Source organism: Pseudomonas sp. BF-RE-21 (assembly GCF_019947305.1).
Lineage (GTDB): Bacteria > Pseudomonadota > Gammaproteobacteria > Pseudomonadales > Pseudomonadaceae > Aquipseudomonas > Aquipseudomonas migulae.
Window position 1 is genome coordinate 1 of the sequence record NZ_JAGYGF010000021.1, and the last position, 57,052, is coordinate 57,052.

The 57,052-nt window shown below is 57.4% G+C and carries 55 protein-coding genes (1 of these 55 cut by a window edge); 28 read left to right on the forward strand and 27 right to left on the reverse strand.

The window, feature by feature from the left end:
- Positions 1-581 precede the first annotated feature (581 nt).
- Positions 582-1,466, reverse strand: coding sequence for a LysR substrate-binding domain-containing protein (locus tag KGB25_RS15595; protein WP_192228267.1), 885 nt, complete (start codon positions 1,464-1,466; stop codon positions 582-584).
- A gap of 156 nt (positions 1,467-1,622) precedes the next feature.
- Between KGB25_RS15595 and KGB25_RS15600 the strand changes: the two genes are divergently transcribed.
- On the forward strand, positions 1,623-4,646 hold the full coding sequence (locus KGB25_RS15600) for an FAD-binding and (Fe-S)-binding domain-containing protein (protein ID WP_223435596.1): 3,024 nt from the start codon (positions 1,623-1,625) through the stop codon (positions 4,644-4,646).
- A gap of 11 nt (positions 4,647-4,657) precedes the next feature.
- On the opposite strand, the gene KGB25_RS15605 is transcribed toward KGB25_RS15600, so the two are convergent.
- Positions 4,658-5,245, reverse strand: coding sequence for a TetR/AcrR family transcriptional regulator (locus KGB25_RS15605; protein ID WP_223435598.1), 588 nt, complete (start codon positions 5,243-5,245; stop codon positions 4,658-4,660).
- 172 nt (positions 5,246-5,417) lie between these two features.
- Here KGB25_RS15605 and KGB25_RS15610 point away from each other — a divergent pair, with 172 nt between their 5' ends.
- The 4 genes from KGB25_RS15610 to KGB25_RS15625 all read left to right on the forward strand — a co-directional run bounded on the left by KGB25_RS15610 (position 5,418) and on the right by KGB25_RS15625 (position 11,702).
- Positions 5,418-5,696, forward strand: coding sequence for a LysR family transcriptional regulator (locus tag KGB25_RS15610; RefSeq protein WP_223435602.1), 279 nt, complete (start codon positions 5,418-5,420; stop codon positions 5,694-5,696).
- Between the two features lie 140 nt (positions 5,697-5,836).
- Complete coding sequence (gene mexE, locus KGB25_RS15615) at positions 5,837-7,081, forward strand: multidrug efflux RND transporter periplasmic adaptor subunit MexE (RefSeq protein ID WP_192228263.1); 1,245 nt, start codon at positions 5,837-5,839, stop codon at positions 7,079-7,081.
- An 11-nt stretch (positions 7,082-7,092) separates the two neighbouring features.
- Complete coding sequence (locus KGB25_RS15620) at positions 7,093-10,287, forward strand: efflux RND transporter permease subunit (RefSeq protein ID WP_223435604.1); 3,195 nt, start codon at positions 7,093-7,095, stop codon at positions 10,285-10,287.
- Positions 10,284-11,702: an efflux transporter outer membrane subunit gene (locus tag KGB25_RS15625; protein WP_223435606.1), complete on the forward strand. Its 1,419-nt coding sequence runs from the start codon at positions 10,284-10,286 to the stop codon at positions 11,700-11,702. Before KGB25_RS15620 ends, KGB25_RS15625 begins: the two co-directional genes overlap by 4 nt.
- Before the next feature lie 66 nt (positions 11,703-11,768).
- On the opposite strand, the gene KGB25_RS15630 is transcribed toward KGB25_RS15625, so the two are convergent.
- The 6 genes from KGB25_RS15630 to KGB25_RS15655 form a co-directional block, all read right to left on the reverse strand.
- Entirely contained in the window at positions 11,769-12,365 is a 597-nt protein-coding gene (locus KGB25_RS15630; protein WP_008038883.1) for a cytochrome c3 family protein, read from the reverse strand.
- 9 nt (positions 12,366-12,374) lie between these two features.
- Entirely contained in the window at positions 12,375-12,860 is a 486-nt protein-coding gene (locus KGB25_RS15635) for a nitrate reductase cytochrome c-type subunit (RefSeq protein ID WP_008038876.1), read from the reverse strand.
- Between the two features lie 11 nt (positions 12,861-12,871).
- Positions 12,872-15,376: a nitrate reductase catalytic subunit NapA gene (gene napA, locus KGB25_RS15640; protein WP_223435608.1), complete on the reverse strand. Its 2,505-nt coding sequence runs from the start codon at positions 15,374-15,376 to the stop codon at positions 12,872-12,874.
- Positions 15,373-15,633, reverse strand: a complete 261-nt coding sequence (locus tag KGB25_RS15645) for a chaperone NapD (protein ID WP_008038861.1) — start codon at positions 15,631-15,633, stop codon at positions 15,373-15,375. The genes napA and KGB25_RS15645 overlap by 4 nt, the downstream gene beginning before the upstream one ends.
- A 33-nt stretch (positions 15,634-15,666) precedes the next feature.
- Positions 15,667-15,834, reverse strand: coding sequence for a periplasmic nitrate reductase, NapE protein (gene napE / locus KGB25_RS15650; RefSeq protein ID WP_008038857.1), 168 nt, complete (start codon positions 15,832-15,834; stop codon positions 15,667-15,669).
- An 88-nt stretch (positions 15,835-15,922) separates the two neighbouring features.
- On the reverse strand, positions 15,923-16,663 hold the full coding sequence (locus KGB25_RS15655; RefSeq protein WP_223435610.1) for a Mut7-C ubiquitin/RNAse domain-containing protein: 741 nt from the start codon (positions 16,661-16,663) through the stop codon (positions 15,923-15,925).
- A 358-nt stretch (positions 16,664-17,021) separates the two neighbouring features.
- Between KGB25_RS15655 and KGB25_RS15660 the strand changes: the two genes are divergently transcribed.
- Positions 17,022-17,483, forward strand: a complete 462-nt coding sequence (locus KGB25_RS15660) for a hypothetical protein (RefSeq protein ID WP_192228256.1) — start codon at positions 17,022-17,024, stop codon at positions 17,481-17,483.
- A gap of 106 nt (positions 17,484-17,589) precedes the next feature.
- Here the strand turns inward: KGB25_RS15660 and arsH are convergent, their stop codons facing one another.
- A complete protein-coding gene (gene arsH / locus KGB25_RS15665) occupies positions 17,590-18,282 on the reverse strand; it encodes an arsenical resistance protein ArsH (RefSeq protein ID WP_192415837.1) in 693 nt (230 codons plus the stop codon).
- An 11-nt stretch (positions 18,283-18,293) separates the two neighbouring features.
- Positions 18,294-18,764, reverse strand: a complete 471-nt coding sequence (locus KGB25_RS15670) for an arsenate reductase ArsC (protein ID WP_008033448.1) — start codon at positions 18,762-18,764, stop codon at positions 18,294-18,296.
- 296 nt (positions 18,765-19,060) lie between these two features.
- Here KGB25_RS15670 and KGB25_RS15675 point away from each other — a divergent pair, with 296 nt between their 5' ends.
- Both KGB25_RS15675 and map read left to right on the forward strand, forming a co-directional pair.
- Complete coding sequence (locus KGB25_RS15675; protein ID WP_008038842.1) at positions 19,061-19,327, forward strand: ParD-like family protein; 267 nt, start codon at positions 19,061-19,063, stop codon at positions 19,325-19,327.
- Positions 19,324-20,115 carry a type I methionyl aminopeptidase gene (gene map, locus KGB25_RS15680; RefSeq protein WP_223435616.1) on the forward strand — a complete coding sequence of 264 codons (792 nt, stop codon included), beginning with the start codon at positions 19,324-19,326 and terminating at the stop codon, positions 20,113-20,115. The genes KGB25_RS15675 and map overlap by 4 nt, the downstream gene beginning before the upstream one ends.
- Before the next feature lie 73 nt (positions 20,116-20,188).
- Here map and KGB25_RS15685 read toward each other — a convergent pair whose 3' ends face one another.
- The 3 genes from KGB25_RS15685 to KGB25_RS15695 form a co-directional block, all read right to left on the reverse strand.
- Positions 20,189-20,644 (reverse strand): VOC family protein, encoded by a 456-nt coding sequence (locus tag KGB25_RS15685; protein WP_223435618.1) that lies wholly within the window; start codon positions 20,642-20,644, stop codon positions 20,189-20,191.
- A 181-nt stretch (positions 20,645-20,825) separates the two neighbouring features.
- The gene (locus KGB25_RS15690; protein ID WP_192228253.1) at positions 20,826-21,248 is read right to left on the reverse strand and encodes an MAPEG family protein; all 423 of its coding nucleotides are present in this window, start codon (positions 21,246-21,248) and stop codon (positions 20,826-20,828) included.
- A 72-nt stretch (positions 21,249-21,320) separates the two neighbouring features.
- Positions 21,321-22,274, reverse strand: coding sequence for a diiron oxygenase (locus tag KGB25_RS15695; protein WP_207284483.1), 954 nt, complete (start codon positions 22,272-22,274; stop codon positions 21,321-21,323).
- Positions 22,275-22,472: 198 nt separating this feature from the next.
- On the opposite strand from KGB25_RS15695, the gene KGB25_RS15700 reads away from it, so the two are divergent.
- The gene (locus KGB25_RS15700; RefSeq protein ID WP_008038834.1) at positions 22,473-23,429 is read left to right on the forward strand and encodes an AraC family transcriptional regulator; all 957 of its coding nucleotides are present in this window, start codon (positions 22,473-22,475) and stop codon (positions 23,427-23,429) included.
- Between the two features lie 47 nt (positions 23,430-23,476).
- On the opposite strand, the gene KGB25_RS15705 is transcribed toward KGB25_RS15700, so the two are convergent.
- A complete protein-coding gene (locus KGB25_RS15705; RefSeq protein WP_223435619.1) occupies positions 23,477-24,364 on the reverse strand; it encodes an NAD(P)/FAD-dependent oxidoreductase in 888 nt (295 codons plus the stop codon).
- Positions 24,365-24,505: 141 nt separating this feature from the next.
- Here KGB25_RS15705 and KGB25_RS15710 point away from each other — a divergent pair, with 141 nt between their 5' ends.
- Positions 24,506-24,934: an Rrf2 family transcriptional regulator gene (locus KGB25_RS15710; RefSeq protein WP_008038831.1), complete on the forward strand. Its 429-nt coding sequence runs from the start codon at positions 24,506-24,508 to the stop codon at positions 24,932-24,934.
- 204 nt (positions 24,935-25,138) lie between these two features.
- On the opposite strand, the gene KGB25_RS15715 is transcribed toward KGB25_RS15710, so the two are convergent.
- From KGB25_RS15715 to KGB25_RS15745, 7 genes are all read right to left on the reverse strand, one after another.
- Positions 25,139-25,720 (reverse strand): hypothetical protein, encoded by a 582-nt coding sequence (locus tag KGB25_RS15715; protein ID WP_177318171.1) that lies wholly within the window; start codon positions 25,718-25,720, stop codon positions 25,139-25,141.
- A 79-nt stretch (positions 25,721-25,799) separates the two neighbouring features.
- A complete protein-coding gene (locus tag KGB25_RS15720) occupies positions 25,800-26,231 on the reverse strand; it encodes a bleomycin resistance protein (RefSeq protein WP_008038827.1) in 432 nt (143 codons plus the stop codon).
- 158 nt (positions 26,232-26,389) lie between these two features.
- Positions 26,390-26,791, reverse strand: coding sequence for a GFA family protein (locus KGB25_RS15725; protein WP_008033413.1), 402 nt, complete (start codon positions 26,789-26,791; stop codon positions 26,390-26,392).
- Between the two features lie 137 nt (positions 26,792-26,928).
- A complete protein-coding gene (locus KGB25_RS15730; RefSeq protein ID WP_008038818.1) occupies positions 26,929-27,834 on the reverse strand; it encodes an alpha/beta fold hydrolase in 906 nt (301 codons plus the stop codon).
- Positions 27,835-27,971: 137 nt separating this feature from the next.
- Positions 27,972-29,120, reverse strand: a complete 1,149-nt coding sequence (locus KGB25_RS15735) for a 2Fe-2S iron-sulfur cluster-binding protein (protein WP_411740533.1) — start codon at positions 29,118-29,120, stop codon at positions 27,972-27,974.
- A 3-nt stretch (positions 29,121-29,123) separates the two neighbouring features.
- Positions 29,124-30,380, reverse strand: coding sequence for an aromatic ring-hydroxylating oxygenase subunit alpha (locus KGB25_RS15740; protein WP_223435621.1), 1,257 nt, complete (start codon positions 30,378-30,380; stop codon positions 29,124-29,126).
- 138 nt (positions 30,381-30,518) lie between these two features.
- A complete protein-coding gene (locus KGB25_RS15745) occupies positions 30,519-31,457 on the reverse strand; it encodes a LysR substrate-binding domain-containing protein (protein WP_008038812.1) in 939 nt (312 codons plus the stop codon).
- Between the two features lie 414 nt (positions 31,458-31,871).
- Between KGB25_RS15745 and KGB25_RS15750 the strand changes: the two genes are divergently transcribed.
- From KGB25_RS15750 to KGB25_RS15810, 13 genes are all read left to right on the forward strand, one after another.
- Positions 31,872-32,585 (forward strand): GntR family transcriptional regulator, encoded by a 714-nt coding sequence (locus KGB25_RS15750; RefSeq protein WP_008033405.1) that lies wholly within the window; start codon positions 31,872-31,874, stop codon positions 32,583-32,585.
- On the forward strand, positions 32,582-33,493 hold the full coding sequence (locus KGB25_RS15755; protein WP_008038810.1) for a dihydrodipicolinate synthase family protein: 912 nt from the start codon (positions 32,582-32,584) through the stop codon (positions 33,491-33,493). Before KGB25_RS15750 ends, KGB25_RS15755 begins: the two co-directional genes overlap by 4 nt.
- On the forward strand, positions 33,486-35,003 hold the full coding sequence (locus tag KGB25_RS15760; protein WP_008038808.1) for an aldehyde dehydrogenase: 1,518 nt from the start codon (positions 33,486-33,488) through the stop codon (positions 35,001-35,003). Before KGB25_RS15755 ends, KGB25_RS15760 begins: the two co-directional genes overlap by 8 nt.
- On the forward strand, positions 35,000-36,346 hold the full coding sequence (locus KGB25_RS15765; protein ID WP_223435623.1) for an NAD(P)/FAD-dependent oxidoreductase: 1,347 nt from the start codon (positions 35,000-35,002) through the stop codon (positions 36,344-36,346). Before KGB25_RS15760 ends, KGB25_RS15765 begins: the two co-directional genes overlap by 4 nt.
- A gap of 72 nt (positions 36,347-36,418) precedes the next feature.
- Positions 36,419-37,267, forward strand: coding sequence for a glycine betaine ABC transporter substrate-binding protein (locus KGB25_RS15770; protein WP_223435625.1), 849 nt, complete (start codon positions 36,419-36,421; stop codon positions 37,265-37,267).
- 74 nt (positions 37,268-37,341) lie between these two features.
- On the forward strand, positions 37,342-38,460 hold the full coding sequence (locus tag KGB25_RS15775; RefSeq protein WP_008033396.1) for a glycine betaine/L-proline ABC transporter ATP-binding protein: 1,119 nt from the start codon (positions 37,342-37,344) through the stop codon (positions 38,458-38,460).
- Positions 38,457-39,305 (forward strand): ABC transporter permease, encoded by an 849-nt coding sequence (locus KGB25_RS15780; RefSeq protein ID WP_008038802.1) that lies wholly within the window; start codon positions 38,457-38,459, stop codon positions 39,303-39,305. The genes KGB25_RS15775 and KGB25_RS15780 overlap by 4 nt, the downstream gene beginning before the upstream one ends.
- Entirely contained in the window at positions 39,302-40,153 is an 852-nt protein-coding gene (locus tag KGB25_RS15785; protein ID WP_008033394.1) for an ABC transporter permease, read from the forward strand. Before KGB25_RS15780 ends, KGB25_RS15785 begins: the two co-directional genes overlap by 4 nt.
- Before the next feature lie 12 nt (positions 40,154-40,165).
- Complete coding sequence (locus KGB25_RS15790; RefSeq protein WP_223435628.1) at positions 40,166-41,164, forward strand: 4-hydroxyproline epimerase; 999 nt, start codon at positions 40,166-40,168, stop codon at positions 41,162-41,164.
- 114 nt (positions 41,165-41,278) lie between these two features.
- Positions 41,279-42,262 (forward strand): GlxA family transcriptional regulator, encoded by a 984-nt coding sequence (locus KGB25_RS15795; RefSeq protein WP_008038798.1) that lies wholly within the window; start codon positions 41,279-41,281, stop codon positions 42,260-42,262.
- 573 nt (positions 42,263-42,835) lie between these two features.
- Positions 42,836-44,233 carry an MFS transporter gene (locus tag KGB25_RS15800; protein WP_008033386.1) on the forward strand — a complete coding sequence of 466 codons (1,398 nt, stop codon included), beginning with the start codon at positions 42,836-42,838 and terminating at the stop codon, positions 44,231-44,233.
- A 245-nt stretch (positions 44,234-44,478) separates the two neighbouring features.
- The gene (locus KGB25_RS15805) at positions 44,479-44,937 is read left to right on the forward strand and encodes a MarR family winged helix-turn-helix transcriptional regulator (RefSeq protein ID WP_008033385.1); all 459 of its coding nucleotides are present in this window, start codon (positions 44,479-44,481) and stop codon (positions 44,935-44,937) included.
- Positions 44,938-45,098: 161 nt separating this feature from the next.
- On the forward strand, positions 45,099-45,794 hold the full coding sequence (locus KGB25_RS15810) for a tRNA (adenine(22)-N(1))-methyltransferase (RefSeq protein ID WP_310650437.1): 696 nt from the start codon (positions 45,099-45,101) through the stop codon (positions 45,792-45,794).
- A gap of 241 nt (positions 45,795-46,035) precedes the next feature.
- Here KGB25_RS15810 and KGB25_RS15815 read toward each other — a convergent pair whose 3' ends face one another.
- The gene (locus KGB25_RS15815; protein ID WP_008038793.1) at positions 46,036-46,626 is read right to left on the reverse strand and encodes a TetR/AcrR family transcriptional regulator; all 591 of its coding nucleotides are present in this window, start codon (positions 46,624-46,626) and stop codon (positions 46,036-46,038) included.
- A gap of 118 nt (positions 46,627-46,744) precedes the next feature.
- Between KGB25_RS15815 and KGB25_RS15820 the strand changes: the two genes are divergently transcribed.
- From KGB25_RS15820 to KGB25_RS15840, 5 genes are all read left to right on the forward strand, one after another.
- The gene (locus tag KGB25_RS15820; protein ID WP_223435629.1) at positions 46,745-48,181 is read left to right on the forward strand and encodes an amidase; all 1,437 of its coding nucleotides are present in this window, start codon (positions 46,745-46,747) and stop codon (positions 48,179-48,181) included.
- Positions 48,182-49,177: 996 nt separating this feature from the next.
- Positions 49,178-50,170 (forward strand): hypothetical protein, encoded by a 993-nt coding sequence (locus tag KGB25_RS15825; protein ID WP_207284469.1) that lies wholly within the window; start codon positions 49,178-49,180, stop codon positions 50,168-50,170.
- Between the two features lie 2 nt (positions 50,171-50,172).
- Entirely contained in the window at positions 50,173-50,805 is a 633-nt protein-coding gene (locus KGB25_RS15830; protein WP_223435631.1) for a DUF2997 domain-containing protein, read from the forward strand.
- Positions 50,806-51,327, forward strand: a complete 522-nt coding sequence (locus tag KGB25_RS15835; protein WP_223435633.1) for a 4Fe-4S single cluster domain-containing protein — start codon at positions 50,806-50,808, stop codon at positions 51,325-51,327. It abuts the gene before it with no gap.
- A gap of 27 nt (positions 51,328-51,354) precedes the next feature.
- On the forward strand, positions 51,355-52,965 hold the full coding sequence (locus KGB25_RS15840) for an AAA family ATPase (RefSeq protein WP_223435637.1): 1,611 nt from the start codon (positions 51,355-51,357) through the stop codon (positions 52,963-52,965).
- A 245-nt stretch (positions 52,966-53,210) separates the two neighbouring features.
- Here KGB25_RS15840 and KGB25_RS15845 read toward each other — a convergent pair whose 3' ends face one another.
- The 5 genes from KGB25_RS15845 to KGB25_RS30465 all read right to left on the reverse strand — a co-directional run.
- The gene (locus KGB25_RS15845) at positions 53,211-53,816 is read right to left on the reverse strand and encodes a hypothetical protein (RefSeq protein ID WP_223435639.1); all 606 of its coding nucleotides are present in this window, start codon (positions 53,814-53,816) and stop codon (positions 53,211-53,213) included.
- A 366-nt stretch (positions 53,817-54,182) separates the two neighbouring features.
- Positions 54,183-54,329 (reverse strand): hypothetical protein, encoded by a 147-nt coding sequence (locus tag KGB25_RS15850; RefSeq protein ID WP_317850697.1) that lies wholly within the window; start codon positions 54,327-54,329, stop codon positions 54,183-54,185.
- A gap of 150 nt (positions 54,330-54,479) precedes the next feature.
- Positions 54,480-54,941, reverse strand: a complete 462-nt coding sequence (locus KGB25_RS15855) for a hypothetical protein (RefSeq protein WP_223435640.1) — start codon at positions 54,939-54,941, stop codon at positions 54,480-54,482.
- Between the two features lie 81 nt (positions 54,942-55,022).
- On the reverse strand, positions 55,023-56,285 hold the full coding sequence (locus KGB25_RS15860) for a hypothetical protein (RefSeq protein WP_223435644.1): 1,263 nt from the start codon (positions 56,283-56,285) through the stop codon (positions 55,023-55,025).
- Between the two features lie 447 nt (positions 56,286-56,732).
- Positions 56,733-57,052: the 3' portion of a DUF3885 domain-containing protein gene (locus tag KGB25_RS30465; protein WP_223435645.1), read on the reverse strand. Its footprint extends 310 nt past the window's final position; only the last 320 of its 630 coding nucleotides appear in the window; the start codon falls outside the window, past its right edge; its stop codon occupies positions 56,733-56,735.

A 57,052-nucleotide genomic window follows, 5' to 3' on the forward strand; every position in this document is an offset into this window, starting at 1 on the left:
CACAGGCGCCGCGTTTATTCTGTAGAAACGCTTAATCGTTAACGACCATCGCCGGCAAGCCGGCTCCTACAGGGTTTGGGTGAGGCTGGGTCTTGTGTGCGCCGCTGCACTGTAGGAGCTGGCTTGCCAGCGATGGACTCACAGGCGTCGCGTTTATCCTGTAGAAACGCTTAATCGTTAACGACCATCGCCAGCAAGCCGGCTCCTACAGGGTTTGGGTGAGGCTGGGTCTTGTGTGCGCCGCTGCACTGTAGGAGCTGGCTTGCTGGCGATGGACTCACAGGCGCCGCGTTTATTCTGTAGAAACGCTTAATCGTTAACGACCATCGCCGGCAAGCCGGCTCCTACAGGGTTTGGGTGAGGCTCGGTCTTGTGGACACCGCTGCACTGTAGGAGCTGGCTTGCCAGCGATGGACTCACAGGCGCCGCGTTTATTCTGTAGAAACGCTTAATCGTTAACGATCATCGCCGGCAAGCCGGCTCCTACAGGGTTTGGGTGAGGCTGGGTCTTGTGTGCGCCGCTGCACTGTAGGAGCTGGCTTGCTGGCGATGCAGACGACGCGGTGCATCGGCGGACGTCGTCATATCTGCGCCAGCAACCAGGTACGGAACGCGATCAGCGACGGCAGCCTTTCGTTGCGCGGTGGGTAGGTCAGGTAATAACTGCGCTGGCTGGCGAAGGGTTGGTCCAGGCTGATCAGCTCGCCGTTGGCCAGCTCGTCGGTCACCAGGATGCGCGGCACCAGACCGATACCGATGCCCGCTCTCACGGCCTGGATCAAGTGTGAAGTGAGTTCGAAACTCGGCCCCAGCCGCATCATTCGATGGGGCAGGCCGTGGTGGCTGAACCACTCGCCCCAGACGTTGGCGTTGTTCGCGACGTTGAGCAGCGTCTGCCCGCCAATGCGTTCCGGGGTCCAGGCGTCATGGGCCTCGGCCGCTTCTGGAGAAATGATCACCATCAATTCTTCCGTGTGCAGGCGATGGCTGATCAGGCCCGGCGAGTCGGCCGTGCCGACGACGATCGCGGCATCGATGCCACTGGTTTCGAAGTCGATGGCTTCGATCCGGGAGTTGATGTGCACCAGCATGCCGGGATGGGTTTTGTAGAAGTCGTGAAGGCGCGGCAATAACCATTTCGAACCGAACGTGGGCAATGTGGCCAGGCGCAAGGTGCCGCTGCCTGACTGATAAGCCAGCGCCTGCAATGTGGCGCTGCGGATGCGCCCGAGCGCGTCGCTCATTTCCCGCTGGTAAAGACGACCGACGTCGGTCAATTGCACCTGCCGACCTTCGCGACGAAACAGCGTCAGGCCCAGTTGCTGCTCCAGCGCCTGGACTTGCCTGCTGACGGCGCTTTGGGTCAGTGACAGCTCCAGCGCGGCGCGGGTATAGCTTTCATGCCGGGCGGCGGCTTCAAACGCCAACAGCAAGGACATGGACGGGGTGAGATGGCGGTAATTCATTCGTAAAAGTCATCGATAGCGGCAGGATTATCCGTTTGTCCGGCACCAAAACCTACAGGATCATTGGCTTGGCCGACGACCTGAGGCTGACCTATTAATGCTCAGGCGACAAGTATTTTGATTTCCGTGATTAGACCTACAAGAGATTTTCCAGCGATGATCGCCCAGTTGCCTACCGCTGCACCCGCCGCACAGTACCCGGAATTCCTCCAGGCCTTGCGTGCCGCCGGTTTCCGCGGTCAGCTCAGTGCCGACTATGCCACCCGCACCGTGCTGGCGACCGATAACTCGATTTACCAGCGTCTGCCGCAAGCGGCGGTGTTCCCACTGGATGCAGACGACATCGTGCGCATCGCAACATTGATGGCCGAACCGCGCTTTCGCCAGATCAAGCTGACCCCACGTGGCGGCGGCACCGGCACCAACGGCCAGTCGTTGACCGACGGCATCGTGGTTGACCTGTCGCGACACATGAACACCATCCTCGAAATCAACGTCGCCGAACGTTGGGTGCGGGTGCAGGCGGGTGTGGTCAAAGACCAGCTCAATGCCGCGCTCAAACCTCATGGATTGTTTTTCGCCCCGGAGCTGTCGACGTCCAACCGGGCCACCGTTGGCGGCATGATCAACACGGACGCCAGCGGCCAGGGCAGTTGCACCTATGGCAAGACCCGCGATCATGTGCTGGAACTGGACAGCGTACTGCTCGGCGGTGAGCGCCTGCACAGCCAGCCGCTGTCCGACGCACAGCTGGAAGCTGCATGTGCGCAACCCGGCCGTATCGGCGAGGTGTACCGCACCGCACGGCAGATCCAGGAAACCCAGGCCGAGCTGATCGAGGCGGTGTTCCCCAAACTCAATCGCTGCCTGACCGGTTACGACCTGGCGCACCTGCGCGACGAGCAGGGGCGTTTCAACCTCAATAGCGTGCTGTGCGGTGCGGAAGGTTCGTTGAGTTACCTCGTCGAAGCCAAGCTCAACGTGCTGCCGATTCCCAAGTATTCGGTGCTGGTGAACGTGCGCTACAGCAGCTTCATGGATGCGCTGCGCGATGCCAATGCGTTGCTGGCGCACAAGCCGCTGTCCATCGAAACCGTGGACTCCAAAGTGTTGCTGCTGGCGATGAAAGACATCGTCTGGCACAGCGTCGCCGAGTATTTCCCGGCGGATGCCGAGCGCCCGACGCTGGGTATCAACCTGGTTGAATTCAGCGGCGAAGACCTGTCGGAGGTGAACGCTCGCGTGGCGTCGTTCGTGACGCATTTGCAGGCCGATACGACGATCGAACGGCTGGGCCACACGCTGGCCGAAGGTGCTGAAGCGGTGACCCGTGTCTACACCATGCGTAAACGCTCTGTCGGGTTATTGGGCAACGTCGAAGGCGAAGTCCGCCCGCAGCCGTTTGTTGAAGACACCGCCGTACCGCCTGAGAAACTGGCCGACTACATCACCGAGTTCCGCGCATTGCTCGACAGCTATGGCCTGGCGTACGGCATGTTCGGCCACGTTGATGCCGGCGTGTTGCATGTGCGTCCGGCGCTGGACATGAAAGACCCGAAGCAGGCCGCGCTGGTCAAGCCGATTTCCGATGCCGTGGCCGAGCTGACCCGGCGTTATGGGGGCCTGTTGTGGGGCGAGCACGGCAAGGGTTTGCGCTCGGAATATGTCCCCGATTTTTTTGGCGAACTGTACCCGGCGCTGCAATCGCTCAAGGGCGCGTTCGACCCGCACAATCAGCTCAATCCCGGCAAGATCTGCACCCCGCCGGATGCGGCCCAAGGCTTGCTCAAGGTTAACGAGGTGACGCTGCGCGGTGATCTGGATCGGCAAATCGACGAGCGCGTGTGGCAAAGTTTCGGCAGCGCCGTGCACTGCAACGGCAACGGCGCTTGCTACAACTATGACCCCAACGATGCGATGTGCCCGTCGTGGAAAGCCACGCGGGAACGCCAGCATTCGCCGAAGGGCAGGGCGTCATTGATTCGCGAGTGGTTGCGCCTGCAAGGGGCGGCCAATATTGATGTGTTGCAAGCGGCCCGGGGCAAGTTGACGTGGTTGAGCGGGTTGCCGACGCGACTGCGCAACAACCTGGCGCGCTCGCGCGGCGAGGCGGATTTCTCCCATGAGGTGTACGACGCCATGGCCGGCTGCCTGGCCTGTAAATCCTGCGCGGGACAATGCCCGGTCAAGGTCAATGTCCCGGAATTCCGCTCGCGTTTTCTCGAGCTGTATCACGGTCGCTATCAACGCCCGATGCGCGATTATCTGATCGGCTCGCTGGAGTTCACCATTCCCTACATGGCCTACGCGCCGGGCCTGTACAACGCGGTGATGGGTTCGAATTGGGTGAGTCGTTTGCTGGAGCGACACGTCGGCATGCTCGACAGTCCGCTGATCCACCGCTTCGACCTGCAGAACACGTTGACCCGCTGCAAAGTCGCTGTCGCCAGCGTGCCCGCCCTGCGCGAACTGACTGCCGCACAACGTGAGCGAAGCGTGGTGTTGGTGCAGGACGCCTTCACCCGCTACTTTGAAACACCGCTGTTGGCGAGCTATATCCAGTTGGCGCATCAGTTGGGCTACCGTGTGTTTCTGGCGCCCTACAGTGCCAACGGCAAGCCTTTGCACGTGCAGGGTTTCCTCGGTGCATTCGCCAAAGCGGCGATCCGCAACGCCAATCAGCTCAAGGCCCTGGCCGACTGTGGCGTGCCGTTGGTTGGCCTGGACCCGGCGATGACGCTGGTCTATCGCCAGGAATATCAGAAAGTGCCGGGCCTCGACGGCTGCCCGAAAGTCTTGCTGCCCCAGGAGTGGCTGGTTGATGTGTTGCCTGAAAGGTCCCGTCACGCTGATCAGACGTTCCGTTTGATGGCGCACTGCACCGAGAGGACCAACGTCCCGGCCAGCACCTCGCAATGGGAAACCGTGTTTGCCAGGCTTGGGCTGAAGCTGGTGACCGAGGCAACCGGCTGTTGCGGCATGTCGGGCACCTACGGCCACGAAGCGCGCAACCAGGAGACCTCGCGGACTATTTTCGAGCAATCATGGGCGGGCAAGCTGGACAAGGCGGGTGAAGCGCTGGCGACGGGGTATTCGTGCCGCAGCCAGGTCAAGCGTCTGGCCAGCAAGCAATTGCGTCACCCGCTGGAGGTGGTGTTGGAGCATGTGCTCGTTGAGTGAAGAGTAGGGCGTCAGTCCGGAACGCCTGCCTGCTCTTCTTTCTCGGGAGCAGCAGGCCAGGCACTGATCACCGATTGCAGGAACTGCCCGGACAACTCCGGGTTGTCCAACGCCCTGGCAATCAACATCGCCCCGGCGATCGATGACAGGATGCGCAGCGATTCCTGGTATTTTTCCTCGTCACTTTCCCCCTCGACCAGCGCCATCAGCGTTTCGATCAAACGCTCGACGCCTTTGGTGAAGGAGTTGCTGACGGTCCCGCCGGCGCGGGCAACGTCAGCGCCCAATGCCGGGATGGGGCAGCCTTCGGTCCAGTTATCCAGGTGCCCTTGCGTCAGGTAACCCTTGATGAGCTCGGGAATGGATTTGGCGTCCCGCCAGTCCTGGATATTGGACTCGAACGTGCGGGTGACGGCTTCTGAAGCCAACTGCACCTTGCCGCCCGGAAACTGTCCGTAAAACCCGCCATGGGTCAGGCCCACGGAACGGGACAGTTCACCAATGCCGATGCCGTCGATTCCCTTTTCCCGATACAGCCGGGACGCGGCCGTGAGGATCGCCTCTTTGTTTGCGGCGGCCTGGTCTTTCGTGACTTTCATGAGTCTGCTCCTGTCGCCAGGTCGGCATCGCTTGGGAAAAGCTGTGCTGAGAGGCTGGTATTGATGATGCGCGTCATATAAAGTCGCTGCAATGGCTTTTCCGGTATCGACTCAAGTCTGGCGGATTCCCCGCCTGTGGCTCAAGTCAAAAATCTCTACGTGGACCTGCCCCATGAATCGTAATGATCTGCACAGTATCGATCTGAATCTGCTGGTGGTATTCGACACGCTGATTCAGGAGCGAAACCTCACCCGCACCGCTGAGAAACTGTCGCCGGGCCAGCCCGCCATCAGCGCGGCGCTGGTGCGTTTGCGCAAGTTGTTCAACGACCCTTTGTTCGAGCGCATCGGTCGCCGAATGGTGCCCACTCCACGGGCATTGAGTGCGGCGCAGACGCTGGGGCCGGCGCTGGATTGCGTGTGTTCGGCAATCGCTCACAAGAGGGGTTAACCGGGTCGACCCTTTTTTTTGTCCTTAAACATGACGGCTATCATTAATGATGATAGCCAACTTCACTCCGTTCGATTCGTCGTGACCTCGCGCGAGGCCGAGAATCCGCAAAATCCCAAACCGTCTGGCGGACACAACCCATGGAACAGTCACTCAAACCTTTGCGTTATCCCTTGGCTGCGTTGGCGCTGCTGATGCTTGCCGCGTGTGAACGTACACCCAGCGCCGCACAGGCTCCGGGGGCGCCGCACGTTACCGTCGCCAAAGTGCTCGAGCAGCCCATTACCGAGTGGGATGAAGTCACCGCTCGCCTGGAAGCACCGGAAACCGTCGAGGTTCGTCCACGGGTGTCGGGCCAGATCGAACGCGTGGCCTTTACTGATGGCGCGCTGGTGAAGAAGGGCGACTTGCTATTCCAGATTGATCCACGGCCGTTCGAACATGAGGTGCATCGCATCGAGGCGCAGCTGCAACAGGCACGCGCCACCCTGGTCCGCACCGGCAACGAAGCGCAGCGCGGCCAACGTCTATTGAGCAGCAACGCGATCTCCGCAGAGCTCGCCGACACCCGCACGACCACTGCGCAAGAAGCCAGGGCCGGTGTCGATGCCATTCAGGCGCAGCTGGATCTGGCGCGTTTGAACCTCAGCTTCACCCGCGTTACCGCGCCGATCACCGGCCGGGTCAGCCGTGCGGAAATCACCGCGGGCAACATCGTGACCGCCGACACTACAGCGCTGACCAGCGTGGTCTCCACGGACAAGGTCTACGCCTATTTCGATGCGGACGAGCGCATGTTCCTCAAGTACAGCCTGCTTTCCCGCCAGGGCCAGCGCGGTCAAGCCACGCCGGTGTACATGGGCCTGTCGAACGAGGAGGGCAACAGCCACCTCGGGCAGATGAACTTCGTCGACAACCAGGTCAATCCGAAAACCGGCACCATCCGTGGTCGCGCGGTGTTCGACAACGCAGACGGCCAGTACACCCCCGGCCTGTACGCCCGGTTGAAACTGGTGGGCAGCGCCGCCTATCCCGGCCTGTTGATCAAGGACGAAGCGGTGGGCACCGACCTCGGCAAAAAATTCGTGCTGGTGGTCGATCAGGACAACAAAGCCGTGTATCGCAGCGTCGATCTGGGGCCGAAGCTTGAAGGCTTGCGCATCGTGCGCAGCGGCTTGCAGAAAGACGATCGCATCGTCATCAACGGCTTGCAGCGCGTGCGGCCCGGCGCAGTGATCGATCCGCAGGATGCGCCGATGGCCAGCCCGGAAACCGTCGCCACACTCGCTCGCCAGCGTCAGGCCATCGAAGCCTCCAATCAGCCGGCTGCCGCTAAATCACCTGCCCTGGTGAAAGCGGATTCTGCCGCTGCACCTCGCGGATAAGGAGCACCGACATGAAGTTCTCCCAGTTCTTTATCACGCGGCCGATCTTTGCGGCGGTGTTGTCGCTGCTGATCCTGATCGCCGGCGCGATCTCGCTGTTCCAGTTGCCGATCAGTGAATATCCGGAAGTGGTTCCACCGACCGTCGTCGTTCACGCCAACTACCCGGGCGCCAACCCGAAAGTCATCGGCGAAACCGTGGCAGCCCCTTTGGAGCAAGCCATCACCGGTGTCGAGAACATGCTGTACATGTCCTCGCAATCCACGGCTGACGGCCGGCTTACCCTGACCGTGACTTTCGCGTTGGGCACCGATCTGGACAACGCCCAGGTCCAGGTGCAGAACCGCGTGACCCGTACCGAGCCCAAGCTGCCCGAGGAAGTGACGCGTATCGGTATCACCGTCGACAAGGCGTCCCCCGAGCTGACGTTGCTGGTGCACTTGGTGTCGCCGGACAAACGCTACGACATGCTCTACCTGTCCAACTACGCGATCCTCAACGTCAAGGACGAGCTGTCGCGTCTGGAAGGGATCGGCGATGTGAAGATGTTCGGCATCGGCGATTACTCGCTGCGTATCTGGCTCGATCCGGACAAAACCGCTTCACGCAATCTGACTGCCACTGATGTGGTCACAGCGGTGCGCGAGCAAAACCGTCAAGTCGCCGCTGGGCAACTGGGTTCGCCGCCAGCACCGAATGCCACCAGCTTCCAGATGTCGATCAACTCCCAGGGACGGTTGGTCAGCGAAGAAGAGTTTGAAAACGTGATCGTGCGCAGTGGCCCGAACGGCGAAATCACGCGCCTGAAGGACATTGCCCGGATCGAACTGGGTTCCAACCAGTACGCCTTGCGCGCCTTGCTCAACAACCAGGAAGCGGTGGCGATGCCGATCTTCCAGCGGCCAGGTTCCAACGCCATCGACGTCTCCGATCAGGTGCGGGCGAAGATGGCCGAGCTGAAGAAGAACTTCCCGGAAGGCATGGATTACGAGATCGTCTACGACCCGACGATTTTCGTCCGCAGCTCGATTGAAGCGGTGGTGCACACGCTGTTCGAAGCACTGATTCTCGTGGTGCTGGTCGTTATCCTGTTCCTGCAAACCTGGCGCGCTTCGATCATTCCATTGGTGGCCGTGCCCGTGTCGCTGATCGGTACGTTTGCCGTGATGCACCTACTCGGATTTTCGCTCAACGCGCTGTCGCTGTTCGGCCTGGTCCTCGCCATCGGGATCGTGGTCGACGATGCCATTGTGGTGGTGGAGAACGTCGAACGAAACATTGAATCCGGACTGGAACCGGTCGAAGCGACCAAGAAAGCCATGGGCGAAGTGACCGGGCCGATCATCGCCACGGCGCTGGTGCTGTGCGCGGTGTTCGTGCCTGCGGCTTTCATCTCGGGTCTTACGGGACAGTTCTACAAACAGTTCGCGTTGACCATCGCGATCTCCACGGTGATCTCGGCGTTCAACTCCCTGACCTTGTCACCGGCGTTGGCGGCGGTGTTGCTCAAGGCCCATGGCGCACCGAAAGACCGGTTCTCCAGAGTGCTGGATCGTTTGCTCGGTGGCTGGCTGTTCAAACCGTTCAACCGTTTCTTCGAAAAGGCCAGTCACGGCTACATGGTTGCCGTGGCCAAAGTCATTCGTGGCAGCAGCGTAGCGTTGTTGGTGTACGCCGGTCTGATCGCCATGACCTGGATGGGTTTCAGCACCACGCCGACCGGCTTCGTGCCGACCCAGGACAAAAAGTACCTGGTGACCTTCGCGCAATTGCCGGACGCCGCGAGTCTCGACCGCACCGAGTCGGTGATCCGTCGCATGAGCACCATCGCCATGAACGAGCCGGGTTTCGACAGTGCCGTGGCATTCCCGGGCCTTTCAATCAACGGCTTCACCAACAGCCCGAACGCCGGTATTGCGTTCATCGGCTTGAGTTCGTTCGAAGAGCGTAAAGACCCGAGCCTGTCTGCCAAGGCGATTTCCGCCTCGCTCAACGGCAAGTTCGGCGGCATTCAGGACGCCTACATCGCCGTGTTCCCGCCACCGCCGGTACAAGGCCTGGGCACCATCGGTGGCTTCCGTCTGCAGATCGAAGACCGTGGCAACCTGGGCTACGACGAGCTGTACAAAGAGACGATGAACATCATCGCCAAGAGCCGTAGCACGCCGGAGCTGGCCAACCTGTTCACCAGCTACACCGTGAACGTGCCGCAGGTCGAAGCCGCCATTGACCGGGAAAAAGCCAAGACTCACGGGGTGAAGATCAACGATATTTTCGACACCTTGCAGGTCTACCTGGGCTCGCTGTACGCCAACGACTTCAACCGTTTTGGCCGGACCTATCAGGTCAACGTGCAGGCTGAGCAGCAGTTCCGCCAGGAGCCAGAACAGATCGGTCAGTTGAAGGTGCGCAATGATCGCGGCGAAATGATTCCGCTCGCCACGTTCGTCAAGGTCAGCCCGACGTCAGGCCCTGACCGGGTCTCGCACTACAACGGTTTCCTCACCGCCGAAATCAACGGCAGTGCAGCCCCCGGCTACAGCTCCGGACAGGCACAAGCCGCGATTGAAAAGTTGCTCAAGGAAGAATTGCCCAACGGCATGACGTACGAGTGGACCGACCTGACCTACCAGCAGATTTTGTCGGGCAACACGGCTTTGCTGGTGTTCCCGCTCTGCGTGCTGTTGGCGTTCCTGGTGCTGGCGGCGCTGTATGAAAGCTGGAGCCTGCCATTGGCGGTGATTCTGATTGTGCCTATGACCCTGCTGTCGGCGATTGCCGGGGTGATCATTTCCAAGGGCGACAACAACATCTTCACCCAGATCGGCCTGATCGTGTTGGTCGGCCTGGCCTGCAAAAACGCGATCCTGATCGTCGAATTCGCCAAGGATAAACAGGACCAGGGCATGTCGCCGCTGGATGCAGTGCTGGACGCTTGCCGCATGCGTCTGCGGCCGATTCTGATGACGTCCTTCGCGTTCATCATGGGGGTGATTCCGCTGGTGACGTCCACGGGTGCCGGCTCGGAAATGCGTCGTGCGATGGGTGTCGCGGTGTTCTCCGGGATGCTCGGCGTGACCTTCTTCGGGTTGCTGCTGACGCCCGTGTTCTTCGTGCTGATTCGTCGCTACATCGAGCGCAAAAACGCGCGCAAGGTCACCAAGGCTCATCAGGCAAACGCACTCAATCAGGAGGCACATTCATGAACACCTTGAAGCTGATTTTACCCAGCCTCCTGGTCGTCGCGCTCGGCGCCTGCACGGTAGGCCCCGACTACAAAACGCCGGACACCGCACCCGCCAACGTCGTGTCTGCCCAAGGCAGTGCCTACGATCAATCGCGTTTTGAAACGGTGTGGTGGCAACAGTTTGATGACCCCACGCTCAATCAGTTGGTGAGCAAGTCCCTGGAGGGCAACCGCGACTTGCGCGTCGCGTTTGCCCGCTGGAAAGCCGCCCGGGCTATTCGTGATGACGTCAGCGATGACATTTTGCCGGTTGTCACCAGCCGCGTCAGCAGCCAGCACGGCAAGTCGCAAGTGCCTGGCCTGACCGAAAGCCGCGTCAATATCGAGCGCTACGACCTGGGCCTCGACATGGCTTGGGAAGTCGATCTGTTCGGCCGGATCCAGCGTCAACTGGAATCCAGCAGCGCCCAGGAAGACGCTGCCGCCGCAGACTTGTTTCAGCTTCGCGTGACAATGATCGCCGAGCTGGTGGATGCCTACGGCCAATTGCGCGGCGCGCAGTTGCGGGAAAAAATTGCCCTGGCCAACCTGAAGAATCAGCAGGATTCGCGCAGCGTGACGGTCAGCCTGCGCGATGCCGGCGTGGGTAATGAGCTCGACGTGGTGCGTGCCGACGCACGTTTGGCGGCTGTCGAGGCGACGGTTCCGCAACTGCAAGCGGAACAGGTGCGGCAGAAAAACCGCATCGCCACGCTGTTGGGTGAACGCCCGGATACGTTGAGCGTGTCGTTGAGCCCTGCGCAGTTGCCCGCCATCGCCAAAGCATTGCCGATCGGTGATCCCGCCGAGCTGCTGCGCCGGCGTCCCGATGTGCTCGCCGCCGAGCGCAGGCTGGCGTCCTCCACGGCGGAAATCGGCGTGGCCACCGCCGACCTGTTCCCGAGAGTGAGCTTGAGCGGCTTCCTCGGTTTCACCGCTGGCCGTGGATCGCAGATTGGTTCAAGTGCCGCCAGAGCCTGGGGATTGGGACCGAGCATTACCTGGGCAGCTTTTGACCTGGGCAGTGTGCGAGCGCGCATCCGGGGTGCCGACGCGAATGCCGAAGGCGCCTTGGCCACCTACGAACAGCAAGTGCTGCTGGCGCTGGAAGAGTCGGAAAACGCCTTCAGCGACTACGGCAAACGCCAGCAACGGCTGCTGTCGTTGATCCGGCAAAGCGAGTCCAGCCGAGCGGCGGCAGACCTGGCGGCGATCCAGTACAAGGAAGGCACGGTGGATTATCTGGTGTTGCTGGATGCGCAGCGTGAACGCCTGAACGCCGAGGATGCGCAGGCCTTGGGTGAGACTGATCAGTACCGGGGCATCGTCGCGATCTATAAGGCGTTGGGAGGAGGGTGGGACAGTGGCGGCAAAAAAGTGGTAACCACGAACTGATGCCGGTGTGAGATCTGTCGCCCTACGCTGACGGTGTGGGGCGGCCGGTCGGATATTTCGGATGCATCACCATCCTTTCACTCCACTCATATCGGGCAACTTGTGCGCAATGCCCTTGTGGCAGTCGATGCAAGTGGCCTCACCCTTGGCCAATGCGGTGGAGTGCATCGCCGCAGCGCGTTTGCCCTGGCGGGTAAAGTCCATGAACTCAAAGTTGTGGCAGTTGCGACATTCGCGCGAGTCGTTGGCCTTGAGCCTGGCCCATTCATGTTCCGCCAGTTCACGGCGCAAGGTGAGGAATTTGTCGCGGGTGTCGATGGTGCCGAACAGCTTGCCCCAGACTTCCTTCGATGCCTGCATCTTGCGCGCGATCTTGTGCGTCCACTCATGGGGGACGTGGCAGTCCGGGCAACTGGCGCGCACACCGGATCGGTTGGTGTAGTGAATGGTGTCCTGCAACTCGACATAGACGTTGTCGCGCATCTCGTGGCAGGAAATACAGAACTTCTCGGTGTTGGTCAGCTCCAGCGCTGTGTTGAAACCGCCCCAGAAAATGATCCCGGCGATAAAGCCGCCCAGTGTCAGAAACCCCAGGCTGAAGTAAACGCTGGGTCGACAGAGGATGCCCCAATAATCCTTAAGCAGGGCGAACAGTGCTTTCATGGCGCCTCCTCAAGGTTTTTGCGCAGCGTTGGCATCGTCTTGCAGGATTTTGTCGATGGTTTCAAAGGTGTTGCCCACCAGCGGCAGTACCTCTTTTTGCGGCACGTGGCACTGAGTACAGAAGTAGCGCCGGGGCGAGACCGCCGCCAGCGCCTGACCGTCGCGGTCCATGTAGTGGGTGATGCTGATCATCGTCGCCTGGGTGCGCGCGCTATTGGCCCGGCTGTGGCACGTCAGGCATTTGTTGCCGTTCTTGTCGATCTGGTACCCGCGAATGCTGTGGGGAATGGTCGGCGGCTGGTCAGGATAGTTGCGCTCGCGCTTCAGGTCCTTGTTTTCATCGTTGGCAATCGGTGGCGCGGGCATGCTCCGGGTGAGGGTGCCGCCGGGGCGGCGACCGTCGGGGCCGGGCGCGTCCAGCGGGTAATCGACCTCGGCGGCGAGCACCATGCCCATTGCGGCAAGCAGTACCAGGGGCAGGATTCGAAAAGTCATGACGGTTCTCCTCAAGCCGCGCTGATCAACTCGATGCGGATGGCGCATTTCTTGTAGTCGGTCTGCTTGGAGATCGGGTCGGTGGCGTCGAGCGTGACCTTGTTGATCAACTTGTTGGCATCGAAAAACGGTACGAACACCAGGCCGCGGGGTGGTTTGTTGCGCCCGCGGGTTTCGATACGCGCGCGGATTTCACCGCGGCGGCTGATCAGCTTCACTTCACTGCCACGCCGTGCCTTCAAGGCCTTGGCGTCCTCCGGATGCATGTACACCAGGGCGTCCGGCACCGCTCTGTACAACTCCTCGACTCGCTGGGTCATGCTGCCCGTATGCCAGTGTTCGAGGACCCGGCCGGTGCTCAGCCAGAACGGGTAGTCAGCATCCGGGATTTCGGCCGGTGGTTCGTAGGGCAGGGCGAAGATGATCGCCTTCTTGTCCGGGTAGCCATAGAACTGCACTTCGCTGCCGGCCTCCACGTAAGGATCGAGGCCCTCGCGATAACGCCAGCGGGTCTCCTTGCCGTCGACCACCGGCCAGCGCAGGCCCCGTTCGCTGTGGTAAAGGTCGAAGGGTGCCAGGTCATGGCCGTGGCCACGACCGAACCGGGCGTACTCTTCGAACAAGCCTTTTTGCGCATAGAAACCAAAGGCCTTGGCTTCGTCGTTCTTGTAGCCGGCCTCGATTTGCTCGACGGGAAACTGGTCGACCTGACCGTTCCTGAATAGAACCTCGAACAGGGTTTTGCCTTTGTATTGCGGCGATTTGGCCAGCAACTCGGCAGGCCAGGTTTCGTCGGTGGTGAAGCGTTTGGAAAACTCCATCAGCTGCCACAAGTCCGATTTGGCGTCTCCCGGTGCGGTGACCAATTGATGCCAGAACTGCGTGCGACGTTCGGCATTGCCAAAGGCGCCTTCCTTTTCCACCCACATGGCGCTGGGCAGGATCAGGTCGGCGGCCTGGGCGGAAACGGTGGGGTAAACGTCCGAGACGATGACGAAGTTTTCCGGGTTGCGCCAGCCAGGCAAGACTTCCTGCATGATGTTCGGCCCGGCGTGCATGTTGTTGCTGGCCTGGGTCCAATACACGTTGAGGACGCCGTCCTTGAGCATGCGGCTCTGTTGCACCGCGTGAAAACCGACTTTCTCCTGGATGGTGCCGGCCGGCAGTTTCCAGATCTGTTCTGCGGTGGCGCGGTGCTTGGGGTTGGTCACTACCATGTCGGCGGGCAAGCGGTGGGAGAAGGTGCCGACCTCCCGCGCAGTGCCACAGGCCGACGGCTGGCCGGTCAACGAGAATGGGCTGTTGCCCGGCTCGCTGATCTTGCCGGTGAGCAGGTGGATGTTATAGATCAGATTGTTGGCCCACACCCCGCGTGTGTGTTGGTTGAAACCCATGGTCCAGAACGACACGACCTTGCGTTCGGGGTCCGCATAAAGTTCAGCCAGGGCCTTGAGGCGTTCCGGGGCAACGCCGGACTCTTTCGCGGTACGTTCCAGGGTGTAGGGTTTGACGAACGCGGCGAACTGCTCGAAGGACATATCGGTCCAGGTATTGGCCTTGTCGGCATTCTTCGCCTGTTTTTCCCGTGGGTCGTCGGGACGCAAGCCGTAGCCGATGTCATCGGCGCCTTTGGCGAAGCGCGTGTGCTTGCTGATGAAATCCTTATCGACCTTACCGTTTTCAATGATGTGGTTGGCAATGTAATTGAGGATCAGCAGGTCGGATTGCGGCGTGAATACCATGGGAATATCGGCCAGTTCGAAGCTGCGATGCTCGAAGGTCGACAGCACCGCGACTTTCACGTGCGGCTGGCTCAGGCGCCGGTCGGTGACCCGGCTCCATAGAATCGGGTGCATCTCAGCCATGTTCGAGCCCCACAGCACAAAGGCGTCGGTGGCTTCGATGTCGTCGTAGCAGCCCATCGGTTCATCCGCGCCAAAAGTGCGCATGAAACCCATCACCGCCGAGGCCATGCAATGGCGGGCATTGGGGTCGATGTTGTTGCTGCGAAAACCGGCTTTCATCAATTTGTTGGCCGCGTAACCTTCCCAAACCGTCCATTGCCCGGAACCGAACATGCCGACCGATTCCGGGCCTTTGCTCTTCAGGGCTTGCTTGAACTTTTCTTCCATGATGTCGAAGGCCTGGTCCCAGCTGATCGGCTGGAATTCGCCCTGTTTGTCGAACTGGCCGTTGGTCATGCGCAGCAGTGGCTGGGTCAGGCGGTCCACGCCGTACATGATTTTGGAGAGAAAATAGCCCTTCACGCAGTTGAGTCCGCGGTTGACCTCGGCCTTGACGTCGCCATGGGTGGCGACCACCCGGTTGTCGCGGGTCGCGACCATCACGCTGCACCCGGTGCCGCAGAAACGGCAGGGCGCCTTGTTCCAGTCCAGGGTGACCATGTCCGCCTCGGTAATCAGGTTACTGGCGGACGTGGCAATCGGCAGGCCAGCGGCGGCGGCTGCGATGGCCGCGGCCTGGGCCTTGACGAACTCTCGGCGGGACATGCTCATTCGGTGTCTCCTGTGGGCTCTAGGAGTTCGTGATAGATCAACGCGGCGTTGAGCACACCCGGCAGATTGTTGATTTGCTCGATACGTTGCAGGATCTGATTTTCGTGGCTGGCCTCAAGCACGACCACCAGTTTTCCGGCGGCACTTTCGTGATGTAATTCCAGGCCGTCCAATAGACGCAAGTTGGCTTTGACGGCGTCGAATAGTTCAGGTCGGGCAAGTACCACCAGGCTGGCTATATGCAGAGTTTCGTCCATGCGCTGACTCCAACAGGCTCTGAAAGAGAACTATCAGTTAGGTGGTCCGGGCGGGCCGTAGAGCATTTGGAAAAACCAGATGAGGAAGCCATAGCCGCCCACTATCGCGACCGACAGCAGCGGAAAAAGGCAGACGACAAGAAAGACAAACAGCCGGGCTTCTTTGCGACGCTGCGGTTTTTGTTCTTCAGCCAACGACATGAGAATCTCCTGCCGAAACTTGCGTTGATACTAGATCAGTAGTTAAGGGGAGGACTTCTGCCCTGAGTTTTTCTCGACCAATGGTTAACTATCGGTCCAGCAGAGGTGCCAGCAGTGCACACATGCTGCGCCAGTGCGAACCCTCCCAGTAAACCCGTTGGCAGGCGTCGCAGCGCAGGAAGTGCGAATAGAGCGCGCCAACGCGTGGCGGCACCTGCGGCCGGGCCAGTTCCGGGCTGATCTCGTGCAGCGGCAGGTTGCAATGAAGGCACAGGCTGAATGGCCGCGCGCTACGCGCCAGGTCGAGGCGCTCGTACAATTCGCGCAGCTGCAGCGACGGTTTCAGGGCGTGCACGTAACAGCCATGGCTGATGATCCGCCGCTTGAGCAGTTCGCGGTCACGGGTCAGCACGATACGTCCTTGCTGCGCAGCGATCTCAGCGATCTCGCCATCCTCGAAGCCATTGTCGTAGAGGGTGTCGAAGCCGCTCATGCGCAGCAGGTTGGCCAGCCCGCCCAGGTGCGCATCCGCGACGAAGCGCAGCACCCGTAAAGGTTGAGCCCGAACCTTTAACAGCGGGCTGATGTCCAGCGTTTCGAACTTGGGATACACCGCCAACCGGTCATCATCGAAGATCATCCGCTCGAAACCCACCGACTCGCCGTTGAGCAACACCAGTTCGACCTCCGTGTGCGGTATCCCGAGCGCCTCGATCATGTGCTTGACCGTTGCCCCTCGCGCGCACTTGCAGGTGAATGACTGCCGCCGTCGTTCGGCCGGCAGGAAATCGTTGAGCTCCTCGTAGAAGCGGAAGGTTGCACTGGCCATGATGAACAGTATGGCAGGGCTGCAGGATGAGCGAGTCTGGCCCGGACATCTTCTGCGGCGGGGCCCCGACTACGATCGTGTTGGAATTGCTCAGGGATAGGTTTGATGCCGATTTGTTCAGGGCCTTCCAGGCCGCCAGGAAAAAAAACAGTGGGCCAAATGTATCGCTGTGTATCCAGACCCGCTGTAAAGATGCTGGCGTACAAATGCCCCTCGATCCGGATACATCCGGGATACACGGTTGCAGTCAAATAGCCTGGCCTTAGCGAGAAAGCAAACGCACCTCGCACCACGGCTTGTCGCCCTGGTGGCATGACCCCGAGCGGCCTCACCGCACACAGTATCCGGAGAAATAACCATGTCCCGTCTTTCGAACAAATCCCGTATTGGCCTGATCGCTGTTTCACTGGTCGGCTGCATGAACCTCGCTTCGTCCGCCTTCGCCGCTGACGCACTGCCTCAAGGCTACCAACTCGCCGCGGCGGAAAAGACCAGTGAAGGCAAGTGTGGCGAAGGCAAGTGCGGTGCCAGCGAAACTGGCGCCAAAGTCACCAAGGCCGGTGAAGGCAAGTGCGGTGAAGGCAAATGCGGCGACGCTTCCTTCGCCCGTACCGACACCGACCACGACGGCCGCGTTTCCCTGAAAGAATTGCTGACCGTGGCCCCAAAGGGGGCTGAAGAGTTCAAGGCGATGGACACCAACAACGACGGTTTCCTTTCTGAAGGCGAGGTCTACAAATTCCGCACCAACCAGTTCACCTCCAACGGCAAGAAAGTGCCAACCGAGCTGTTCACCAAAATGAGCAAAGCGCAGGGCTGATAGTGGGGCTGCCGACTACGACAACACCGGTGTGGCGAGATAGGGTTTTCTCTATCTCGCCACATCGGTGTTTTATTCGTTGCGATCTATAAAGCGTCGGGGAGCTTCAAATCGACCGTTGATTTACCCGCCGGGTCAGTTCCTCCGCTGACTCCTTGCGTTCGGAGTAACGGTCAACCAGGTCCGGGCGCTCGCGCAGCAACAGGGTGAACTTCACCAGCTCCTCCATGACGTCCACCACCCGGTCATAAAGCGCGGACGGTTTCATGCGGTTGTCTTCGTCGAATTCCAGATAAGCCTTCGGCACGGAAGACTGGTTGGGGATGGTGAACATCCGCATCCAGCGCCCCAGCACGCGCAGTTGATTCACCACGTTAAACGACTGAGAACCACCACTGACTTGCATGACCGCGAGGGTTTTGCCCTGGGTCGGGCGAATGGCGCCTAGCGCGAGCGGCACCCAGTCTATCTGTGCCTTGAACACGGCCGACATCGAGCCGTGACGTTCAGGCGAACACCAGACCTGTCCTTCCGACCATTGCATCAGTTCGAGCAGTTCCTGGACTTTCGGGTGATCGGTCGGTGCATCGTCCGGCAGAGGAAGGCCGGATGGATTGAAGATCCGCGTTTCTGCACCGAAATGTTCGAGCAATCGGGCGGCTTCCTCGATCAGCAGACGACTGAATGAACGCGGTCGAGTCGATCCGTACAACAGCAGGATTCGCGGCTTGTGCGGGGTGTCGTCACCGGCAATGGATTGAATCAGGGAGGCGTCGAGATTGGGCAGTTCGTGGGACATGAGGGCTCCGGTTACAGGGTGCTGATGCGATCGAGTTCGCGCTTCAACGCATCCCGGTCAAGTTCGCCGAAGGGCAGGGCGAGGAAGGCCCGGCAGCGTGTTTCGATGCGCGCCAGGGTTGAGTGGAAGGCTGCGGTCACGACCGCTTCGTCGCCCTTCACCTCGGATGGATCTTCCAATCCCCAATGGGCCTTCAGCGCCGGCCCGAAGTAAACCGGGCACGCCTCGCCGGCAGCCTTGTCACAGACGGTGATGACAATGTCCGGTGGGTTGGCTTCGAAGGCGTCGTTGCCTTTACTGCTCAACCCGTCAATCGCGATGCCGGCTTCTTGCAACGTCACAAGACTGCGCGGCAGAACCTGGCCCTTGGGGAAGCTGCCGGCACTGACTGCCTGAAAACCTTGCGGCGCGAGATGATTGAACATCGCTTCGGAGAGGATGCTGCGGCAGCTATTGGCGGTGCACATGAACAGAACGCGCATGGTGACTTCTCTGAGTACATATGGTTAATCGAATATACGGTTTTCCATATGGATAGGTCAAATGCTGTCTGAATGTCAATTCATTGCCTGGCATGGGGCGTTGCTGGAATGCGGTCTTTGAGAACGAGGCCGCTGCAGAGTCCGTAGGGCTGACTCATTCGCCCAAATCATTACTACCTTTGCAGGCGGATCGATCAGATCCATCAGTATTCCTTCCTCATTGCCATAACGTGCATTTGATTTAACGCCCAAACCGACTAATATACGTTCCATATCCATTTCATATAGTGAAGCTCATGGGCATCGTAAAAATTTCTGAAGACATGCATGAGCATCTGCGCGTCGCGAGCGATGCGTTGAGTCGCTCGATCAACGCTCAGGCCGAGCACTGGATGCGTATCGGGATGCTTGCCGAATTACACCCCGACCTGGATCACAGCGACATTTGCCGCATGCTGATTCGTGCAGAACTGCAAGGCGGTCTTGATTTGAAGAAGCTCTGCGCCCTCGAAGAAAGTTCGCAAGGCCCACAGGTTCATGCAGCCATCGGAGCCAGGAAATGAGGGCGAACGTGCGCATCAATACCCGGGCAGACATCGCCAGCTCGCGTGCCGCTGCAACGCTGGCGGCCGAGGTGCTGGCCATGATTGGGCCTTATGTGAAAGCGGGTGTCACCACCGACGAGCTCGATCAGCGCTGTCACGACTACATCGTCAATGTGCAAAAGGCCATTGCGGGGAATATCGGGTATCTCGGCTACCCGAAAACCGTGCTGACGTCCGTCAATCAGGTGGTCTGCCATGGCCTGCCTTCGGCCACTGTCCTGAAGGATGGCGACATTGTGAATATCGACGTCGCTGTCAAAAAGGACGGTTGGTATGGCGACACCAGTCGAATGTATTTCGTGGGTGAACCCAGTCCGCAGGCTCGGCATTTGGTCAAGACCACCTATGAAGCGCTGTGCGCCGGTATTCGAGTCGTTCGCCCCGGTGCCACGCTGGGCGATATCGGTTATGCCATTCAGTCGGTCGCCGAAAGGGATGGATTCAGTGTTGTGCGCGAATACTGCGGTCACGGTATTGGCAAGGTCTATCACGATGAGCCGCAGATCCTCCATTACGGCTACCCCGGCCAGGGATTGCAGTTGAAAGCGGGCATGATTTTCACCATTGAGCCCATGTTGAACGCGGGTAAGCGTCATGTGAAAACCCTGGCGGACGGCTGGACAGTTGTCACCAAGGATCACTCCCTTTCGGCCCAGTGGGAGCACATGGTGGCGGTCACTGACGATGGCTTTGAGGTTCTATCTGCCTGGCCTGACAGCGTCGAAGAGTTCCCGGCTATCCGATAACCCGGCCCTGGACGGGCCTTTGACATTTGTGCGGTGGCGGCAGGCCGATGGCGAACATTCACCCCGGCCTCTTTCAGGCAAACGCCTCCTCGATAAATGCTTCCAGCGCCTTGTCTTCCAATATCTCGATGGAGAAGTGCCCGAAGCGTTTGGGCAACCAGATGATGCGGGCCCCGGACGGGGATTGCAGGTTCGCGCGGGCGAGGGGTTTGCCGTTTTCGTCTTCTGGCTGAACACCCGTGGCGATCAATTCGTCATAGGCCTGCTCGATGTCCGGCGTGGAGTAGCAGTGGCGATAAATCATGCCTTCACCCGAAGAATCCAGGAGTTCCTTCAGGTTCCCCGTCAACGGTTGCACGAGCATGAAACGCTCCTGACCGATCAACGCAATCGCGTAGCGCACGTGCAGGCCACCGCGTTCCCAGACGAGCGTTTTCGAGATCCTGGCCTTCAGTGTCTGTGCGTAGTAAGCACAGGCTTCTTCGAGATTCGTGACCAGTACATCGACGTGACTGAACTTCAGTTCCATTGCATTTCTCCTGTCAAACCGGCGTCCATGATAACGACGTCACCCTCAGGATCAGAAGGGGTTTCATGGGGTTGTTTGCGAGCCGAACAGAGTCGCTGAGGTGGGGCCGTGGCGCATGCTTGCCGAGAGCGGCAACGCATTGCCCTCGACGTTTGCGGCAAGTAAACACTTCATCCCTTACTCATGCGCCGTAACTCGCCGCTATCACAATGAGCGCAAGGAAACAGACCAACTGAACGCAAAAGAAGGTAAACCGAACCGCCACGAACCTGTTTGTCTGCACATGAGATACGTGAACCAGAGACTGGCACACGCGAGCGATCAGGACGAGCATGGACAAGTAGTCAACGGCGGGTGTGTTGATACCAAGGGCTGAAATCACGAACACGATGGCGCCAAAGACGGGCAGGTTTTCCACACAGTTCGCATGCGCTCGTGTTCCGCGCCGATACCAATCTTCGCCATCGGGCTGATCGCTTCGGAAAGAGGCAATCGGAACATTCGAGAACAGGATTCTGACCCAGCGATACACCCCGACGGTTGCCATCAACAGCAGCAAAGTCCAGGTCGCGAATCCAAGCAACATCCACATCGGTATCGTCATGGCTGCCATCCTCAATCCAGCACGTCATTGCACATCCGCGCGGCCGACGCGAGGTCGGCCGCACCCTGTAGATCAGTTGCTCATGATGGGAGCCAGTGCGGTCTGAATCCTGGACATCTGTTCGGGTGTTGTCATGCGCGCAAGCAGTTGGCCAAAATGTGGATGCTGCACGCCCGAGATAATGTACTGCCAGCGGTAGGCGCCCAGCACGGAGGCATTGATTTGCGCGGTCTCGTCAACACTGAACGAGCGTGAAACATTGCGAATGAAGTAGTCGGCATCGGATGCCGATTGTGCCTGCAGGATTGCATCGACGGCTGCCACCAGCGCAATCAGATCGTTCACTGCCTGGTCGCGCTCGACTGGCGAAAGTTTCGCGTGCTCCGCTTTCCATTCCAGCTCATCGAGTACGACGTGCCGGCTTTCATCCTTCCAGTGAAATTTGAAGACATCCTTGAAGAGCGGGCACAACTCCTCGCGCGGGGCGATGCTTTTTGCGTAATGCGTTTGAACAAACAGCTCGATATGACAGGTCAGCGCCAGCACCGACCAGGTGCTGGCCGCCAGTACCGCACGCGCCACATCGTTTGGATCGGCCACTTGGCGATATCCCGCCGGCAATTGCGCATCCATCATCGTTTCTATGCGCCGGAACAGCTCCTGATGCTTGATCTCGTCATTGGAAAATCGCACCAGCGCTTCAAGCGCGAGTTGATCGTCAAAGACATGGGCCCGACCTTGATCGAGCATTTTGGCACTGATGAAACGCTCGACCAGGCCAAAGATATACGCATAGGTTCGGCCCTGAATCTGGCTGAGCAGGCGCGCCTCTTCCAGGGTGAGAAAGGTCAGGCGGTCGATCCGCGAGAGTCCGTCGGGCAAGAATTTGCGCGAGAAGTCGAAGCGGCGGTCCTGGAGCAAATCGCGATCGATCTGCCATTCGGCTTTTTTCGAGGACCTGACGAGTTGAGCATAACGGGCGGCGTTGCCCGAATCTGCGTCGGGTAAGGTTGCGACGGTGTTCATATCGATCTCCTGCTTCCTGGTCGAACTGGAAGGGGGCCATTACGGTTAACGTCGGAGCCTGTGACCATGAGTGAAACCTCTGGGGGGCGTCCTGATCACTGAGTCCGCGTTGGTGCTAATCTAGGCCTCGCCGTTCAGGCGCAGAATGACCGGTGCGCCTGATTACATGCTCCGGACTCCGGAAAGGAGGGCTGGCAATTGCTGGATGCGCTTTCTGATGTCTTGCGTGTCATTCGGCTCTCTGGAGGAGTCTTCCTCGAGGCGGAATTCACTGCGCCCTGGTGCCTCAGCGGAAAAATCTCTGCGGACGATTGCAAACCGTTCCTGGCGGCCCCTCGACATGTCATTGCGTCGCATTTTGTCGCTGCGGGGCACATGCAATTGAAAATCGCCGGTGAAGCCACCCTCGACGTGCGGGCAGGCGAACTCATTCTGCTTCCGCGCAATGACGTTCATACGTTTGGCAGCGACCTGAGCGTTGATCCCATGTCGGCGCGCGACGTTATTCAGCCGCCGGAAGTCGGCGGCATTTCACGTATCAAGTGCGGCGGAGGCGGCGAGGTCACGCAGTTATTGTGTGGGTTCCTCGGCACTGAAACCCCTTTCAGTCCGTTGCTCTCGTCGCTGCCATCCTTATTGAAACTGGACGTGCGCGCGACGGCTTCGGGAGCCTGGATTGAAAGCTCATTCCGGTTTGCTGTCAGCGAGATCGCGGCGGGGCGCGTCGGCTCGACAACGGTCATCGCCAAGCTATCGGAATTGCTCTTCGTCGAAGCCGTCAGCCAGTATGTCGCGAGCCTCCCCGCTGAACGGCGCGGGTGGCTGGCGGGTTTGCGGGATCCGCATATCGGGCGCGCATTGGCGCTGCTTCATGCTCGCCCAACCGAGGGCTGGACGGCAGAAGCCCTGGCGCTTGAAGTGGGCATGTCGCGCTCGGTTTTCGCGGAACGATTCACGGCATTGGTCGGCCAGCCACCAATGCAATACCTGACGCTCTGGCGCATGCACGTGGCGGCTCAACACCTGCGCGAAGGTCGCGGCAATGTGGCGCAGATCGGCTTTGCAGTGGGCTACGAATCCGAAGCCGCGTTCAGTCGCGCATTCAAGCGCCAGTTCGGCACATCACCCGGCACCTGGCGCAGGCAATCGGCATGAGAAGGTCGGGTGCCGGCGGACGCACTTAATCCGCTTGCGACTCATATTCAGCGAAAGATCAGCGACTGGTGTGCCGCGCCGCCCGTGCGTGCGCCGTCACCCACTGCGACGGCCACATTGCCTGCGGCTACTGCTGCATCCCCGCAGGCAAACACGCCGGGTACACTGGTTTCGCGCATCGCATCTACCTTGATGAACTCACCCGTCGGCCCGGCTTCAAACTCGCAACCAAGCAGCGCTGCCAGCGGGCTGCCCATTCGCGTGAGAGGCTGAGTGAACAGCCCAGCAAGTTTGATTACACGACCGCTGGCGAGTGTCACATCGGCTTGTTCCCCGCCAACCGACAAGACAGGTTCGCGCTCCACCGCAACCCCACGCCTGGCCAGCTTCGCCAACTGCTCGGCATCAGGCTCGAATACCTCGTTGAGGAAGAGTGTCGTTGGCCCCCAGTCGGGCAACATCAGCGATTGGTGGATGGCAACTGGCGACGCCGCCAATACTCCAATCGGTCCGCCGTACAGTTCATATCCATGGCAATACGGACAATGAAACACTCGCTGTCCCCAGCGCTCTGACAGCCCGGGAACCTCAGGCAATTCATCCACCACCCCTGTGGCCAGGATCAGACGCCTCGCCGCAAAGTGTTCCCCGTTCGCGGCTGTTATCACAAATCCACCATCGCCCGTCTTTGCCTGGGTGGCGGGTTGCGAAAGCCACTCGACTGTTGGATAGGCCAGCAACTGGGCACGTGCCTCGCTGGCTATCGTGCCGGGATCACGACCGTCCTGCCCAAGAAATCCATGTGAATTGTGAGCAAACCGATTACGGCGCTGACCTGCATCGATCACCAACACCTTTCGGCGCGCCCGTGCCAGTTGCAAGCCTGCGGAAATACCGGAATAGCTGCCGCCAACGATGATCACGTCATAAACCATTGATCAGTCTCCCTGGGTCTTCGACCTGCTCGAAAACTCTAGATACAACGTAAGTTACGTGATGACGGGGTGTCAACAGTCTCGTAACTTATGCTGTGTCGAGCGATACTCGGCACACGCAATTTCAGGAAGCTGCCATCCATGAGAAATGACACTCGCTTGTCCCGCATGCTGCACGTGCTGATCCACATGGCTCGCCACGAACAGCCCGCCACGTCCGATACCATCGCGCAGATGCTCGGTACCAACCCGGTGGTGGTCCGGCGGACCATGGCGCTGCTCAAGGACGGGGGGTATGTGCGCTCGGAAAAGGGGCACCGTGGGGGGTGGACGCTGGCGAAACCGTTAGCGGATATAACACTGTTGAACATCCATCAGGCCTTGGGCTCGTCCTCGCTTTTCGCCATCGGTCTGTCGACCGACCATCCAGAATGCCTGGTGGAGCAAGCGGTGAATGCTGCGCTGACCGAAGCGTTTGATGCGGCGCAGGCACTGCTTATAGATCGCTTGGGAAGCGTCACGCTTGAACAGTTGGCCAGTGATTTCGAACGGCGCTACCAACGTCTGTAAACCTGTGGTCTACAAAGTGGCGTCTGGAAGTAGCTGTATGTTTGGTTCTAGCCGGAAAGCGACGGTCCAGTAGACTAAGGATCGCATCCTTGGGCATTTCCCATTTGGGCCACTTAATCTTGTAAAAAAGATGAATGGTTTCGCCCGATGGGCAAATTATGTTGCTCAAAAAAGCACCTCCAGCCTACCTCCACTTCGTCTGTACTACGTTAGCTGAAAACGCTCTAACGCATAATCCTTGCCTGCCAAGGTAAGTTCAAAAGTGGTGGCGCCAAACGTGCCCCGTGTCACTTTTTGTTTGATAAGGCGTTTGTCTTGAAGTTGCTTTAGATCGGCTTCAACTTCTGCTGTGCTGAGTGAGACAAGTTTGCAAATTGAGTTCAGGTTTGCAACTTTCCTGAAATTTGCATGATAGGCCAAAGCTTCCATTAATAGCGTTTGGTTATCTGTTAGTCGTGGGAACTGAGGGTTGTTCATTTTGTAAACTTTTCGCTCTATCTCATGTAGCTCGTCGTAAGCTCCATCAGTGTTGCGGGCGTAGTAAATCGCTGCAGACAGAGTGCTGATTAAAATCGCGATTATCATCAGCAGCGACCAATTCGGCATTGGCGTTTCCAGCGAAAGCCAATCCGAAAAACGTTGCGGCCAGCTCGTGCTATCTGCCAACAATCTCAGGTCCAGGTGAGTGTCGAGCAGCTTTATGACAGCCCAAGCGACAAGGAAAATCCCAGCCCAGCAGGCCATAACCTTGAGCGTGAATGGGGAATGCTTGCCTTGTGCTGCCATGCTACTCGTCCCCAGTGCAGAAACAGGTCTTATCAGCATAGCAGTGGAAAACTGGTCGTCAGGCAGCTGACCTGCAAGGTCAGCTTTTGGCCGCCGGCCGCTCACCCAACCGCTCAACCAATCTGACGAGATAACCATCGGGATCCTGGACGATGAACTCGCGCTGGCCTACTTCTACGGTATCAGCCCGATACCAGGTGTCTTTGCATGCTCGATAGAGTGGAAATCCGGCTTGGTCAAGTTTTTGGGTGATGGGGGCGACAGCGGCAACGTCGATCTGCAGGTTGATTCCTCTTCCAAATGGCTTCGTCAGGGGGGCCGTAAGCCATTGGCCTGCGTCCGGATCAATCTGCTCGAGCATCACCTGAGCACCGTTCAAGTCGAGGTAAGCGAATCCATCTTCGGGGCGTTGATACGCTACTTCGAAGCCAAGGCAATGCACCCAAAAACCCAGGCTGTTACCAAGGTCGGTGACCATTAACTCTGGAACCAGTTTGCTACGTTCAAACATGAGATGACTTCCATTTCGATAGGTTTCTCCCCTGGGGCTGGCAGTGTAAATGCCTGATGCGTGGTAGCAGGCTCTGCACTGTTGGCACGAGTGCCACGGGAAAGGGGAGCGAGCGGCATGATGCAGGGGCGGATGAGTATTCTCGAGCCACAAAGCGATTATCGGGACTGCGGCCAGTGATCCTGAATGTCATGCCATACAGCCTTGGACGTCACCTCGACATGCTTCTGTTTATCGCAAGTAAAGGGCGTGTCCAGCGTACCGAGGGCTATGGAGATCCAGTCGGAGTATTCGCCCTGGTTATTTGACCAGAAGAGCGACGAGCCGCAGCGAGCGCAAAACTGGCGCTCGACAGATTCAGAGGAAGGGTAAGAACGGATGTCGTCGTTACCCTGTACCAGATCAAAGTCGCCCCTCAAGACACTACCGTAGCTCGCAAATGCAGCGCCATGGCTTTTGCGGCATTGGCTGCAATGGCAGTGCGAAACAGCTTTGGGGCGTGACCGGAGTTGGTATTGGATGGCGCCGCAAAGGCAACTGCCCTGGAAGGTCTCAGTCATTTTTGGTGGCAATCCATTGTTGAGGGGCAGCACTTTAAGTGGTGGGCAGATGCAGTGTCGAGCGAGTGCCCGTCGAACAGGCAGGGCGGCAGGCTTCGACAACGATCCGTAGACAGTTTTTGCCCTGCCACAGACGGTCACTGCAAAAAGTCGCGAATCGCCCGAATAGTCTGCGTAGGCGCCTCTTCCATCAACCAATGTCCTGCCCCCGGAATCACCACTTCCGTGACATTGTCCGCGGCGTTGCGCATGACGATGGCTTCGTTGTTGCCAAAGGATTTTTCCCCGCCGACGGCCAGCACGGGCATGGTCAGGCGTGTCTTCATTGATGCTTCGTTGTCCACGGCGTCCTGGCGAATGCTGCGAAACTGCGCGAACGCCGCGTGCATCGCGCCGGGGCGGGCGTAGAGTTTGGCGTAATGCTGGCGGGTGGCTTCGTCCACTTTGGTCGGGTCGCCGGCGAACTCGTTCCAGAAGCGGTCGAGGTAGATACGCTCACGACCGGCCACCAGGCGCTCGGCATCCGGACCGCCAAAATCGAAGTGCCATAGCATCGGTGAACGCACAATCTCGTTCCACGGCGGAATGCCCGGTACGGGCGCATCCATCACCACCAGGCGATCGGTTTGCTGCGGATAACGTGAGGCGTAGGCGAAGGCGACCATGGTGCCGATGTCGTGGCCGATGACCACCGAGTGGTCGATTTTCAAGGCTGCCAGCACCGCGCGTATGTCTCCCGCTTGTGTCTTCTTGTCGTAGCCTCCGTCCGGGATCGACGACAAGCCCATGCCGCGCAGGTCCGGCACCACGACTGTGTGGTCCTTGGCCAGGTCGGCAGCGAGAGGCGCCCACATGTCGCCGGTGTCGCCGAAGCCGTGCAACAGCACCACGGCAGGCCCTTTGCCGCCGACGCGCACGTGGATTTTCGCGCCTTCCACGGCGATGTCCTGGGTGCGGAACGAAGTGGGGAATGGCGTGACGCCGGCATGGGCGGGCAGGCTTAGCGCAAGCAGCAAAGAAGCAGTCAGCAAGGTGCGGATCATGTGGTTTTCCCGGAAGGATGCATGGAGAGTTGCGTACCGCATCCGCTGCAAACCACCATGCCGAAACGCACGTCGCCCGGGGCAGAACAAGGTACCCAAGGCTGGAGCGTAGACCACATTGAGCGTTCTGATGGACCCTACAAATCGATGACCAGGTCTGACGTTGGCTTACTGCAGCACAGCAGGCGCAATCCCTTGTCGATTTCACGCTGGCGGATGCCGCCGTTGTGGTTCATCGCCACCGTGCCTTGCAGCACCGCCGTTTTACAGGTGCCGCAGACCCCTTGGCTGCAAGAGGAGGGGATGATGGCGCCGGCCTTCTTCGCAGCGGCCAGCACGGTCTGGTTGCCCGGCATGCTGAAGGTTTTACCGGAGCGGGACAGCGTGATCGTAAACAGGCTCTCCGGCTGATCGAGCACGCAGGCCGTTTCGATCAGAGGGGCCTCATCCAGCGCCGTGATATCGAAGCTTTCCTGGTGATAGTGCTGGAAATCAAAGTTTCCCTGTTTGAGTAGCGACTTGACCGCGCTCATGTAGCCTTGCGGCCCACAAGTGAACACTTCCCGCTCCTTGAAGTCCGGCACCTGTTCGCTGAGCAAGGCCAGATCCAGGCGGCCAATCGGCCCGGCCCAATCCGTGCTGTCGCCGTGTCCTTCGCAGATATTCACGACACGAAGTCCCGGCATGCTGGCCTGCATCCGTGTCAGTTCTTCATGGAAAATAATATCGTCGGGGGTTCGAGCACTGTGCACGAAGACGATATCCAGTCGGGCTGCCAGGTCGAAACCCGCACGGGTCATGGACATCAGCGGTGTCACGCCGGAGCCCGCCGATAGATAAAGCAGCTTGTCGGCTGGACGGCCTATCGGTGTGAAGCTGCCCGCAGGGCCTGAGGCAAGCAGCCTGTCGCCTTCGCGCAAGTGATCGTGCAGCCAGTTCGATACGGTCCCGCCGGGAACACGCTTGACCGTGATCGACAGCGCAAAAGGGCGGGTGGGCGACGATGACAACGTGTAGCAGCGCGACACGCGTTGCCCCGAGATGGTCGGCGATACCGTAATGAACTGCCCTGGCTCAAAACTGACGGCGCTGAAATCCGCACTTCGAAAGGTAAAGGTTTTTACGTCGTGGGTTTCGTCGCGTACGGCGCAACAGTGCAGCGCTTTTTGCTCGCCACTGTTCCACTGCGCACCGTAGGTGGCCCACGTGTCCGGATGGGCAAATACGTTCGGTGCAGACATGGCGCTCGCTGTAACCGGCGGCTTTTCAAGGAGGGTCATGGTCATTGCTCACACTCCCTGTGCGGCAAGCCGCGCGGCGTACCAGCGAGAAAATTGATCCACGTAGGATTCGGTAAATGCCGAGAAGGGGCCAGGCGAGTAGCCGGGATCTTGCGTACCGCTGTGGGTGATCGCGACAAGGTTGGCGTCCTGCTGATTGGTGGCTTTCCAGACCTCGGTCAGTTTTTCGATGTCGTAATCCACGCCCTCGATGGCGTCGGCATGGACCAGCCATTTGGTGCGCACCAACGTCTTGTCGGGCGCGAGCGGGATGATGTACGAAATGACGGCGTGATCGCTCATCACATGCGTCCAGGAGTTATGAGTCCACAAGTGCACGTCGCCGAGATCGCGGCGGGTCAGGTCACCAAACAGCCGCGTGCAGGCCACCCGAGTGTCGAGCGTTTGCGATTCGCCGTTGCCGGCAATGACCAACCGCTGCGTGCGGAACTGGGTTACCGCGTCTGTGTCCAGGTGCTCCACTGCGTCGCAGATAAAACCGTCACGTTCCCAACTGCGTTTGGCCGCCGCATTGCGTTCTTCATATTCATCCAGCGCTTGCAGCGATTCCTCACTCAGACCTTCGGCGCAGAACCCAAAATCCTCCGGCAGGAATGAAGCGGTTAATTCAGGGTGCGTCGCAGAGCAGTGATAACACTCGCGATTGTTTTCAATGACCAACTTCCAGTTACCGTCTTCAATGATCTCGGCTGCATAAGCAATCTTCGAATACGTGAGGTTGTAGGGTGCCAGCCGGGGCGCCATGGTTTGTTCCAGGTAGGCGATGTCTGCCGGTGGTTGGTCACCCAGGCAAACAAACACATGAGTGCCGACCACTTTCGTATGAACACGAGTCAGGCTTTTGCAGGTCGGATCGAAATCCTTGCCCATGTGAGCGGCATGCTTGAGGCTGCCATCAAGGTCGTAGGTCCACTGGTGATACGGGCACACGAGCATGCCCACCGTTGATTTGCCGGCCTGCTTCAGGCGCGCCCCGCGATGGCGGCAAACGTTGCGAAACGCCTGCACCTGCTCGTCGTCATCGCGCACGAGGATGATCGAGGACTTGCCGATGTCTATGGTCGAAACATCCCCAGGCTCCGGGATGTCCGCCGTCACGCCGACCAGAATCCAGTGCCGGGTGAAAAAGATATCGACGTCGCTGTCGAAAATGTCCTGACGCCCGAACAACGCGCCATGCATGCCATGGCCTGGGGTGCGTGCAGTCACCAGTTCTTGTTGGGATTTCGCGACGGTAGTTGTCATCTGTTGCCTCACGGGGGCGATGTTGAATCGTCAGCAAGTGACGGTGAGGCAAGTATCAAAATGGTCCGGATTTGCGTCAATGCGCTTTAATTTCACCCTCGCATAGCTAAAAGTTATGCGAAGAATCGACAACTGACCTTAGTGTGAAAGTAGCGACTCATCCCGTAACCAATCGACGATGGCGTTCACCAGCGGGGTTATTTCCCGGCCGTTCGGAACAATCAGGTAATAGGCATCTTTCGGTTTCACCGCGTAGTCAGTAATCCGCACCAATTCGCCGCTCAGCAATAGCGGACGCAACAAACGGTTCCAGCCCAGCGCGACGCCATAGCCCTGCAACGCGGCCTGCACCGTGTCGTTGTAACTGCTGCAGCGCAGGCAGTAATTCACCTTGGGACGACTCTCGCCCAGCTCCTTGAACCAGCTGTTCCACGTCATCCAGCCTTCGAGCGTGGTGTCCGAATCGATCAGGTCAATGTGCAGGAAGTCGTTGACCGACAGCGGGGCAGGGTGCGTGGTCAGCCAGGCGGGGGAACACACCGGGAACACTTCTTCGTCAAACAGGAAAATCGCCGTGCCGTCTTCCCATTTTCCATTGCCGAAGCGCACGGCGATGTCGACGTCCTGTCGGTGCACGTCCGGATTGTGGACTTGGGTGATCAGGCGCAGTTGCAGCTTGGGTTGCGACAGGCGCAATGCAGCCAGCCGGGGCAGGATGCGCAGGTGTGAAAACGCCGCGGTGCAGGCGAGCACCAGTTCCTGCTCGGGAATCCCCTCGGAAATCTTGTCGAACACGTTCGCCATGCGCTGCATGGATTCGGCGACCACCGAATACAGCACGTAGCCTTCGCTGGTCAGTTTGATCGCCCGGTGCAGTCGATGAAACAGACGGGTGCCGAGGGTTTCCTCCAGGTATTTGACCTGCTTGCTGACGGCCGCCTGGGTCACGCCCAATTCTTGCGCCGCCAGCGTGAAGCTGCTCAACCGCGCAACGGCCTCGAATTCCATCAAGGCCGTCATGGACGGTATCAGTCGGCGGTAACCCTTGACCTTCTTACTGGTTTCTTCACTGCCCATCTTGGTCGATCCTGAAGGAGAACGGAGCCGCTCAACCGGCGACACACTATCGCTCGTTCCGTTGCTCGCCGGGAAGTGCTCGCAAAGCCGTGTCGCAAACGCCTTGCGCCATGTCGCTACGGGTCAACCGGGCTGCTGCCAAAGTGCGCTTGGCAATAAGCTTTATGATGGAATGATCTAGAAATAAGCATTCCAAAAACGACGTGTTTCTTTTCTGTAACCGACTAGTTCATTTTTGAGGTGAACGCATAACTAAATGAATTAAAAAGAAATTATTCGAAATTGCGTTGTGTTTTTCCTGTGTTTTCTATGTATACACAAGAAATACAATCTATTGACCGACCCAAAAACCCGTGCGAGTCTCGACTCATCAGTCAGCCGCACCTGACCGCAAAACTGCCCTTGGAGGTCGTTGTGAAAAACGGCAAAACCAGTCTTTACGAAGATCTGAAACGTCAAATCCTGACGATGGAACTGGACCCTGACGAAGCGCTGGATGAGGTCATTCTCAGCGAGCGATATGGCTTGTCCCGCACGCCGGTCCGGGAAGTATTCCGACGCCTGGCCGGTGAAGGTTATGTCGACATTCGGGAAAACCGCGGTGCCCGGGTGATTCCAATGAATCACTCGACCCTGCGCAATTTCTTCCTCGTCGCACCGATGATTTACGCAGCCGTTGGCCGTCTGGCCGTTCAAAACTACAAGCCGCGCCAACTGGTCGACTTGAAGGACACGCAGCATCGGTTCCGCATCGCCACCACCTCAAGGGATGCGCTGGCCATGGTCGTCGAGAACAACCGTTTCCACGCGATCATGGGCGAAATGGCCGGCAATCAATACCTCCAGCCCAGCCTGGAAAGATTGCTGATTGATCACTCCCGTATCGGCAATACCTTTTTCCGGCCTCAAAACGAGGACATGGAAGAGCGTCTTGAGCTGTCGGCGGGGCACCACGATTTGTTTATCGAGGCGATTGAACGCCGCGATGAATCCGCAGTAGTCGATCTCGTGTTTGAACACTGGGAACTGTCCCGGGAAAACATGGAGATTTTTATCGCGCCCCAAGGCATCAAGGCGGACGCGCTCGTTGATCTTCCACGCAATTCATTTCCGGAGAAATCATCTTGAAATTTGAAGGCATCTACACACCCGCAGTGACACCTCATAAACCGGATGGGGAAATAGACTGGAGCGTGTACTCCGAAGTACTGGAGTCGCTGATCGAGGCGAAAGTGCACGGCATTATCATCGGCGGTTCGACCGGCGAATATTATGCGCAGACCTCGGAAGAGCGTACCGAGCTTGCCGCTTATGCCAAGGATGTCATCGGCAGCCGGGTCCAGTTGATCGTCAGCACCGGGGCCATTCGTACCGAAGATTCGGTGCAATACGCCAAGGATGCCAAAGCGATCAAAGCGGACGCCATTCTCGTCACCAGCCCGCCGTACGCGCTGCCGACTTCCCAGGAAAACGCGATTCACGCGCTGACCATCGATCGCGCTGCCGACCTGCCGATCATGCTTTACAACTACCCCGGCCGCATGTCCGTTTCGATGGACGAGGATTACCTCACCCGTGTAAGCGCCTCCAAAAATGTAGTTGCCATCAAGGAAAGCTCCGGCGACATGGGCCGCGTTCATCTGCTGGCCCGTGAATTCCCGAACATCGCGCTGTCCTGCGGTTGGGATGATCAGGCACTGGAGTTTTTTGCCTGGGGTGCCCGAAGCTGGGTGTGTGCCGGTTCCAACTTCCTGCCAACCGAACACGTGGCGCTTTATGAAGCCTGTGTGCTCGAAAAGGACTTCGACAAGGGCCGCCGGATCATGTCGGCGATGATGCCGCTGATGAATGCCCTGGACGGCGGCAAGTTTGTACAGTCGATCAAATACGGTTGTGAACTGGCCGGCCTGAAAGTAGGGGACGTGCGCTTGCCGCTGCAACCTCTCGACCTGGAAGAAAAGCAAAGCCTGCAAACCATCATTGCCAATGTGAAGCGCGACGTTGCACGCATCACATCAGGAGCCAGCCATGGGTGATCTCCTGACCAAGGCCGAATACGCCGCCATCGCCAAAGACATTTCGTTCCCCTGCAATGCCTTCATCAACGGCGCGTTCAAACCCGCGATCTCGGGCAAAACCTTCGCCACGAACAATCCGGCGACCGGTGAGTTTCTGGCAGACGTCGCCGCTTGCGCGTCGGCAGATGTCGATCTCGCGGTCAGCAACGCCAAGGAAGCGTTTGAGGATGGCCGCTGGAGATCCATTTCTCCAAAAGAGCGCAAAACCGTCCTGTTGAAGTTTGCCGATTTGCTTGAACGGCATAGCCACGAACTGGCCGTTCTTGAGAGTCTCGACAGCGGCAAGCCAGTCAGCGAGTGCCAGTTGGTCGATGTGCCGGACACCATTCATACGCTGCGCTGGCACGCCGAGTTGATCGACAAGATTTATGACAACACCGCCCCTGTGGGCAGTGACGCGCTGACCATGGTCGTGCGTGAGCCTATCGGGGTGGTGGGCTGCGTGCTGCCCTGGAACTTCCCGCTGCTGATGCTGGCCTGGAAAATCGGCCCGGCACTCGCCGCAGGCTGTTCGGTGATCGTCAAACCCGCCGAGCAGACCACGCTGACGACGCTGCGTGTGGCGCAACTCGCGTTCGAGGCGGGCGTCCCTGCAGGTGTGCTCAACATTGTCACCGGCACCGGGAAAGAGGTCGGTGAGCCGATCGGCCTGCATCACGACGTCGACATGGTGAGCTTCACCGGCTCCACCGCGACCGGCCGCCGTTTCCTGCACTACGCAGCCGATTCGAATCTGAAACGCATCGTTCTCGAGTGCGGCGGGAAAAACCCGGCCGTGGTGATGGACGATGCGCAAAACCTCGATCTTGTCGCTCAGCATGTCGTCAACGGCGCGTTCTGGAACATGGGCGAAAACTGCTCCGCAACCTCGCGGCTGATCGTCCACGCGTCTGTGAAAGATGAACTGCTGGAACGCATGGGCGCCTACATCCGCGAATGGAAAATGGGCGATCCACTCGACCCGCAAAACCGCGTCGGCGCGTTGGTCAGCCCCGAACATTTCGCGAAAGTGAAGTCGTACCTTGAGCATGCCAGCGCCGGCAAACTGGATGTTGTGTACGGCGGTGGCACCGAAGACGGTGCGTTCGTCGAGCCGACCGTGATTGACGGTGTTGCGCCAGAGAGTCGGTTGTTCCAGGAAGAGATCTTCGGTCCGATTCTGTCGGTCACCACGTTCAGCTCGATTTCTGAAGCCATTGCCCTCGCCAATGACACGGTGTACGGCCTGGCCGCCTCGGTTTACACCGGCAGCCTGCGCCGTGCCATCAAGTTGGCGAGGGAGATTCGCGCCGGGATCGTCACCGTGAACTGCTTCGGCGAGGGCGATGCTTCCACGCCGTTTGGCGGCTACAAGGAGTCCGGGTTCGGCGGTCGGGACAAATCGATTTTTGCCCACGATCAATACACCGAAATCAAAACCATCTGGATCGATGTGTCTGATCGGTCGGATGAAGAGAACGAAAAATGAGCACCCATACCATCAAGCGCCTTCCGGTAGACACCGGGGTTTCAGGTTGGGAGGCAATTTCCGTACGCACTGCGCCTGTTCGCCTGCTTGATGGCAACGTCACGGCGGACTGGCTGATCATCGGTGCGGGTTTTGCCGGGCTGTCTGCGGCTCGCAGGCTGGCTCAACTGCATCCGGGCTGCCGCATCGCGGTGGTGGATGCCCATGAAATCGCCAAGGGGCCGGCGGGCAGGAACTCGGGGTTCATGATCGATGTGCCGCACAGCCTTTCATCCGGGGAGTATTCGGTGGGCGGTGAGTCGGCAACGGCACTGGAAATTGCCCAGAACCGTTTTGCCATTGCGTTTGCCGCCGACGCTGCTCGTGAATATGGCATGTCTGCGCAGACGTTCGACCCTTCCGGCAAGATCAACGCCGCCGCCACCGAGCGGGGGACGAAACTCAATGACAACTATGCCAAATCGTTAAAAGGCATTGCCGAGCGGTTTGAAGTACTGGACGCCGCGCAGATGCGAGACATCACCGGTTCCACTTATTACCACAACGGGCTGTATACGCCTGGTGCGGTGATGATTCAGCCAGCGCAATATATTCGGGATCTTGCAAACGGACTTGATCGGCAGATTGAACTGTATGAGCGTTCACCGATTGTGGAATTGTCCCGGGCGGGAGTTGGCTGGAAGGCGAAGTCTCATCGTGGTTCCGTTAGTGCGCCTAAAGTCATTCTTGCGGTCAATGGCCATATTGAAGACTTCGGTCACTTTCAAGGCCGGTTGCTGCATGTCTTTACTTACGCCTCAATGACGGCTGCTTATAGTCATGATGAGTTTTCAAGGCCGGTTACCGGTAAAGATCGTTGGGCCTTATTGCCAGCGGACCCGATGGGCGCGACAGTTCGCAAGATAACTTCGAATGGACTTTCGCGGATTGTTATCCGCACCAAGTTTACCTATGACCCGAGTATTCAAGTCACACCGATGCGTGTCGCGGCGGTGGCCGAAGAACAACGGCACTCTCTGGATGCGCGTTTCCCGGAGTTGAAATCAACGCCGCTGGAATTCAGCTGGGCAGGGCGGCTTTGCCTGAGTCGCAACAGCGCTCCCGCCTTTGGCGAAATCGAGGAAAACCTCTATTCCGCTTGCTGCGAAAACGGGCTGGGCACGGTTAAAAGCACATTGGCAGGCGTGATGGCTGCCGAGTTGGCCAGCGGTCACCATTCACAGGTTTTGCAAAGTTTCAGTCAACTGCCAGGGCCTAGCCGGCTTCCACCAAAGATATTGACGATGTTGGGTGTCAACTCGGTTATTCGCTGGCAGGCGCTCAGAGCAGGGCGAGAAGGCTGAATAGTTTCAAACCACCGGCTTTTATTTCATAAAGGCCTAATCTCTAGTTTTAACCGTAGATCGGAGCACGCCATGAAAAAGATTTGGAAGGCAGTCTGCGCTGTCGCTGTGGCCGGCGTTATGTGTTTGCCAGTTCACGCCGAAGAAAAAAATATCACCATGGGTACTATGACGTGGGAGGACTTGACGCCAATTACGGGTATTACCAAGAAGGTGCTTGAAGACTCTGGTTATACCGTAAAAGTTGTAGAGTTCTCCGAGTGGGGCATCGCTTATGCGGCATTAAGCAAAGGTGATGTTCAAGTGCTGGCGTCGCAAACGGACTACGCGGCAAACGATTACTGGAACAAAAACAAGAACAAAATCGAGAAACTCTCGCCGGTTTCGTTTGGCCTCTACCAAGGGCTTGCGGTACCGAGTTACGTCGACATCGATTCCATTGACCAGTTGAACGCCAATTCGGAAAAACTGGGCGGCAAGATCATCGGTATCGAACCGGGTTCTGGCCTGATGAACGATGCGACCAATGTGGTTAAGGCCTATGACCTCAAGCTGAAACTGGTGGAAGGCAGTACCACGGCAATGACGGCGGCGTTGAAATCGGCAGTCGACCGTAAAGAGCCGGTGGTCGTCACCGTTTGGGATCCGTCCTGGATGACCAAGAAATTCGATCTCAAATTCCTGAAAGATCCAAAAGGCATTTTCCCGCCGCTGCAAGGCTACTACTGGATCGGCCACAAAGGCTTCGCTGAAAGCAATCCGCGTGCGCGTGAACTGATGGCGAGCGTCTACGTGCCAATCGCCGACATCACCGCGATGAACGCCGAAGTCAAAGATGGCAAAACCATGGAACAGGCCATCAGGGGCTGGACCGATAGCCACAGCGAGCTGCTCAAGCGCTGGGAAAATATCAAGAACTGATTGCTGATGCCTTACGCCACTGCCGCCCTTTGATTCATTAGAGAAACCAGAAAACTGGTTCACGGGTTACGAAAATGACAACGGCCAAAATAGACACTAACGAAGTGCTGATAGATTGCCAGTCAGTCTGGAAAATCTTCGGGAAAGCCGCACCGGCAGCGATGAACGCTGTCACTCAGCAAGGGCTGACCAAGACTCAGATCCTGCAAAACTACGGCTGTGTGGTCGGGGTCTCCGACGTCAGCCTCCAGGTTCGAAGAGGCGAAATCTTCTGCATCATGGGCTTGTCCGGCAGTGGCAAATCCACCTTGATCAGGCTCCTCAACAAACTGATCACACCGAGCTCAGGCAAAGTGCTGGTCAAAGGCAAGGACCTGTCTTCCCTGACACCGGCGCAGCTTCGAGAGGTGAGGGCGCGTCACATCGGCATGGTCTTCCAGAGTGTGGCGTTGTTGCCCAATCGAACGGTGCTGGAGAACACGGCATTCGGCCTGGAAGTGCAGGGCGTCGGCAAGGCTGAGCGGTACAAAGTGGCCGAGCAGGCACTGGCCAAAGTGGGGCTGAGCGAATGGTCATCGCGTTACCCCACGGAGTTGTCTGGCGGCATGCAGCAACGTGTCGGCCTGGCCCGTGCGATTACCGCCGACCCTGAAGTGATTTTGATGGATGAACCGTTCAGTGCGCTTGATCCATTGATTCGCCGGCAGTTGCAGGACGAGTTTCGCCAGCTGACCAAGGAGCTTGGCAAGTCGGCGGTCTTCATTACTCACGACCTGGACGAGGCCATCCGCATCGGTGATCGCATCGCGATCATGAAGGATGGCGTGATCATCCAGGTCGGCACCGCCGAGGAAATCGTGCTTAACCCGGCGGACGATTATGTCGCGGAATTTGTGGCAGGTATTTCCCGGCTGCACCTGGTCAAGGCTCACTCGGTCATGACGCCGGTCGAGCCTTTCAAGGTCGCAAACCCGGGATGCGACATTTCCAGGCTGAGCAAGACTTCGCTGGGCGCAGACATCAACGAACTGATCGGATTGACGATGAAGTCCGAGCGCGACGCGCTGGCAGTCATCGACAATGGCGTGGTGGTGGGCATCATTACGCCGCGCGATTTGCTTCGCGGTGTTCAGGGCATTCCGAATGAATTCTCGGCCTCAACAACCGACACCGTTCTGGAGGCATCGACATGAGCATTCCGGACTTTTCCGATCAATTCGACGCGACCATCGACTCGAGTCTGGAATGGCTCTCGGATCACGGCGAGTTTTTGTTCGACGGCGTCAATGCACTGCTGACGGGCGTTTATAAAAGTGTGCTTTGGTGCATTGCCTATCCGCCGTATTACCTCGTCGCGCTGGCCATCGCCCTGATCGGATGGCGGGTGGTGGGCGCCCGATTCGCGATTCTCGCGGGCCTCGCGCTGGTGTTCTGCGACGTGATCGGCTTGTGGCCAGAGACGGTCAGCACGCTTGCGCTGGTGCTGACGGCCACCGTACTGGCGCTGGTGGTCGCGATTCCACTGGGCGTGCTGGCCGGCCTCGCGCCGTCGGTTGATCGCGTGGTCGATCCGGTGCTGGACCTTATCCAGACCATGCCGCCCTACATCTACCTGTTGCCGGCCATCGCGCTGTTGGGCTACGGCCCGGCCACCGCACTGCTGGCGACTTTTATCGTGGCCGTGCCGCCGGCGATACGCCTGACATCCCTGGGGATTCGGATGACCCCGCGAGAGTTCATCGAGCTGGGCGATGCCAGTGGTGTCACTGGCTGGCAAATGTTTTTCAAGATTCGCCTGCCGTTCGCCAAGCCCAGCATCATGGCCGGGGTGAACCAGAGCTTGATGATGGCGTTCGGCATGGTGGTTATCGCCGGCATCGTCGGCTCCGGCGGGCTGGGTGAATCGATCTACGGCGCTGTTCGCACACTGGATATCGCCAAGTCGATCAACGCGGCCATCGCCATCGTCATTCTGACCATGATTCTGGATCGGTTGGCGCAGCACGCTGCCCGCTCGCGGATGGGAGAAAGCCAATGAGTGCCTCAGAACTGCAATTTTCCCCGGGTGAATTCCTGGCGCCCGCAGTCGATTGGCTGAACGCCAATCTGCATGGTGTGTTCAAAGGCATCAGCCAAGTCATCGAGGCGGTGCTGGGCGCGGTGGAGTCCGCGTTGCTGGCGCCGCATCCTTATCTGTTCATCGCCATCGTCGTGGTCGGCGCGTTCTTTTTTGCCAACAAACGCGTCGCGGTGTTTGCCGCCTTGATGTTGGCGTTTTGCCTGTTCGCCGGCCTTTGGGCGGCCTCCATGCAAACCATCGCGCTGGTTTCGGTGGCGGTGTTGATCTCGGTGGCCATCGCCTTTCCGCTTGGTGTGCTGGCTGCACGGGTAAAGCGCGTGGATGAAGCCTTCCTGCCGATCCTCAACATCATGCAAACCGTGCCACCGTGGGTTTACCTGATTCCCGCCGTGATGCTGTTCAGCCTCGGGCGAGTGCCGGCGATTATCGCGACCATCGTCTACGGCATTCCGCCGATGCTCAGGCTGACCACCCTGGCGTTCAAACAGTTGCCGAAAGACCTGCTGGAACTGGGCCAGGCGTCCGGCGCTTCACCCCGGGACATTCTGTTCAAGATCGAACTGCCGACGGCCGCACCGACGCTGTTGGTCGGGCTCAACCAGTGCATCCTCATGTCCCTGGCGATGGTGGTGTTGGCGGGCCTGGTTGGTGCCGGAGGTCTCGGTGCCGAAGTGACACGAGGTCTCTCCAGAATGGAGATGGGCCTGGGGCTGCGCGCCGGTCTGGCGATCGTCGCGGTGGCACTGTTGCTGGACCGGCTGACACGCGGCGCGTTGCAGCGTCACTCCCCACGCGCACTTCTTTGAGAGACCTTCAGAATGAGACGTAGCTTTTTTTGTGTCGACTCCCATGCGTGCGGGAACCCGGTGCGGGTCGTGACTGGCGGCGGGCCTCTGCTGCCGTCCGTTTCGATGGCCGAACGCCGTGAGATTTTCGTGCGTGACCATGACTGGGTTCGCACCGCGCTGATGTTCGAACCCCGTGGGCACGACATCATGTCCGGCGTGATCATCTACCCGTCGAACCGCGACGACTGCGATTTTGGTGCGTTGTTCATCGAAGTCAGCGGCTGCCTGCCGATGTGCGGGGCGGGGACGATCGGCTTGTCCACCGTGGTGATCGAAGAGGGGCTGGTGACGCCTCGTGAACCGGGCCGGCTGGCCATCGAAACACCGGCCGGGCGCGTCGATGTCGATTACGTCATGAGCGGCGAATACGTGGACTCGATCCGACTGTTCAACGTGGCCAGCTACCTGCACAGCGCCGACGTGGTGGTCGAGGTGCCGGACGTTGGAACCTTCACCGTCGACATTGCCTATGGCGGCAATTTCTATGCAGTGGTTGAACCGCAAGAAAGTTGGGCCGGCCTGACAGGGATGACGACCGCAGACATCGTCAGCCTGAGTCAGAAACTTCGTTCGGCATTGGCAGGCGTGTGTGATCCCGTGCATCCCGAAAACAACCGGATCAGTGGCGTTCACCATGTCATCTGGTGCGACGACGAACACGGCACCGCCGCCGATGGCCGCAGTGCGGTGTTCTACGGCGACAAAGCGATTGACCGCTCTCCCGGCGGCACCGGGACGTCGGCGCGGATGGCGCAACTGGTGGGGAAGGGTCGGTTGCGCGTGGGCGAGACGTTCCGCAATGAGAGCCTGATCGGCACGATTTTCGAAGGCAAAGTCGAGTCTGCGGTGAAAGTCGGCCCATTCGACGGCATTCGCCCCAGCATCGGTGGCTGGGCGCAGATTACCGGGCACAACACCATTTTTGTCGATGACAAGGACCCGCTTCGTCATGGCTTTCAGTTGGCGTGAAGAGGTGTAAATGGCGCTAGGGTGTTTTGAGCGTCAGCAGGTAGCATTAGGTTTTATCTACGCCGTAACCGAGTGCCTAAAACTTTGATCGAACGACGCCAATTTAGCGGAGGCATGAAGGGGAAAAATCTTCGCTATCTGAACGACAACCCCGACGAGCCTGTTCAACTGACACGGACAGGCTTTTTGCTGCTCGAACATTTTTCGCTGCCGGCATTTACGCAGGCACTGGATACGATCATCACGGCGAATCTGCTACGGCCAAAACTGTTCTCGTCGCGCACGTTCGGCTTGCACGACGGGGAGGTCATCAGCGATCTGGGGCTGGTCATCCGGCCGGATGCGCGCATTGATTGCTCCGTCGTGCACGACCTCGATCTGTTGGTCATTTGTGGTGGCTACAGGACCGAGCTGAAGGCCTCTGACGAGTTGACCAGTCTGTTGAGAGCGGCCGCCGACCATGGCGTGAGCCTGGCCGGATTGTGGAATGGCGCCTGGTTCCTCGGGAGTGCCGGCTTGCTCGACGGCTATCGCTGCGCGATTCATCCCGAACATCGCCCCGCGCTCGCGGAAGTGGCGAAAGCGGCGCATGTCACCAGCGAGCCTTTTGTCATTGATCGAGACCGGCTCACGGCGTCCAGTCCTTCGGGCGCGTTCCACATGGCGCTGGACTGGATCAAGAGCTTGCACGACAAGGCTCTTGTCGAAGGGATCGAGGACATCCTCGCGTTCGAAGAGTCGCGTTACCGGCGGATCAAACCGACGGAAAATGTCTGCGTGAGCGCACCCTTGCGCGAGGTGGTGAAGCTGATGGACGCCAACCTCGAAGAGCCTCTGGAGTTGGAGCAGTTGGCCGTTTACGCAGGCCGTTCTCGCCGCCAACTCGAGCGTCTGTTCAAGGAGCAACTCGGCACCACGCCTCAGCGCTATTACATGGAATTGCGCATTACCGAAGCGCGGCGCCTGCTGCAGCACACGGAACTGTCCCAGGTGGATGTGCTGGTGGCCTGTGGTTTTGTGTCTCCGAGTCATTTCAGCAAGTGCTACAGCTCGTATTTCGGGTACAGGCCGTCCAAGGAAAAACGGCTGGTCAAATAAGCCCCCTCAAAAATGGTAGGAGCGAGCCGGCTCGCGATGGACTCCAGAACACCGCGTTGAGCCAGATAACACGCGTTTTCGTTTACGTCCATCGCGAGCAGGCTCGCTCCTACAGTTGAAGTGTTCGTCACGACATGCGTTGTCGTACGACTATCTGATTTTCAAATGCCCACGGCCACACCCGGACCACTAATCTCTTCAAGGGCGGCACAGCCTTTGCCGTTCGGCGGGTTGTCTGTCGAGACGAACGGCCATTTTCCGGATTGACAGCCGGGTAGGGGAGTCGTTATAAAAGGCGCAGTTGTACGACGACATACGATGTTACACCCCTAAAAACAAAAACCGGGTCCCATCATGAACTCAATCCGCTTTCCAGCCTTCCCGCATACCGCTTCTTGTGGTCCGGTCCTGATTGCCTGCCCAGGTGCTCAGTCATCCCCGTTATCTGTAGATACCCCCCGATTGCACGTGCTACTCGTCTGACGATAGCCACAGAGCAGTTCGCTGCGCGTAAGAATTGATCTCGCTTGAAACCGAGAGATCATCACCACAATCCAATAATAAAGTGATGCCATGAATCTGAACGAGCCCATCAATGCGCAACGTGTCGGCCAGTCCGTCGGCAAATATCGCTGGACGATCTGTGCACTGTTGTTCTTCGCCACCACCGTCAACTACCTCGACCGCCAGGTGCTCAGCCTGTTGGCGCCGGATCTGTCGACGCAATTTGGCTGGAGCAACAGCGACTACGCCAACATCGCTTCCGTTTTCCAGTTTGTGTACGCGATTTCCATGCTGTTTGCCGGCCGTTTCGTCGACAAGATCGGCACCAAGAAGGCCTACATCATCGCGATCGCTGTCTGGTCGACCGGCGCCATGATGCATGCCTTTTCAGTGCCGATGGGCGAGGGCATCGCAGCGGTGAGCAGTGCGTTCGGTCTTGCGGTGATCCCGGTCTCTATCGCCGGTTTCATGCTGTCCCGCGCCGTGCTGGCGATAGGCGAGGCGGGTAACTTCCCGATTGCGATCAAGGCTACGGCCGAATACTTCCCGAAGAAGGAACGCTCCTTCGCCACCGGTATCTTCAACTCCGGCGCCAACGTGGGCGCGATCCTGGCGCCGATCTGCGTGCCGCTGATTGCCGCCCTGTGGGGTTGGGAAGCGGCGTTCATCGTGATCGGCATGCTGGGCTTTGTCTGGGTGGCCGTGTGGATTGCGCTGTACGAAAAACCTGAAAATCAAAAACGCCTCTCGGCAGAGGAACTGGCCTTCATCCGCAGCGATGCGCAGGTGATTGCCACCCCTGCACCGGGCGTTGCCGAGAAAAAAGTCTCGTGGTTCAAGTTGCTGACCTACCGTCAGACCTGGGCGTTCGCCTTCGGCAAATTCATGACCGACGGTGTGTGGTGGTTCTTCCTGTTCTGGCTGCCAACCTACCTGTCGGCGCAGTACGGCATGAAGGGCGCGGCCATCGTGTTGCCTTTGGCCGTGCTGTACAGCATGACCATGGTCGGCAGTATTGGCGGCGGCTGGTTCCCGAGCTATTTCATGGCACGTGGCGATGCGCCGTATGACGGCCGGATGAAAGCCATGCTGGTCATCGCCTTCTTCCCGCTGCTGGTGTTGCTGGCTCAGCCACTGGGTTACATCAGCTTTTGGGTACCGGTGATATTGATCGGCATCGGGGCGTCGGCGCATCAGGCGTGGTCGTGCAACATCTTCACCACCGTGTCTGACATGTTCCCGCAAAAATCCATCGCGTCAGTGGTCGGCATTGGCGGTTTGGCCGGCGGCATGGGCGGTGTTGCGATGACGAAGCTTGGCGGTTGGGTGTTCGACTACTACAAATCGATCAACGATATTCACACCGGCTACATGATCATGTTCGCCATCTGTGCGGTGGCCTACCTGGTGGCGTGGAGCGTGATGAAACTGCTGGTACCGCGCCACAAGGAAATCACCGATCTGTAATCGGCTGGCTTGAGAGGTTGAACCGGTGACGGCGCTTGTAGCCGTCACCGGTTCCGTTTCGCATGCTGGTCAGTTCTGGTGTCACCCGGGTGAGGGGTGACACCCGACAGGGACGGCGGCAGTGTCCGTCACCGGCCTGCTGCACGTGGATAACGAACATCAGAGGAACGAGCACTTCCGACACCATCGCATGCGATGTATAGTCGGGCCTTGCGATCCATTTGTCTTTGGCCCGGAGAATGTTCATGAAACCCACTGAAAAGACATCCGCCCTCGACCTGAAGCTTTCCGACTTCCTGTGTTTTGCGGTCTATTCCTCCAACCTCGCCTTCGGCAAGGCTTACAAGCCAATGCTCGAACGGCTCGGACTCACCTACACGCAATACATCACCCTCGTGGCGCTGTGGGAGGAAGACAACCAGACCGTTGGCAGCCTCGGCGAAAAACTGTTCCTGGAATCCAACACCCTCACTCCGATCCTGAAGAAGCTGGAAGCCATGGGTTATGTGCTGCGCCAGCGCGACCCGGAAGACGAACGCCAAGTGCGGATCAGCCTCACAAAAGAGGGGCGAAAATTGCGTGAAGGTCTGTCCGAAGACGGCTTCCCGCAAACCGGTCTGGATGCCGACGACTTCGTGCAATTGCAGCAGGCAATCGTGAAGTTACGGGGCAACCTCATCCGTACGACGAAAGATCGGGAGTAGGGCGATTCAACCGTTCGAGCCTGTCTACCCGAAGGCAAGACGACAGGCAGTTCATCACACAACCCGCGCCGGCGCTTTACCCTGCCACCCTCACCAAGCATCATGTGCGGCCCGCACTCATGCCAACGGTGCCGGACATCCGTGGTGAAAAGGAACTGCAGTTGAACGAACAGACATTGTCCATGCGCCTGGAGCGCGTGGCTGCGCATATGCCAGCCGGTGCGCGCCTGGCCGATATCGGCTCGGATCATGCCTACTTGCCGGTGGCGTTGATGCGCCGTGGTGCCATTGCGTCGGCGGTGGCGGGCGAGGTGGCATTGACGCCGTTCCACTCGGCCGAACGCACCGTGCGCGAAAACGGCCTGGACCAGCACATCACCGTGCGCCTGGCCGATGGCCTGGCGGCAATCGAACCGGGCGACGGGATCACCGCGATCAGCCTCTGCGGCATGGGCGGCGAGACGATCCGCGACATCCTCGACAGCGGCAAGGCGCACCTGAGCGGCCAGGAACGCTTGATCCTGCAGCCCAACGGTGGCGAGCAGCCACTGCGCCAATGGCTGATGGAAAATGGCTACCGCATCCTCTGCGAGGAAGTGCTGCGCGAAAACCGTTTCGACTACGAAATCATCGTCGCCGAGCGCGCCGGACCGGTGACGTACACCGCCGAAGAACTGTACTTCGGCCCGCTGCAGATGCAGGCACGCACCCCGGCGTTCCTGGTCAAATGGCAGCGCATCCTGCGCCACAAGCAACAGACCCTGACCCAGTTCGCCCACGCGCGACAGGCCGTGCCTGAGGAGAAGGTGCAGGATGTCGCCCGGCAGGCGCGATGGATTAGCGAGTTGCTGACTTGATACGTTTCCCGGGTTTGTACGGAAGTTAGCTGGGCGGATATCCCTCAAAGGTGTAGACACATCAAATGGTTGATAACGACCTATCGCGAGGGGCAGCGAACGACCCATAGCCGCCAGTCAAGGAGGGGCGCAATCGGCCAGAGGCGGACGCTCGCCCTCAGATACTCGGAGCGAGCAACCAATCGACAAGCTTGCCCCTTGGTCAACTGCTGATGCGTTCACCAGTAGGCCTGTTTTTTATTCACGCGGATATTCCCAGACGCTTACGTACCATTCTCAAAAGCTGGCTGGCCACATCGGACATTCCCTTGTTCTGAGCCACGACCTGCGCACCCTCGAGTAGCAGGGTCAGCTCCTGAGCTTTGTCGAGTGGGTCTGCCAGCCGCGCCTCCTCACACAATTCTGCTACTCGCTGAAACTGACGCCGTTTATGCGCCTCGATCAACAGCCGAGCAGGATGCAACTGGTCTGCGAGCTCAGCCAGGCTATTAGTGAACGGGCAACCGCGATAACCCGATTTTTCTAGATCCGCCGCGATGAATTCGGCAAATCCCAATAATTGCATAACGGGCTGACCAGGCAGTTGTTCTGCGAGATCGTCAAGCACCGCGCTGTACTGCTCAGTGAGAAGCCGCAACCACTCCAGTACCAGCAAATCCTTTGTCTCGAAATGCCGATACAGCGTCATTTTTGTTGAACCCGCCAAAGCGGCAATGGCGTCCACTGTCACTCGGGAAATGCCCTGTTCGAAAAATAGCGCGTGAGCGGCATCGATGATGCGCTCACGGGGTGGCAACTGTGCGATGCGTTCAGGACGTATGGGCTTTTCCACGGCTAACACTCTCTGGAAATCGAATTCTGCTTGACATCGATACTATACAGTATCGCATGATACTGACAAGTATCGTGCGATACCGATCAGTATAGATTACTCATCACAGGAGATATGTATGAATCTTTCCGAGTACGCTGAACATGACGCCGTGGGCCTGGCAGCTCTGATTGCCGACCGCCAAATCAGCGAAGTCGAAGTTCGAAGCGCTGCCCTTTGCGCAATAAAGGCGCTTAACCCTCACATCAACGCGGTAATCGAAACCTGGGAAGACGAGCCACAGGCCCAGGCAGGCCCACTGCAAGGTGTGCCGATGCTGGTTAAAGATCTGGGGCTGACTGCGCGTAATCGTCGCAATGAGTTGGGTAGCCGGCTTGCACAGGGCTGCGTTGCCGATTCAGATTCAGAGTTGATGAGTAGATTCCGCCGTAGCGGTCTTCTCACACTTGGCCGCACCACCACTCCAGAACTGGCCGCCAGCACGACTACAGAAAACCGTGTGGACGGTCCGACCCGCAATCCATGGGATCTGACTCGCAGTGCCGGTGGCTCCAGCGGTGGTTCGGCGGCCGCCGTGGCTGCAGGTGTAGTGCCGGTGGCTCATGCGACTGATGGCGGCGGTTCGATACGAGTACCCGCAGCGTCCTGCGGGCTGTTCGGCTTGAAGCCAAGTCGTGGCCGTTTACCCATGGGCCCTGATGTAGATGAAGTGTGGGCTGGGCTCGCTGTGCACGGTGTCCTGAGTCGTTCGGTTCGGGATACCGCCAGCTTGCTGGACGCTGTGCACGGCCCAGCTGTGGGCGATCCTTTCCACATTGCACCACCGAACCAAGCCTACATGTCGCTGCTGAATCGCGAGCCCGGGTCTCTGCGCATTGCCGTGCAAGAACATGCCCTGAACGGTCTGTTGACATCACCCGAGGTGAGCGCCAGTTTAAAAATGGTCTGCCAGACACTTGAAAACCTAGGCCATCATGTCACGCCCGTAATCGCTGATATCGGTCTGAGCTGGGAAGCGTTTGTGGAACTCAATGCACGATTCTGGTCCAGCAACACAGCTGCTTGGATTGACGCGATTGCGGCTGTAACTGGCCGAGGCATTGATGAGTCCACACTTGAGCCCGCAACACTCGCTTTATACCGGCTCGGCCAGGAATTAAGCGCGACCGAACTGTTGGGCGCGATGTACCAACGCAATATCGTGACCCGGAACATGGGCCAACTGTTCAGCAACTACGACGTGCTTCTAACCCCGACGTTACCCAATGCTCAGCCAGTTATTGGCCAATACAATGCAGGCCAAGAAATACTTGATGGGCGCGGCTGGATGGCGAGAGTGTTCGATCACTCCCCATTCACCGCAGTTTTCAACGTCAGCGGATGCCCAGCCATGTCGATGCCTCTGGCGCACGACTCGACGAATGGCTTGCCTATTGGTATGCAGTTCGGGGCAGGCTATGGCCGCGAAGATCTGTTACTGCAACTGGCTGCGCAGTTGGAGCGTGCTTTGCCTTGGAATGCCCGGCGTCCAGGAATCTGGGCAGGGAACTACTAATCGTCGACCCTAGACATCGCTAAGAACCCGAGAACGCAGGCCGCATACGGGGTATGCGGTCGACATTCGTTGTGCCGTAAAGAGGTGGAACTCCAAATGCCATCCCTGTTAATTGAGCATGACTAAAGGGTCTCACCGATTCGGCGGTTGACCTGAACGACCACTTTTGGCCGATTTCCTGTCTACCACCACCGTCTGCTTTGGGTCGTTTGTGGCCGGCCAACCACTCCGGAGGCCCACCAGCATCGTGGGCCCGTATCGTCGAACTGAAGTGTAACTTCGGGTTGAAGTAAGACCTGGAAACGATAATCGAAACAGGGGTTCTTGCCGAATCATCGTTTCCGCACGGCGCTTTAGCACTGATAGCCTTTTTCAGGGTTAGCTGATTTGTGTCGCAACAACTATGCCGATAGTGTTCCCCGTTCAGTTTCAATAACTGGAGGCGTTTTTTGAAGTCCGATCTTGGCATTCGCAAACGAGTGCTTGGCGCCTTGCCGGAGCTACCGCTCGAGTGTAATGTGCACAGCAGCTACGATCTGTAGCGGAGCCAACTACCCGTGATGCTCTCTATTGATGATGCCAAAGCGTTAGGTATTGAGCGTAAGGTAATTACTTTGAAATATTGTGTTTAATCGTTCGTGCTTGCTGCATGTGTAACTGCAACAGCCCAGGCCACTACAAAATCGGAAATCTGTGGATGGCCCGCCGACATTTATAGAGCAACGCAGGAGAGGTGCGCCTGTAATACGGGGAATGGCCGCTGCGAGGTGCTCGCTGCGGCTGAAAAACCAGAAATGAGTGAGTGATCTGAGCGTTTTGGATCGACTCGCCACTTTCAAAATCGGCAGTGGTCGAAGTTAGCCCGAAACGTATGGCTACTTCAGGCCATCCCTAGCGCGTGATAAAGCAAAGATTGTCATGTAGCATAGATCAATGAGTAGTTCTACAGTCAGCCCCTCACTACGCGCTTCTGCACCAACTCTAGAAGGTTTGTGAATGATAAAGACTATCCCGATGTGGAAAATGATGATGGCCACCAAAGGTAAGAAAACGGGACTTGCAATACTGGCATGCTTACCTGTTTTCATCGTTACCGGTGCGTGGATGTTTCTTGAAGGGTTGCAAAATGGGCAAAAGCGCCAGGCTGCAATGGGGCTTATTGGTCTGATTTTTTTTGGTGTGTGCCTCCTGCTATTTGCACCTTCAAAAAAATATATTCCCGGCAAAACATTTCAGGCTTATAGAAATAAAAAGCTCAGTACAAAGACGGCCATAAATTACGGTTACGGAATCATTGTTTTTATTTTCGCAGTTTTTGTGGCTCTTGCACCGGAAGACGCGCTGAGAGCAATAGGCTATGGATTAGTAGGCATCTTTAGCCTTTATGTTCTGTCAAAAAGCCTAAAATTTCACGCAGATATCGATTTTTCGACAAATGAATATTTGGCAACCGCTCTGGGATTTCCTGTGGGGGAGAAAATTCTGGTCAGCTACCAGAATTTTGATGCTGACGAGGTTGAAGTTGGTAGCAATGCTTTTGCCGCAACAGCGACAAAATTCATTGTAGCGTCGTTTGATGGGTATCTTTGGAGAAAGCTGTCGCGGGATCTGAATCAGGTCTCGCGCATTGGGATCGCTGGCGATGAAAATCAAAATTACTTCGTTAAATTGCAATTCAATGATGGAGCCGATGCTTTGTTGCGCATTGGGCTATATGAAAAGCTCACATCAAATCCTATTCTGGTAATAAGAAGGCTGCTGGAAGCGATTGATGCAAGTCTTCTTTGTGGTAGTGGTGCATCACAGACAGCACAAAGACGTCGGGTAGTTGTCAACTCTGGAACTCCCACATCGGTTTCAGAAATTGTTGCGCCTGAGGCTGCGCTTGCATCCACGGCGCCTATGCGCAACATTGAGGTAGCCCCTGACGTAATAATTGCTATCCAGAACGCCGAAGAAGTTGTTCCCGGTCGCAGGCTGGAGCTTTAACAATGTCTCATTGTACAAAGTTTGAATTTTCTTATGTTAATGAAGAAGCCATTGCCAAAGCGTTCGGCAAGATGGGCCTAAGCCCAACGACTGGTCTGGTTTCCGTATTTGCCAGCGACTTCAGTAAAAAGGTATTGAGCAAAATAGGCTATATGGGCAAGCAGCAATTTAGGGCTATTTGTGGCCAAACGGCTGATAAATTCAATCTATTTGTTTGCCAAATTGAGGAGGGCTCCTACAAACTCCTCATCGAACGGGGAACTATTTCGTCCGACGACGAAGCGATAATGGCTGATTTGGCTTTAAGCTTTCAGAAAGCGTACATCAGCGTAGCCATCGATGAAACCATCAAGCGCATAGACGCATCAGGTGTTCCAGCAAGAGTGAAAGAAACTCTTCAAGGGTTCGAGGTTGAATTTGGACCTAGCTACGAATACAGCATTCATGTCACCTTTACGGGCGATGAAATTACGGAGGAAGTGCATGGCGTGAAAGGCGATATTTGCACAAAACTTACTGAAGAGCTTGAATCTCTACTTTCTAGCCCTACTGCGGAACTTGTGACTGAGTGGAAGCCGGAATATACCGTAGTCCATGAAGAGCAAACCCTTCAAATTCTCAGTGCGAATTTCTAAATGGAAATCAATGTACACCATATGGAATTGAGCAGCGTTAACGGCCCCGGGTTGCGCTTGACATTATGGGTGCAGGGTTGTGCGCTGAATTGTAAGGGGTGCTTCAATCAGAAGACCCACGCTCGCGAAGCGAGTACGCTGATGCCTATTTATGAATTGGCACAGAAGATAAATGCGCTGGACATCGCTGGGGTTACCCTCTCTGGGGGGGAACCGCTCGACCAGGCGCCAGCCTTGGCGCAATTAATACATGCCGTCAATGGCGAGAAAAACTGGATACTTTATACAGGCTATACGCCAAAAGAGATATTCCAGAATGAAGCCATGATTCGTGTTGTTAAAGCCGTAGACTTGACGCTGGCTGGTCGGTATCGGCATAACGCGAATCACCCCTATCAGCACAAGCAGATTATCAAAACCAGCGACAGAGTCGACATTGACTTTTTCCGTACTAGAAGAGTTGTCGAGTTTGTTGTTTCAAAATCTGGTGTTACCAAAACCGGTCTTCCGATGCATGTATAACTCAGTTCAAGCGCAGGGATAATAGGCATGAGCCGTACCAAGCAGATAACAGATTACCTCAAAGCGCGTTATGCGATTTTGGTCATTGAAACTTTCGAGGAAGAGCGTGCACTCATTGAAGTTTCTGAAATCGCCAAGGCGCTTGGCCATCGTTTGTTCGTTTGGAACTCGACGCTAGGAGTCCAGATAAATGGCGTCGTGGCTGGGGATAAAACCTTTGATTTGAAAATGGCCTTGGACTTTTGCGAAGAAAAGGCGAAGGAGGAGGGCAGCAAAAATATTTTTGTTTTTTGTGATGCTCATAACTACCTTTCCTCAAGCTCAAATCCTGTCTATCGTCGTCGACTTCGAGATTTAGCCATAAATATCCGCTCACGTGGATATCGAAGCAATTGCATTATCGTGGCGCCCAGCTTTGAAATTGCCAATGATCTTCAAAAGGAAATCACGTTGATTGATTTTCCTTTGCCATCAAGAGATGAAGTTAAGACTCAGATAAATAACTTTGTTAATTCCTGGCAAGGCAACAGCAGCGTTAAGATTGATCTTTCTAGCGAAACCAAAGATAAACTCATTGATGCCGCTTTGGGCCTCACGGGATTAGAAATTGACAATAGCTTGTCTCGTTCATTGGTATCCAGTCTGAGTGTAAATGAAAATACCGTAAAAGATCTGCTTTCCGAAAAAAGACAAATTATACGGAAAACAGGTATCTTGGAATACATCGACTCAAAGGTAAATCTTGAGGATGTTGGAGGGCTGGCAACTCTTAAGAAGTGGCTCCATTTGCGTAGCCAGTGTTTTGGGCAGATTGCTCAGGAGTTCGGTGTCGGAACCCCGAAGGGTTTGCTCTTAACTGGAGTTCCTGGTTGCGGTAAGTCTCTAACGGCGAAATGCGTATCGTCGTCTTGGAATATGCCGTTATTGCGTTTGGACATGGGGAAAATCTTCCAAGGGGTGGTTGGCTCTTCAGAATCCAATATTCGTTCCGCACTACGTACTGCCGAAGCTATTTCGCCCTGCATCCTATGGATCGATGAAATTGAAAAAGGACTTTCCGGCTCTTCCGGAGGAGCATCTGATGGTGGCACGGCTACACGCGTATTCGGCACACTGTTGACTTGGATGCAAGAAAAAACGGCGCCTGTTTTTGTGTTTGCTACCGCTAACAACATCAACAGCTTACCTCCGGAGTTGTTGAGAAAGGGGCGATTCGACGAAATATTTTTCGTTGACTTCCCATCGACATTAGAAAGAAAGAAGATTCTTGAAATACATCTGAAGAAATTGAAACGTGACCCAGAAAAATTTGATTTGGATCGATTGGCTGCTCTAGGAGGCGAGTCGAATTTTGGTAAAGACATTGTGCTTTCTGGTGCTGAAATCGAAGCTTGGGTTGGGGACTCGCTGATTGAAGCGTTCTCACGACGGATGAATGGCTCCGGTGATGTAAGCGACCTGACTATGGTTGATTTTGAAACTACTATTTCGCGTTTAGTACCAATGAGCAAAATGCGTAAAGACGAGTTTACAAAACTTCGTGATTGGGCGAATCAAAATGCAATTAGCGCTTCGGCTAAGGTTGCCGGTCAGAGTGATACGGAAACTCAAATCGGCGGCAGGCAAATTGATTTTTAATCTGCGGTGATTTTTCAGTGGGTAAGGCTTTCTTGCACAAGTCGCGGCTGATGGTCTGGCCGTTTGTTGCCTGTTGTGAAAGGCAGATATCGACCCAATGCAGTCCTTCTGTTTCATTGCGTCTGTAACTGTCGGCAGCCGACTGTCGGCTCTCGACAGGCCCGGCGCATCGGGCCTGCATTGGATTCTTGCGCTGCAATTGCTGCTGGGACTGTTTCACTCGAAAGGTCAGGTCAGGTCAGTACTTAGGATCCGGCTGAGCGATTCTTTCCCTGCGTACACGGATTAAAAATCTGGTAAATACTCTCGCTGGATCCTACATAGGTTTTGGTACCTGGAACCGCCACAGCCGAGTAATTCTTGCGATCGGTGACCTGAATAAAATTTCCTTGCCCAGCCGTGAAGCTCTCAGTGTTTGGCGGCACTAGCACGCTCAGGAACTGGGCTTTCTTGTCGAGGGCCAAGGCACCTCCCACGGTAATTGGCGCCAGCATGGCGGCCCAACGTTCACTGAACAGGTAGAAGGTATCGGCTGCGGCTCTGCCACTTTGCAGGTGGGCACACTGCACATCGCTGGCGTTGATGACTTCAGCTTGCTGGTAGATGCCGCCCCTATAGAAGGCCAGTACTAGCTTGCTCTTGGTCAGCACACCCAGGCCTTGCTTGGGTCTGCACACTTGCAAATCACCATAGGCAGATAAACACCAGTTGGTTTCGGTGATAGTGACGATTTCGTCTGCTCTGAGCTTCAGATCGCGTTCAATATTGGCGCGGGCTTCCGGGGTTTCGTAAGGGATGGCGCATGCGCTCAATAGAGCTGCGAGGGTAAGGGCGAGTAGCGGGGTTCTCATCAAGCGTCCTTTGCTGCTGGAAGGTACATGTAAATGACGAATATTTTTTGCAAACCTCTTCTTTCAACACTCTACGAGTCAAGCAATCGCGAGAGCAGGAGAAAATAGCCGCCCTCGAAAAACACTAGACAACGAAACACCCGCTGAACGATTTAGCCAATCTGTTGCGTCGACCGGTTGAATCCACAGCCAGAAGCATCCATTCACGAACTGTGCGAGAACTGAGGGTCATTAGGGGACAGACCACATTTTCGAAATGTGGTCTGTCCCTGAAATCCCCGGCTAGTGACTGCCTTTGGATATTTCTGCAGTCGTGAGGACCTGGAATCGACCCAAATCGGCCTGGCGAATGAAGAGTGGTGTGGGTTACCTGATATGAAAAATATCAGCAATTGCACTGAGGGCTTTCTTGCCGTCAGATGCATAAAGACGATGTAGCAATGCCTGGTCGCCAGAACAATGCAGGCGGAAATGGTTGTAGAAAGCCTGACCCAGACGCTGATTTTCGAACATGCCTCTGTCCCAAAGCTCAAGGAACTCATCGTAGGTCGCTCTCTCAATTTCCGGTTGTATTCGACTTTGCAATGCAGACCTCATTCGATGGTCACGATGGATCTTGAACGATTTTCTGGGCAGCGACGCTGGTGCTACGGACGTGGGCCGTCAGTGCACGCGGGTGCTCACTACCTCGCCAGTGACTGCATCCTCCAGCCACACTTCAAGCCGATTGAGGCCCACATACCTTGAGCGCGCCATTATTTTCTGGCCAGGTTTGCCCTCGAACTTCAGGTCCGCAAACAGGAAGTAGCGGGGCAACTGGTATTCCAATTGGATGGTGTAGGTGCCAGGCTTCAACACCGCGCGCTGCGGGGAGTCGTTCTTGTAGTAGTACGTAGAGAACGGAATGTTGCCGACTTTGTTGTCGTTGATCCTTATGATGTTCAGGTCCGGCTGGAGATCGGCGAAGTGACGCTGGGCCCTGTCCGCATAAGTATCTGTCTCGAGCACGGTATAACGCGACTCGTCATCCGCCGTGGCGGGATCGACGTTGGAGTACGGGGGCATTTCCGCACAACCGTGCAGGCACAGCAGTGCGATAACAAATGGAAGGACGAACTTTCTCATCAATAGATCCTATTGTTGCGCAAAAAAACAATGCTATTTGTCCTGTCCGGGTCTGGCAGACAGTTCAGTCTCGATGACTGCTCAACGCACAACATTCACTGCTGTGAACGTGTAAACGCTCTTCGTATTTTTCGACGTCGACTCCAGTGTCAGGGAAACCCCCAAATCCTCGATAAAGGCGGCGGAAGTTTTACTGGTGCCCTGGTCGCACTCCAGCGCGATGGCGTCACCTGTCAGCGAGGTGAATACTTGCCGGGCAGGAAAGCGCTGACCCACGGTGCAAGTCGTCGACCACTTCATGGGTTTGTCGCTTGGCTGAGCAGGCACTTCTTGCATGACCAGACGAGCGCTCAACGTCTCGCCGGGGCTCCAGCTCGTCGGGGCCTTGACCTCAAGTTCGCGGGTGAGCAACACACGTCCATCGCCTATGCCGTTCATTTTCGACTTCAACTGAATCAGGCCCGCCTGGGTGAGACGCTCGACGTGGAAGGCTTCGTTGTAGATCTCATTCTTCTTCAGCAAAGCGCCGTCTGCGGTGTACTCAACCGTCACCGGACGATCCTTGATCGCATCGCCGGTTCGGGTGGCATAGGTGTAGCTCAACGTTTTGAATTTCGGTTTGAGCAGCGGCGAGTCGAGGCTCTTGAGCACGTCCTCCGGTACGGCGACGCCGGCAATGCTCGTATCCGGTAGTGGCTGAGGATAATCAGCCGGCGTGATGTCCGGGCGCAGTTGGGCGAGCATCGCACCGTCAACGGCGCCTTGCAGGGAACAATTGACCCGCGACTGAGTGCCCTGTTTGCCTTCCGCCTCGACGATCAAGATGCGTTCCACACGCTTGCTACCCGGCGCCGTGCCTGGCTGCGGCTGGATGAGTCGCCATTGGTCACCGACCTTGAGTTCACTGCGCACATAAGACGAGCCAATATTCTGCAGTTGCCCCGGTTGTTCCATCAGCGGCGCGAGGCGCCTAGCCACTTCGTCTACGCCGCCTTCAACAATGAAGCCCCAGAAATAGTAGTGACCCAGTTGGCCGAGGTCGCTGCTCTCGTCGACATAGGACAGCAGTTTCATACCGGCAACAATCGGCGTACCGCGCAGAGGCACCGAATTTTCCGGGTTGCTGCCGCGGTTTTTGACGGCTATCCACGCCGCATCTTTTCGCTGTTCAATAGGCGCAATCGCGCCCCAGGCATCGCGGTGTGTGTTCAAGCGGGCGAAGAAGGTGGCGTCGCAGTGGGTGAGTGCCTTGAGCGTTTCGGTCAACGCTGCATCGTTGGCTTGGGCGACGGTGGGCAGGAGCAGAGCGCAAGCGAGGAGCAAAATGGGGGACGGCAGCTTCACTGAATGGATGTCCTTATCTATGGGCTATGCGGGTGGAGGCATATGGCCATTATCCAGACATTGAGAGGTTAGCTCCAGTCGTTCTTGTCCAAATCGCCATCGACCAGCGGCGTTTTTTACCTGCTCACACTCCAGTCAGCGTTAAAAGCCTCCGGTTGATGCACTGACCGAAAGCAGTGATTGAGTCGTCGCGCTTTTCATTCAGCGGTGACGCCTGTAAAAAACGACCTAACCGGAGGTCGCTATGACCAACGTTAGTCCAGAGTACGAAAATCCATAGGCTCTCAATTCGGTTTCGATAGCCAGTTTGTGAAAGGTAGCGGGCCGATTGTATTCGGCGCCATGAAGCCATGGGTTATTAGGGGGCAGACCACATTTTCTAAATGTGGTCTGCCCCTGAAATCCTGGGCTGTGGGCACGGTTTCAGCACCAATGTAAGCAATGAGGCTAGCGCGCAGGCCCTGCGAATGTGGTGTCCATCTTGTGTCGGTCGTAATCCAGCAGGTATGTATGATGCTGACGATAAAGCTGTGAAAGCAGATCTTTGTTGGGGCCAACCACATCCATACCTCTGTCGTCGTAGGGGAAAACCATGACGTGCTTCTTCAAATTGAAGAGGTATAAAGCGCAGTCGGGTTTAGGCTGAATTGCGGCAAAATCCTTAGCCAAAGCACACCAAAGAAATGCTTGAAGCAGAGTCACAGGCGCTTGAAATGCGATGTTGATCCAATACTCCGGTTCACTTTCGCAAAACCATTCCTCCAGAT

Excerpts from the sequence above, each read along its gene's own strand:
- KGB25_RS15595 (WP_192228267.1), bottom strand. The coding sequence starts at position 1,466 with ATGAATTACCGCCATCTCACCCCGTCCATGTCCTTGCTGTTGGCGTTT.
- KGB25_RS15600 (WP_223435596.1), top strand. The coding sequence starts at position 1,623 with ATGATCGCCCAGTTGCCTACCGCTGCACCCGCCGCACAGTACCCGGAA.
- KGB25_RS15605 (WP_223435598.1), bottom strand. The coding sequence starts at position 5,245 with ATGAAAGTCACGAAAGACCAGGCCGCCGCAAACAAAGAGGCGATCCTC.
- KGB25_RS15610 (WP_223435602.1), top strand. The coding sequence starts at position 5,418 with ATGAATCGTAATGATCTGCACAGTATCGATCTGAATCTGCTGGTGGTA.
- mexE (WP_192228263.1), top strand. The coding sequence starts at position 5,837 with ATGGAACAGTCACTCAAACCTTTGCGTTATCCCTTGGCTGCGTTGGCG.
- KGB25_RS15620 (WP_223435604.1), top strand. The coding sequence starts at position 7,093 with ATGAAGTTCTCCCAGTTCTTTATCACGCGGCCGATCTTTGCGGCGGTG.
- KGB25_RS15625 (WP_223435606.1), top strand. The coding sequence starts at position 10,284 with ATGAACACCTTGAAGCTGATTTTACCCAGCCTCCTGGTCGTCGCGCTC.
- KGB25_RS15630 (WP_008038883.1), bottom strand. The coding sequence starts at position 12,365 with ATGAAAGCACTGTTCGCCCTGCTTAAGGATTATTGGGGCATCCTCTGT.
- KGB25_RS15635 (WP_008038876.1), bottom strand. The coding sequence starts at position 12,860 with ATGACTTTTCGAATCCTGCCCCTGGTACTGCTTGCCGCAATGGGCATG.
- napA (WP_223435608.1), bottom strand. The coding sequence starts at position 15,376 with ATGAGCATGTCCCGCCGAGAGTTCGTCAAGGCCCAGGCCGCGGCCATC.
- KGB25_RS15645 (WP_008038861.1), bottom strand. The coding sequence starts at position 15,633 with ATGGACGAAACTCTGCATATAGCCAGCCTGGTGGTACTTGCCCGACCT.
- napE (WP_008038857.1), bottom strand. The coding sequence starts at position 15,834 with ATGTCGTTGGCTGAAGAACAAAAACCGCAGCGTCGCAAAGAAGCCCGG.
- KGB25_RS15655 (WP_223435610.1), bottom strand. The coding sequence starts at position 16,663 with ATGGCCAGTGCAACCTTCCGCTTCTACGAGGAGCTCAACGATTTCCTG.
- KGB25_RS15660 (WP_192228256.1), top strand. The coding sequence starts at position 17,022 with ATGTCCCGTCTTTCGAACAAATCCCGTATTGGCCTGATCGCTGTTTCA.
- arsH (WP_192415837.1), bottom strand. The coding sequence starts at position 18,282 with ATGTCCCACGAACTGCCCAATCTCGACGCCTCCCTGATTCAATCCATT.
- KGB25_RS15670 (WP_008033448.1), bottom strand. The coding sequence starts at position 18,764 with ATGCGCGTTCTGTTCATGTGCACCGCCAATAGCTGCCGCAGCATCCTC.
- KGB25_RS15675 (WP_008038842.1), top strand. The coding sequence starts at position 19,061 with ATGGGCATCGTAAAAATTTCTGAAGACATGCATGAGCATCTGCGCGTC.
- map (WP_223435616.1), top strand. The coding sequence starts at position 19,324 with ATGAGGGCGAACGTGCGCATCAATACCCGGGCAGACATCGCCAGCTCG.
- KGB25_RS15685 (WP_223435618.1), bottom strand. The coding sequence starts at position 20,644 with ATGGAACTGAAGTTCAGTCACGTCGATGTACTGGTCACGAATCTCGAA.
- KGB25_RS15690 (WP_192228253.1), bottom strand. The coding sequence starts at position 21,248 with ATGACGATACCGATGTGGATGTTGCTTGGATTCGCGACCTGGACTTTG.
- KGB25_RS15695 (WP_207284483.1), bottom strand. The coding sequence starts at position 22,274 with ATGAACACCGTCGCAACCTTACCCGACGCAGATTCGGGCAACGCCGCC.
- KGB25_RS15705 (WP_223435619.1), bottom strand. The coding sequence starts at position 24,364 with ATGGTTTATGACGTGATCATCGTTGGCGGCAGCTATTCCGGTATTTCC.
- KGB25_RS15710 (WP_008038831.1), top strand. The coding sequence starts at position 24,506 with ATGAGAAATGACACTCGCTTGTCCCGCATGCTGCACGTGCTGATCCAC.
- KGB25_RS15715 (WP_177318171.1), bottom strand. The coding sequence starts at position 25,720 with ATGGCAGCACAAGGCAAGCATTCCCCATTCACGCTCAAGGTTATGGCC.
- KGB25_RS15720 (WP_008038827.1), bottom strand. The coding sequence starts at position 26,231 with ATGTTTGAACGTAGCAAACTGGTTCCAGAGTTAATGGTCACCGACCTT.
- KGB25_RS15725 (WP_008033413.1), bottom strand. The coding sequence starts at position 26,791 with ATGACTGAGACCTTCCAGGGCAGTTGCCTTTGCGGCGCCATCCAATAC.
- KGB25_RS15730 (WP_008038818.1), bottom strand. The coding sequence starts at position 27,834 with ATGATCCGCACCTTGCTGACTGCTTCTTTGCTGCTTGCGCTAAGCCTG.
- KGB25_RS15735 (WP_411740533.1), bottom strand. The coding sequence starts at position 29,120 with ATGACCATGACCCTCCTTGAAAAGCCGCCGGTTACAGCGAGCGCCATG.
- KGB25_RS15740 (WP_223435621.1), bottom strand. The coding sequence starts at position 30,380 with ATGACAACTACCGTCGCGAAATCCCAACAAGAACTGGTGACTGCACGC.
- KGB25_RS15745 (WP_008038812.1), bottom strand. The coding sequence starts at position 31,457 with ATGGGCAGTGAAGAAACCAGTAAGAAGGTCAAGGGTTACCGCCGACTG.
- KGB25_RS15760 (WP_008038808.1), top strand. The coding sequence starts at position 33,486 with ATGGGTGATCTCCTGACCAAGGCCGAATACGCCGCCATCGCCAAAGAC.
- KGB25_RS15765 (WP_223435623.1), top strand. The coding sequence starts at position 35,000 with ATGAGCACCCATACCATCAAGCGCCTTCCGGTAGACACCGGGGTTTCA.
- KGB25_RS15770 (WP_223435625.1), top strand. The coding sequence starts at position 36,419 with ATGAAAAAGATTTGGAAGGCAGTCTGCGCTGTCGCTGTGGCCGGCGTT.
- KGB25_RS15775 (WP_008033396.1), top strand. The coding sequence starts at position 37,342 with ATGACAACGGCCAAAATAGACACTAACGAAGTGCTGATAGATTGCCAG.
- KGB25_RS15780 (WP_008038802.1), top strand. The coding sequence starts at position 38,457 with ATGAGCATTCCGGACTTTTCCGATCAATTCGACGCGACCATCGACTCG.
- KGB25_RS15785 (WP_008033394.1), top strand. The coding sequence starts at position 39,302 with ATGAGTGCCTCAGAACTGCAATTTTCCCCGGGTGAATTCCTGGCGCCC.
- KGB25_RS15790 (WP_223435628.1), top strand. The coding sequence starts at position 40,166 with ATGAGACGTAGCTTTTTTTGTGTCGACTCCCATGCGTGCGGGAACCCG.
- KGB25_RS15795 (WP_008038798.1), top strand. The coding sequence starts at position 41,279 with ATGAAGGGGAAAAATCTTCGCTATCTGAACGACAACCCCGACGAGCCT.
- KGB25_RS15800 (WP_008033386.1), top strand. The coding sequence starts at position 42,836 with ATGAATCTGAACGAGCCCATCAATGCGCAACGTGTCGGCCAGTCCGTC.
- KGB25_RS15805 (WP_008033385.1), top strand. The coding sequence starts at position 44,479 with ATGAAACCCACTGAAAAGACATCCGCCCTCGACCTGAAGCTTTCCGAC.
- KGB25_RS15820 (WP_223435629.1), top strand. The coding sequence starts at position 46,745 with ATGAATCTTTCCGAGTACGCTGAACATGACGCCGTGGGCCTGGCAGCT.
- KGB25_RS15825 (WP_207284469.1), top strand. The coding sequence starts at position 49,178 with ATGATAAAGACTATCCCGATGTGGAAAATGATGATGGCCACCAAAGGT.
- KGB25_RS15830 (WP_223435631.1), top strand. The coding sequence starts at position 50,173 with ATGTCTCATTGTACAAAGTTTGAATTTTCTTATGTTAATGAAGAAGCC.
- KGB25_RS15835 (WP_223435633.1), top strand. The coding sequence starts at position 50,806 with ATGGAAATCAATGTACACCATATGGAATTGAGCAGCGTTAACGGCCCC.
- KGB25_RS15840 (WP_223435637.1), top strand. The coding sequence starts at position 51,355 with ATGAGCCGTACCAAGCAGATAACAGATTACCTCAAAGCGCGTTATGCG.
- KGB25_RS15845 (WP_223435639.1), bottom strand. The coding sequence starts at position 53,816 with ATGAGAACCCCGCTACTCGCCCTTACCCTCGCAGCTCTATTGAGCGCA.
- KGB25_RS15850 (WP_317850697.1), bottom strand. The coding sequence starts at position 54,329 with ATGTTCGAAAATCAGCGTCTGGGTCAGGCTTTCTACAACCATTTCCGC.
- KGB25_RS15855 (WP_223435640.1), bottom strand. The coding sequence starts at position 54,941 with ATGAGAAAGTTCGTCCTTCCATTTGTTATCGCACTGCTGTGCCTGCAC.